The following is a 54,291-nucleotide window of genomic DNA, read 5'->3' as shown; positions in this document are numbered from 1 at the left end:
AACCAATACGTCCCAGTATGACGACAGCAATATGGGTCAGAATAAAGTGGGTCTGAGCTTCTCCCTGCCACTGTATCAGGGCGGTCAGGTCAACTCTCAGGTGAAACAGGCGCAGTACAACTTTGTTGGCGCGAGCGAGCAGCTGGAAAGCGCCCACCGCAACGTGGTGCAGACCGTACGTTCCTCCTTCAACAACGTGAACGCCTCGATCAGCAGCATCAACGCCTATAAACAGGCCGTTGTGTCTGCACAGAGCTCTCTGGATGCGATGGAAGCGGGCTACTCGGTCGGTACACGTACTATCGTTGACGTGCTCGACGCGACCACCACGCTGTACAACGCGAAACAGCAGCTCTCCAGCGCGCGCTACCAGTACCTGATTAACCAGCTGAACATCAAACAGGCTCTGGGTACGCTGAACGAGCAAGATCTGCAGATGCTGAACAGCGCGCTGGGCAAACCGGTCTCCACCTCTCCGGACAGCGTTGCGCCGGAGAACCCGGAGCAGGTTGCCGCGGTTGATAACTTCAACGCTAACAGCAACACCCCTGCGGCACAGCCGGCCGCTGCGCGTACCGCTACATCCGCCAGCAAAGGCAATAATCCGTTCCGTAACTAAGAGTGTCATCAGGCCCACTGCGGCCTGATGCCCTCCACCCCGCCCCTCTCCCACAGGGAAAGGGGCGCATCTGAATCACATCCGAACGTAAGCCAACGTAAAGATCCCCCTGATTCCGCCCCTCTTCGCTTCATTTTCAACCACTCATCCTCTATCCTGAGCGTTATTACCACTGGGTCCTGGAAGACAAACATGAAACGGACAAAATCCATAAATCACGCTTCGTTCCGCAAGAGCTGGAACGCGCGTCACCTCACCCCTGTTGCGCTGGCGGTCACGGCTGTCTTTATGCTGGCAGGCTGTGAGAAAAATGACGAAACGGTTTCGCTGTATCAAAACGCAGACGACTGCTCCGCCGCAACCGGCAAAGCCGCCGAATGTAAAACGGCTTACACCAGCGCGCTGAAAGAAGCGGAACGTACTGCGCCGAAATATGCCTCACGCGAAGACTGCGTGGCGGAGTTTGGTGAAGGTCAGTGCCAGCAGGCACCGGCTCAGGCAGGCACCGCACCTGAAAATCAGGCGCAGGCTCAGTCCAGCGGCAGCTTCTGGATGCCGCTGATGGCAGGCTACATGATGGGTCGTCTGATGGGCGGCGGTGCGGGCTACCAGCAGCAGCCGCTGTTTAGCTCGAAAAACCCGGCCAGCCCGGCTTACGGTCAATATACCGATGCCAGCGGCAAAGGCTACGGCGCAGCGACCCCTGGCCGCACCGTGAACGTTCCGAAAACGGCGATGGCGCCGAAGCCTGCGACGACCAGCACAATCACCCGCGGCGGGTTTGGTGAATCTGTGGCGAAGCAGACCAGCATGCAGCGTAGTGCGACAGGCACCTCCTCTACTCGCTCAATGGGCGGCTGATCATGGAACGAGTCAGTATCACCGAGCGCCCGGACTGGCGCGAAAAAGCCACCGAGTACGGTTTTAACTTCCACACCATGTACGGCGAGCCGTACTGGTGTGAAGACGCCTATTACAAGCTCACGCTGGCTCAGGTGGAAAAACTGGAAGAGGTGACGGCCGAGCTGCACCAGATGTGCCTGAAGGTCGTGGAAAAGGTCATCGACAGCGACGAGCTGATGGCAAAGTTCCGCATTCCGAAGCACACATGGGGCTTTGTGCGCCAGTCGTGGAAAACGAATCAGCCTTCGCTTTACTCTCGCCTGGATCTGGCGTGGGACGGCAAAGGTGAACCGAAGCTTCTGGAAAACAACGCCGATACGCCAACCTCTCTGTATGAAGCGGCGTTCTTCCAGTGGATCTGGCTGGAAGACCAGGCCAATGCCGGAAACCTGCCGGAAGGCAGCGACCAGTTTAACAGCCTGCAGGAAAAGCTGATTGAGCGTTTTGCCGAGCTGCGTGAACAGCATGGCTTTAACCTGCTCCATCTCGCCTGCTGCCGCGACACGGAAGAAGACCGTGGCACGGTTCAGTATCTGCAGGACTGCGCCGCCGAAGCGGAAGTGGCGACCGAGTTCCTCTATATCGAGGATATCGGCCTGGGTGAAAAAGGTCAGTTTACGGATATGCAGGACCAGGTGATAAGCAACCTGTTCAAGCTCTACCCGTGGGAATACATGCTGCGCGAGATGTTTTCCACCAAGCTGGAAGATGCTGGCGTGCGCTGGCTGGAGCCGGCCTGGAAGAGCATTATCTCTAACAAAGCCCTGCTGCCGATGCTCTGGGAGATGTTCCCGAACCACCCGAACCTGCTGCCAGCGTATTTTGCGGAAGATGATTACCCGCAAATGGAGAAATACGTCGTTAAGCCGATCTTCTCCCGCGAAGGCGCAAACGTCTCGATTATCGAAAACGGCAAGACGCTGGAAGCGGTTGAAGGGCCGTACGGTGAAGAAGGGATGATCGTCCAGGAGTTCTATCAGCTGCCGAAATTTGGCGACAGCTATACCCTGATTGGCAGTTGGCTCATTAACGATCTGCCGGCCGGGATTGGCATTCGCGAAGATCGCGCGCTGATCACGCAGGATCTGTCACGCTTTTATCCGCACATTTTTGTCGAATAGGCCGCGGCCTGATGCCCTCACCCCGCCCCTCTCCCACAGGGAGAGGGTGCAAACACTAAAAACGGCAACCTGAGGTTGCCGTTTTGCTTTTATTATCCCACCTGCACCGACAGCATACTCAGACTCCCCATCTCAATACCGTCGACCGGGATCGTAACCGGCTCCTGACCATCCCACGCGCCAAGAATGTACAGCAGCGGCAGGAAGTGTTCCGGCGTCGGGTTAGAGAGCGAACCGCCTTCGTGATCCAGATAGTTCACCAGGGGATGCTCCTCAGCCGGGCCTTGCCAGGTCAGGTTCGCTTTGACGTAGTCGTTAAAAGAGGTTGCCCACGGGTACGGCGTGTTCTCACCGTGCCAGCGTGCGGTACGCAGGTTATGCACCACGTTGCCGCTCGCCACCAGCATGATGCCTTCATCACGCAGGGTTGCCAGCTTACGCCCCATCTCCAGATGCCAGGCCGCCGGTTTAGTGCTGTCGATACTCAACTGCACCATCGGGATATCAGCGTCAGGATACATTTTAATCAGCACGCCCCAGGAGCCATGGTCAAAGCCCCAGGCCTCTTTATCCAGCGTCACAGGGACAGGCGCCAGCAACTCTACCAGCTTTTGCGCCAGCTCAGGCGAGCCGGGGGCCGGATAATGCGTGTCGTACAGCGCCTGCGGGAAGCCGCCAAAATCATGAATGGTTTTTGGCGCTTCCATGGCGGTCACGCCCGTCCCGCGGGTAAACCAGTGCGCAGACACCACCACGATCGCTTTCGGACGCGGCAACGTCTCGCCCAGATGACGCCAGGCGCGGGTATAGACGTTGTCTTCCAGAACATTCATAGGGCTACCGTGGCCTAAAAACAGGGCTGGCATACGGGAAGAAGTCATGGTGATATCCTTACAGAAGGTGTCAATTTAATGGTGCTACATTACGCGCAATCCGGCAAAGATGAACGCAGATAAGCGTGAAGATCATCATCAGGAAATTTGAATGTAAGGAATGTGTAAAGCCGGGTTTTCACCCTCGCTTTGCCAGAAATGAATCATTTATATTAATGAGAATGATTATCATAAGGAGCAATGCATGTCAGTCCCCCTGATCCTGACCATACTGGCGGGCGCCGCGACCTTTATCGGTGCGCTCCTCGGCGTGCTCGGCCAAAAGCCCTCTAACCGCGTACTGGCCTTCTCACTGGGCTTTGCTGCCGGGATCATGCTGCTCATCTCCCTGATGGAGATGCTGCCTGCCGCATTGGGCACAGAAGGCATGTCTCCGCTGCTGGGCTACGGCATGTTTGTCTTTGGCCTGCTGGGATACTTTGCCCTCGATCGGATGCTACCGCACGCGCATCCGCAGGATTTAATGCAGAAAAACGTGACGCCCATGCCGCGCAATATCAAGCGTACCGCCGTGCTGTTAACGCTTGGCATCAGCCTGCACAACTTCCCGGAAGGGGTCGCTACCTACGTGACGGCCAGCAGCAATCTTGAGATGGGCTTTGGCATCGCGCTGGCGGTCGCCTTACACAATATTCCTGAAGGACTGGCCGTCGCCGGACCCGTGTATGCCGCAACGGGATCGAAACGCACCGCGGTGTTCTGGGCGGGCATTTCCGGGATGGCCGAAATCCTTGGCGGCGTACTGGCCTGGCTGATCCTTGGTAGCCTGGTCTCTCCGGTGGTGATGGCGGCGATTATGGCCGCGGTAGCCGGGATCATGGTTGCGCTTTCGGTGGATGAACTGATGCCGCTGGCGAAGGAGATCGATCCTAACAACAACCCCAGCTATGGCGTGCTGTGCGGAATGTCGGTGATGGGATTAAGTCTGGTTCTGCTGCAGACCGCAGGAATCGGGTAAAAAAACGCCGGGATATCCCGGCGTTTTTATTTTCAGCTGGCTTTGCGCTCGTGCGCCTGGCGATACTCAACCAGATCTTCAATCGTGACCACCGGCATGTTGTGCAGGCGGGCAAAGGTAATGCATTCCGGCGCGCGCGCCATGGTGCCGTCATCGTTGGTCAGTTCGCACAGCACGCCAGCAGGTTTGAAGCCAGCCAGCGTCACCAGGTCGATCGTCGCTTCGGTGTGACCACCGCGGGTCAACACGCCGCCCGCCTGCGCACGCAGTGGGAAGACGTGGCCTGGACGGTGCAGATCGGATGGCTTCGCACCATCAGCAATCGCTGCACGTACGGTGGTCAGACGGTCAGCCGCAGACACACCGGTGGTCACGCCATGCGCAGCTTCAATGGTCACGGTAAAACCGGTACCAAAGGCGCTGGTGTTGTTTTCGACCATCATCGGCAGCTCGAGCTGCTTACGACGATCTTCGGTAATACACAGGCATACGATGCCGCTGCCGTGACGGATGGTCAGCGCCATCTGTTCAACGGTCATATTTTCGGCGGCGAAAATCATGTCGCCTTCGTTTTCACGGTTTTCATCGTCAAGCACCATCACACCGCGGCCTTCGCGCAGTGCATCCAGTGCATGTTCAACACGTTGAGTTGAAGTGCCAAAAGAGGAAAGTAGCGTCTGATTCATGGTAAAAAAACCTCATTAACATTATGGTTACCAGAATCAGGGCAGTCTTAGGAGCGCCGTATAAGCGGCAAAAAGATAACGTGAGCGGGCCCATGCCCGACTTGATCGTTACTCTCTCCCATCCGGACTCTAACCGTCGGCCCCGGAATTACACCGGATCTGCTGACCTTTGAGTTTTCACCCAAAGCGCTCGCGGGCTTTCAGCGTCACGCTGATTTACCGCCGGTGGGGAATTTCGCCCCGCCCTGAGAATAAGCGAGATAACTATAACGCTATTGATTATCCTGGGCAATGCATAAGCATCAAACAATTTTGTTTACCCCGGGCATGACGCGCTACAATGGACACTAACACTTTTCCATCAAGGGAAACGCCAATGATTGACCCGAAAAAAATTGAGCAGATCGCGCGTCAGGTTCATGAATCTATGCCAAAAGGCATTCGTGAATTTGGTGATGACGTAGAAAAGAAAATCCGCCAGACGCTCCAGGCGCAGTTGGTTCGCCTTGATTTAGTCAGCCGCGAAGAGTTTGACGTGCAGACCCAGATTCTGCTGCGCACCCGCGAGAAGCTGGCGCTGCTGGAACAGCGTCTGAGCGAGCTGGAAAACCGCAATGCGCCGGAAGAAGTGAAGCCGGCACCGGCCATTCCACCGGTGGACGACCAGGAGTAAGTGCGGCCTGTTGTGCCCGGTGGCGGCTACGCCTTACCGGGCCTACATGAACGCGTAGGTCGGGTAAGGCGCAGCCGCCACCCGACATAAAAAAACGGGCCAGCTGGCCCGTTTTTTTTTACTGACTGTCTTTCTGGATTTTCTTGATGATGTTGGTGGTTGAGCACCCGTCCTCAAAGTTGAGCACCATCACCTCGCCGCCGTTCGCCCAGACCTCTTCGCTACCTGCGATTTGCTCCGGCTTGTAATCCCCACCTTTTACCAGCAGGTCCGGCAGAATTCCGGCAATCAGGCGCTGCGGGGTATCTTCTTCAAACGACACCACCCAGTCCACCGCTTCCAGCGCGCCGAGCACAATCATGCGCTGCTCGAGCGGGTTCACCGGACGCGTTTCGCCCTTCAGGCGTTTCGTCGATGCATCGCTGTTAACCGCCACAATCAGGCGATCGCCCAGCTTGCGCGCGTTCGCCAGATACGAAACGTGGCCCGCGTGCAGAATGTCGAACACGCCGTTGGTCATCACCACTTTTTCACCACGCTTGCGCGCGGCGGCGACGGCCACCTTCAGCTCGTCTTCGGTCATGACGCCAAAACCGGTATCCGCACGACCGCGCACCGCGTTTTCCAGCTCGATTGGCGAAACGGTTGAGGTCCCAAGTTTACCGACGACCACGCCCGCCGCGGCGTTAGCGAAGTAGCACGCCTCTTCCAGCGAGTTTCCTGCTGCCAGCGTCGCCGCCAGCACGCCGATCACCGTATCACCGGCACCGGTCACGTCGTACACTTCCTGCGCCTGGGTTGGCATATGCAGCGGCGCTTTGCCCGGCTGCAGCAGCGTCATCCCCTGCTCGGAGCGGGTCACCAGCAGCGCGGACAGCTCGAAGTCAGCAATGATCTTCATGCCGCGCTCAACCAGTTCGTCCTCGGTTTTGCACTTACCCGCCACCGCTTCAAACTCGGAGAGGTTTGGCGTCAGCAGCGTCGCGCCGCGATAGCGCTCAAAATCGGTCCCTTTCGGGTCGATCAGCACCGGCACGTTGGCTTTACGCGCTAGCTGAATCATCGTTTGCACGCTCGCCAGCGCGCCTTTGGCGTAGTCGGACAGCACCAGCGCGCCAATATTGCCCAGCGCCTGGTTGATACGCTCGTGCAGCGGCTCAGGATCAACGCCTTCGAACCCTTCTTCAAAGTCGAGGCGGATCAGCTGCTGGTTGCGCGACAGCACGCGCAGTTTCGTAATCGTTGGGTGGGTCGGAACAGAAACGAAGTCGCACTTCACGTTCACGTCCGCCAGCGACTTGCTCAGCGCGCGCGCCGCATCGTCGATGCCGGTCAGGCCCACCAGACGCGACTGCGCGCCCAGAGAGGCAATGTTCATCGCCACGTTTGCCGCGCCGCCGGGACGCTCTTCAATGGTGTCGACCTTAACCACCGGTACCGGTGCTTCCGGAGAGATGCGGCTTGTAGGCCCATACCAGTAGCGATCCAGCATCACATCCCCAACAACCATTACCCCAGCACGTTCAAACTCTGGCAGTGTTACTTTCATTCCTGACTCCAGAAAGATTCACAATTTGCGCGCGATAATATCACACTTGATTTGTTACGCACGGTTCCACCAGCCACTTCTGCCAGCTGGCCGTTACCTGAGCACGTTCATGAGCAAAACAGTCCAGCGCCACGTGCCCCGGCTGCTCCTGCAGCGCCAGGTGATGAAGCTCATCGCGAAGCGTCGTGTAGGCGCGGGTTAAAGCCTGCGCCTCCTGCTCGTCCATGATGTCATTTTGCGCCAGCAGCTCCAGAATGCGCACGTTATCGGACCAGCGCGTCAGCTTCGGCTTGTCGTGGGCGTGCAGCAGCACCAGATACTGGGTAATGAACTCAATATCGGTAATCCCGCCCTCGTCGGCTTTAATATCAAAGCGATCGCGGTGTTTATTGCCGAGATGCGCGCGCATTTTCTCGCGCATTTCGCGCACTTCCGTTTGCAGCGTGCTGCCATCACGCACGGTGGTCATAACCTCCCTGCGGATGACGTCAAATTGCGTTTTGAGCTGCGGATCGCCATACACCACGCGAGCGCGCACCAGCGCCTGATGCTCCCACGTCCAGGCTTCATTCTTCTGGTAATCGGCGAAGGATTCCGTTGAGGTCACCAGCATGCCCGCCGCGCCGGACGGACGCAGACGGGCATCCACTTCATACAGAATGCCCGACGAGGTGCGGGTGCTGAACAGGTGCATGATGCGCTGCGCCAGGCGCAGGTAGAACTGACGCCCGTCAATCTCACGCTCGCCGTCGGTCATTACGTCAACCGGGCAGTCGTGCAGGAAGATTAAATCCAGATCGGAGCTGTATCCCAGCTCCCAGCCGCCAAGCTTGCCGTACCCCACGACCGCAAAGCCGCGTCCTTCACGTTCGGCCAGGTGTTTCGGCTGGCCGTAGCGCGCCACCATCTGCACCCACGCCTGATGGACCACGGCGTCGATGATCGCCTCTGCAAGCCAGGTTAAGTGATCGCTCACTTTCATCACCGGCAGCGTTCCGGCGATGTCAGCCGCCGCCACGCGCAGCATCTGCGCCTGCTTAAACTGGCGCAGCGCCTCCAGCTGTTGCTCTTCGTCCTCTTCCGGCACGCGCAGCAGATACTGACGCAGCTCGTCCCGGTAGGCATCCGTCGCCGTGGGCTGATACAGCGTGTTCGGATCGAGCAGCTCATCCAGCAGCAGCGGGTAACGCGCCAGCTTGTTGGCCACCATCGGCGACGCGGCGCAGAGCGTAATCAGGTGCTTCAGTGCCCCCGGAAACTCGCTCAGGAGTTCCAGATACGTGGTACGCGTGATGATCCCGCTCAGCAGCGGCATCATGCGCGACAGCGGCACCGGCGCGTCCGCCCGCGAGCAGACCTCGCTCAGCAGGTGCGGCATCAGGTGATCCAGCACCTGACGGCCGCGCGGGCCGATGGCGCGTTTGTTCAGCTCAAGACGGAAATCAGCGATCAGCGCCACCACGCGATGGCGCGCGTCGTCGGTTAAGTGCGTCAGCACCGGCGTGGTGTCATCTTCCTGGAGCGCGTCCTGCCACAGCTCGCGCCAGTGCTCGGAAAGGGCATCTTCCTGCGATTCACTTTCGTCATCACCGATCAGCTCGTTAAAGATGCGGCGCACGCCCGCCATGTGGGCGTCCAGCCGTTCGGTTAACGCCGCCCAGTCGTCCACGCGCATGCCCCAGGCCAGGCGCGCCCGGTTAAGGTCATCGCCCGGCAGGGTCTGGGTCTGTTCGTCGTTGATACTTTGCAGCAGGTTTTCCAGACGACGCAGGAAAAGATAGGCCTCGCGCAGGGTTTGCGCGTCGCCGTCCGGCAGCAGGTGCAGCTGCTCGATGGCGCTCAGCGTCGGTAACAGCGAGCGGGACTGCAGGGACGGCTCACGGCCACCGCGAATAAGCTGGAAGACCTGAACGATAAATTCGATTTCGCGGATGCCGCCCGCGCCGAGCTTGATGTTGTCCTTCAGACCACGACGGCGCACCTCACGGGCGATCATCCCTTTCATATTACGCAGGGACTGGATCACGCTGAAGTCGATATAGCGACGGAATACGAACGGGCGCAGCATGGCGCGCAGCTCGTTGGCGTAAGCGTCGTCGCTGTCGCCCATGATCCGCGCTTTAACCATCGCATAGCGCTCCCAGTCGCGCCCCTGCTCCTGGTAGTAATCCTCCAGCGCGGCAAAGCTCAGCACCAGCGGTCCGCTGTCGCCAAACGGGCGCAGGCGCATGTCCACGCGGTAAACAAAACCGTCCTGCGTCGGCTGATCCAGCGCCTTAATCAGACGCTGGCCGAGGCGGGTAAAGAACTGGGCGTTGTCGAGCTCGCGACGGCCGCCGCGCGTGGAGCCGTTCTCGGGCCAGGCAAAAATCAGGTCGATGTCGGAGGAGAAGTTCAGCTCGCAGCCGCCCAGCTTGCCCATCCCCAGAATCAGCAGCGGCTGAGGAACCCCTTCCTCGCTGCACGGCGTGCCCCACTCTTTACAGCAGGCGGCGTAGAGCCAGTCGCGCGCGGCGACAATCAGCGTTTGCGCCAGCTCGCTTAACTGCTGCAGCGTGCTCTCTTCGCTCACCAGTTCCAGCGCCTGAGCCCAGGCAATGCGCACCATCACCCGACGGCGGAACTGGCGCAGGACGCGCATCAGCGTGGCTTCATCCGCAACGTCTTCGAGTGCGGTTTGCAGCCAGCCGGCGTAATGCCGCCACTCGTCCGCCTGCGGCGGCGCGTTCTCAAGCTCTGCCAGCCAGTCCGGGTTGGCGGTGATGCTTTCCTGCACAAAATCACTGAAGGCGAGCACGCTCTTCGCCTGCTCGCTTAACGATGACGCCGGTAATGACTCAGGCAGACGTTCGCAAACGGTCTGCCACTGCTGCTGTAACGGTGAAGAAAGCGGCATTATAGGGGTTCCTTGCCAGAGTTAACGTTTTCCGCTGTGCAGCCAGAACGGCTCCTGCGAAATGGCCTCGTTACGGAAATGCTCAATCTCAATATGCTGGCGGGTTTCAATGGCATGCTTCAGCCCCTGCCAGTTTTCCAGCCAGGCCTGGGTTTTAACGCCGTCATAAGCGCCGGAAAGCAGCAGCATGCTGTCGATGTTGCGCGACAGACGGGGAAGCTGATCGCCATACTGGTCCCCGAGCGGATACGCAAAGGTACTCTTCAGCTCGGCGGCATGACGGGAAAGATGAATATCCGCGAAACGCTTAAAGTTTTCCGCGATTTTGGCCTCCGCTTTCGCATCCAGGAAGGCGCGCCAGCCGCGCGTCACCAGAAACTCGGTCAGCGCCAGTTTTGCCGAAGCGGCTTGCGGGCTGTAGATCGCCGTTTGCGCCGATACGTCGGAGAGCATCAGCGTTTCGGTTTGCGTCAGCAGATCACGTAAGTGAGCGCTCGCTTTGCGAGGAACAATACCGCCGAACAGCGTCAGGGTATGGCGCACCAGGGCAATCGCCGCCAGCACGTGGGATTTCGCGTTTTTCACATTTCGCACCCACAGCTCTTCATGGTACTGCCACTGAGAAAGCGCCAGCTCCAGCGCGGCTTCCAGACCCTGTTCAACGCTGGCTTTCGGCGCAACGTGCAGGATGGTCGTCTCTTTCAGCACGCGCGGCGCATTTCCGGCGGCCAGATGGTAACCCCGAGCGGCTTTACTCAGGCTTCCCTGACGCAGTCCGGACTGGTTCACCAGCCTGCGCGCCAGCTTCAGCACGTCATTCGCGTCCCCTTCCAGCAGCTCAAGCTCGAGTTCGCAAATCGGCTCCTGGCACTCACCCGCCTTCACGTCGCCCAGATCGAGGGCGATTTCGATGCGGCTTTTGCCTTCCGTCACCAGCCATTTTTCGCGCCAGAAATCGGTGCTGAACAGCGGCTGTACCTGTTCCGCCAGCGTGGAAGGCAGCTCGCCATCCGGCCAGACTTCCGTCGGGAAACGTTCCAGCTCAAGTTCTGGCTTGCTGATGTCGATATTGTATTCCGGGCGCTGATGTAAACCGCCGACCACGCGGCCGGCAATTTTCATCGTCATCTCGTAGCGCCCGTTCGCGCCGCGGATGCGCAGCCCCATATCGTGGCGGCGCAGCCAGTTGTCTGGCGTTTCGTAATAGATATTAAGCAGTTGTACCGGTTCATGGTGTTCGCCGGAAAGCGTATGCAGATGCTGGCGGAGTGCGTCAACGCTGTCTTTTTCGACGATAAACTTTAATTCGATTTCTTGTGCCATAGCCTTGTACTTTTGCGGGCGTCACAGACGCGTCAATGAGGGCGAACTTCCTCGCCATTTGTTTGTCAGTACATAGTATTTTGCGCCAAATTGCCATGCAATGAGCAATTTGTCGGGCGTAAATGTATAGAGTCGTGACACAGATGATTCTGATTGCTGACGAATGCTTTGCGTAGAGACACTGTTGCCACTACTATCGTTCCACTATTTATGAAAATAACGACTAATGATGCTTAAATTACGCCTGATTGGACTTACTTTACTCGCTTTTAGCGCCGCAACCGCAGTGCACGCTGAAGAGAAGCGTTACGTTTCTGACGAACTGAACACCTGGGTACGCAGTGGCCCTGGAGATAATTATCGCCTCGTGGGCACGGTGAATGCCGGCGAGGAAGTCACCCTGTTACAGACCAACGCGGACACCAATTACGGTCAGGTTCGCGACAGTACCGGCCGTACGTCCTGGATCCCGCTGAAAGAGCTGAGCACCGTGCCAAGCCTGCGCACGCGCGTTCCCGATCTGGAAAACCAGGTGAAGACCCTGACCGATAAGCTGAACAACATCGACGGCACCTGGAACCAGCGCACCGCTGAAATGCAGCAGAAAGTGGCGCAAAGCGACGGTGTGATTAACGGCCTGAAAGAAGAGAACCAGAAACTGAAAAACGAGCTGATTGTCGCGCAGAAGAAAGTGAATGCCGCTAATCTGCAGCTCGACGACAAACAGCGCACCATCATCATGCAGTGGTTTATGTATGGCGGCGGCGTGCTGGGCGTGGGTCTGGTGCTGGGTCTGGTCCTGCCGCATCTGATCCCAAGCCGCAAGCGTAAAGACCGCTGGATGAACTAATTCGTCTTCTCTGCCAGACTTACGTATCATTCTGGAAAAGAGAAAACGGGAGAGTTGGGCGTGAAGAGTTATCTGGTCGGTGGTGCGGTACGTGATGCGTTGTTAGGTCTGCCGGTCAAAGATAAAGACTGGGTGGTGGTTGGCGCTACCCCTGAAGAGATGCTCGACGCGGGCTACCAGCAGGTAGGCCGCGATTTTCCCGTGTTCCTGCACCCGAAAAGCCGTGAAGAGTATGCCCTGGCGCGTACCGAGCGGAAATCGGGCTCGGGCTATACGGGCTTTACCTGCTATGCCGCGCCGGACGTGACGCTGGAGCAAGATCTTCTGCGCCGCGATCTCACCATCAACGCGCTGGCGCAGGACGAGGACGGGCAGATCGTTGACGCCTATGGCGGTCAGGACGATCTGCGCAACCGTCTTTTACGTCACGTCTCCCCGGCGTTTTCTGAAGATCCGCTCCGCGTGCTGCGCGTGGCGCGCTTTGCCGCGCGTTACGCCCATCTCAGTTTCCGTATTGCCGATGAGACAATGGCGCTGATGACCGCCATGACCGAGGCGGGCGAGCTTGAACACCTGACGCCAGAGCGCGTCTGGAAAGAGACGGAAAATGCCCTCACCACGCGCAACCCGCAGGTCTTTTTCCAGGTCCTGCGCGACTGCGGCGCGCTGAAGGTGCTGTTCCCGGAAATAGACGCGCTGTTTGGCGTACCTGCCCCGGCAAAATGGCACCCGGAAATTGATACCGGCGTACACACGCTGATGACACTGAGCATGGCGGCCATGCTCAGCCCTGACGTGGACGTGCGCTTTTCCACCCTGTGCCACGATCTCGGCAAAGGCCTAACGCCAAAAGAATTCTGGCCTCGCCACCACGGGCACGGCCCAGCGGGGGTGAAGCTGGTCGAGGGGCTGTGCCAGCGTCTGCGCGTGCCGAACGAGATCCGCGATCTGGCGAAACTGGTGGCCGAGTTCCACGATCTGATCCACACCTTCCCTATTCTGAAACCGGCCACCATCGTTAAGCTTTTCGATAACATCGACGCCTGGCGCAAACCCCATCGCGTCGAGCAAATCGCGCTCACCAGCGAAGCTGACGTGCGCGGTCGTACCGGGTTTGAAGCGTGCGATTACCCGCAGGGACGTTTACTGCGTAAAGCCTGGGACGTAGCAAAAGCGGTGCCCACGAAGGACGTTGTCGAAGCGGGATTCAAAGGGCCGGAAATTCGCGAAGAGCTCACGAAACGGCGAATTCAGGCGGTGTCGGACTGGAAGGAAAAGCATTGCCCTCAGCCGAAAGACTGAGGGCCATCGGTCAGAAGAAGACCACGTACACCGCAGCCGCCACGATAAAGCGATAGATCGCGAACGGAATAAACGAGATACGCTTAATCAGCTGCAGGAATGTTTTAATGGCAATCAGCGCCACGATAAACGCGGTGATGAAGCCGACGGCGAACATCGGAATGTCGCCCGTGGTGAGGAAACCAATGCTTTTATAGAGGTCAAGCGCGGTGGCGCCCATCATCATCGGCACCGCCAGCAGGAACGAGAACTCTGACGCGGCGTAACGGCTTACGCCCATCAGCATCCCGCCGGAGATGGTTGCGCCTGAACGCGAGAAGCCCGGCCACAGCGCCAGACACTGGAAGCAACCGATGATAAACGCCTGACGATACGTCATATCGTCCAGACCTTCCGCGCGCGGCGTTTTTGGCTTCAGCACTTCTGCGGCGATGAGCAGGAAGCCCCCCACCACCAGCGCGTACATTACGTTAATTGGGTTAAACAGCGATTTGATGGCGTCGTGGAACACCAGGCCCAGCACCACCGCCGGGATCATCCCGAGCAAAATATGGATCAGCGACAGGCGACCTTTACTCATCCCTTCATGCTGCGGCGGACGGCCAAAATGGATGCCGATCAGGCCAAACAGGCGACGCCAGAACATCACGACCACCGCCAGAATAGACCCCAGCTGGATCACCACTTCAAACGTTTTTGCGGTATCGCCTTCAAAGCCCAGCAGATGGCCAACGATAATCATATGGCCCGTACTGGAAACCGGCAAAAACTCCGTCAATCCTTCGACCACACCCAGTATTGCCGCCACCAGCAGCGAGTGCATATCGCTCATCTATAAACCCCTAAAAAAGATATAAAAAAACGGTCGCCCCAACGGCTACCGTGAAAGATACAGCTTTAAGACCGGTATAACCTAAAATGGTTTAGCAATTATGACGTTAATTCTTGCCTTTCAGATTTGTGCCACGCTCAATAATGACGCCAACGTTGGCGGCGCGCGCCACCGCTCCCGGCTTGCTCAGCTTAATGCGCACCCACGGTGAATTGAATTTTTTCAGCAGCAATTCTGCGACTTCTTCCGCCACCCGTTCGACCAGCGCAAAACGTTGACCTTCAACGTGGGCGATGACCGCTTCACTGATATCGGCATAGCTCAGACAGTCGTTTACGTCATCGCTTTTTGCCGATTTGCGGTTATCCCATCCCATTTCGATATCGAACACCAGCTTCTGCTCGATGGTCTGTTCCCAGTCGTAAACACCAATTGTGGTGATTACCGAAAGTTGCTCTATAAATACAATATCCATCACGACCTGCCTGCTTTTTGGCTAAACCGGATACCACTTCCGGCGAATTATGCGTATTATCCACAGATGCTGAGAATACAGATACATTTTCAAAACGGAACAGCGTTATGAGTGCAATCGCGCCTGGAATGATCCTCCTCGCCTATCTTTGCGGCTCAATCTCCAGCGCCATTCTGGTCTGCCGCATTGCCGGGTTACCTGACCCGCGTGAAAATGGTTCCGGGAATCCGGGGGCGACCAACGTACTACGAATTGGCGGCAAGGGAGCAGCCGTAGCGGTTTTGATTTTTGATGTTCTGAAAGGGATGCTGCCCGTCTGGGGCGCCTATGCGCTGGGCGTGACGCCGTTCTGGCTGGGGCTCATTGCTATTGCTGCCTGCGTCGGCCATATCTGGCCCATTTTCTTTGGTTTTAAAGGCGGAAAAGGCGTTGCGACGGCCTTCGGTGCGATTGCACCTATCGGCTGGGATCTCACCGGCGTCATGGCCGGGACCTGGCTTCTGACCATTCTTCTTAGCGGCTACTCGTCGCTGGGCGCCATCGTCAGCGCGCTGATCGCCCCGTTCTACGTCTGGTGGTTCAAACCCCAGTTCACTTTCCCGGTGTCGATGCTCTCCTGTCTTATCCTGCTGCGTCATCACGACAATATCCAGCGCCTGTGGCGTCGTCAGGAGACCAAAATCTGGACGAAGCTCAAGAGGAAGAAAAAAGACGCTCCGAAGGGTTAGTTATGCCTTATAGCCAAATGTGATTTTGGTCACCTTCTGCCTGTGGTAACTGTTAGAGACACAACACAACCACACAAAAAGAAAAATGGCAGAAATCACAGAACCAACTCCCCTTTCAACGGCAGGAAGCACCCCGGATGGCGACATCCAGTGGGTGCGCAGCGCGTCGGACGTATCACGCCTCGTTAATGACGGCTCTCAGGGCCGGGCAAACGCCCGTATCGTGGTCAGTATCGCGCTGGGCGGTATTTTCCTCGATGCCTACGATCTGGGCGCGCTGGCGTTCGGCATTAAAGACATCACCCGCGAATTTAACCTGACGCCCGCCGGGACCGGTATGGTGGCCTCGGCGATTACCTTTGGTGCCATTGTCGGGGCGCTGCTCGGCGGTTACCTCACGGATAAAATCGGGCGCTACCGCGTTTTTATGGCTGATATGGTGTTCTTCGTGGTGGCGGCGATCGCCTGTGCGCTGGCCCCGAACGAATATGTGCTCGCGGGCGCCCGCTTTGTGATGGGGCTGGGGGTCGGGATCGACCTTCCCGTGGCGATGGCGTTTTTAAGCGAGTTCGCCAGGCTGAAAGGGCCCGGAAATAAGGCCTCCAGCGTCGCGATGTGGTGCCCCACCTGGTATGCCGCCATCAGCATCTCCTACCTGCTGGTGCTTTTCTTCTACGCCGTGCTGCCGGAGAGCCACAGCGACTGGCTGTGGCGTTTGATTCTCGGCTTTGGCGCGGTGCCCGCGCTGGTGATTATCGCCATCCGCAGCCGCTATATGAGTGAATCTCCGGTCTGGGCGGCGAATCAGGGCAACCTGAAAGAGGCGGCGTCGATTTTACGCCAGTCGTACAACATCAACGCCCACGTGCCGCAGGACGCGCTCGGCCAGCCCGCACCCGTCGTGAATAAAGCGAAATGGTCAAATTATCTGAACCTGTTTCGCGGCATCTACTTGCGCCGCACGACGCTCGCCACGCTGCTGTCCGTCGTCTCTTCCTTCGCCTATAACGCCGTGGCGTTTGGTCTGCCGGTGATCATCTCCAGTTTCTTTGTCCAGTCGATGCTCACCACCATTCTCATTTCTCTGGCGCTTAACCTGCTGTTTGCCTTCGTCGGCGGACTGCTGGCGGTACGCTACGTGCCGCGCTTCGGCGCCTGGCGGATGTCGCTTGCGGGTTATACCTGTCAGCTTGTCGCATTGCTTGGCCTGGCGCTGATTGGCCGACCGGAAGGTGCCTCTGAAGGCGTGCTCGCCGTCGCGATGCTGGCGCTGTTCCTGTTCGGTCAGGGCTTCGGCCCGGGCGCGCATACCATGACGTTCGCCTCCCTGAGCTACCCGACCTCGCTGCGCGGCGTGGGCGTGGGTCTCAACCAGACGCTGATGCGCAGCAGTTCCACGCTGTCGCTGTTTCTGTTCCCGCTGCTGGTCGCCTCGCTGGATACCGCCGTGTTCTGGGTGATTGCGCTGGCGCCGTTTATCGGCCTGGCGTCGCTGCTGGCGATCCGCTGGGAGCCGTCCGGGTATGACGTGGATGCGGAGGACTACCGGTAACGACACATCACTTCGGTGGGTTCACCCCGCCGAAGGGTTCTTACAAATCGTCGAGCAGCGTCCGGGAGAGTTTTTTTAGCGTCTCAAGCTCATCGTCATTCATCCGCATGCTGCAGCGGATCTGGTCCGGCAAAGCCATCACCCGTTTCTTCAGGTCTTTGGCCTTATCGGTCAGTACGACATTTTTCATCCTTTCATCACCCACAACCGCGATACGGTTGAGGAATCCTTTTGCCTCAAGCTTTTGTACAAGCGGGGTCAATGTGCCCGAATCAAAAAACGTCTTATCGCTGAGATCGCGAAGTGGGATGTTGTCTTTCTCATAAAGCGCCATCAAAACAATGAATTGCGGATAGGTTAGATCCATCTCTTGCAGTAAAGGGCGATACTGGCGAACAAACGCGTTGGTGACCGAGTACAGCGAGAAGCAAAGTAAATCGTCTAGCGTTTTGTTTTCTTTCATTTTTCTATCAACTCCAAATCGGTTGCCTAAAAAAAATTATAAATAATGTTTGACTAAAAGTATCTTGCGCGCAAGTATTACATCAACAACTAAATAGCACACTACTTAGCTATCTCATCCGATCAAATACGCTTAAAGAGGCACTACCATGAAAACACTAATCGCCATCCTGGTTTCTTCCGTCTTCGCGTCAGCTGCGGCATCCGCTCAAACCACCAATACCCCAACCCCGACCGCAGGCGTACAGGCATTTCTTAATGTTTTGAATTCCGGCAAGGGTAAGCCAATGGAACAGATGACCCCGCAGGAGGCCCGCCAGGTACTGATTGGCGCGCAGCAAGGTGCAAAACTGCCGCCCGCTCAGGTTTCTGAAAAAACGATCCAGGTAAATGGCCAGGCGATAAAACTGAAAATAGTAAAACCTGAAAACGCCAGCGGCACACTCCCCGCCTTTATGTTCTTTCACGGCGGCGGCTGGGTGCTGGGTGACTTCCCTACCCACGAACGTTTAATCCGCGACCTCGTTCGCGCTTCGGGTGCCGCTGCGGTTTACGTCGATTACACCCCGTCACCTGAGGCCCATTTCCCGGTGGCAATTAATCAGGCCTATGAAGCGACAAAATGGGTCGCCGGGCACGGTCAGGAAATTGGCGTGGACGGTAACCGTCTGGGTCTGGTGGGTAACAGCGTCGGCGGCAACATGGTGGCTTCGGTGGCGCTGCAGGCCAAACAGTTCAATGGGCCAAAAATTCGCTACAACGTCATGCTCTGGCCGGTTACCGATGCGAACTTTGATACTTCCTCGTATAACCAGTTCGAAAATGGCTATTTCCTGTCGAAAAACATGATGAAATGGTTCTGGGATAACTACACCACCAGCGCTGCCGATCGCAACAATATCCTTGCCTCTCCGCTTCGCGCCAGCACCGCGCAGTTGAAAGGCTTCCCCGAGACGCTGATCCAGACGGCTGAGCTGGACGTTCTGCGGGATGAAGGTGAAGCATTCGGGCGTAAACTGGATGCGGCTGGCGTCCCGGTGACCGTCACGCGCTATAACGGCATGATCCACGACTACGGCCTGCTTAACCCGCTGAGCCAGGAGCCCACGGTGAAAGTTGCCCTTGAGCAGGCAGGTGCAGCGTTGCACGAGCACCTGAAATAGTCTCGTCATTGCTTATTCAGAGCACGGCCCCGGTCGTGCTTTTTTATTTCTCCTGCCTGGCCATCCATAAGCGACTCGTATGACAGGCTTCATTTCCGCCAGGGCATACTGAAACGTATCCCGATGGTGTGGAAATGGATGCAGCATGTTAGCAGCTCAGGTCACTGATAATACGTATAAAGGCTGGCAGGCGTCGCTTGCCCTGCAGTTTTGTCACACCCCTGAGAAAACCCTCCTGTACTCCGCCCACCACGTCGGGCCGCTCACCGTTCAACGTCCGTTTTACCCCGAAGGGGAAACCTGCCACCTTTACCTGCTGCACCCGCCCGGCGGGATCGTGGGCGGCGACACGCTGGACATTTCCGTTCAGCTGGACGCCAAAAGCCACGCGCTCATCACCATGCCCGGGGCGAGCAAGTTCTATCGCAGCAGCGGCCCGCAGGCGCGTCTGAACCAGCATTTTTACCTCGAGGAAGATTCCACCCTGGAGTGGCTGCCACAGGACACCATTATCTTCCCCGGCGCGAATGCCGCGCTGCGCTCCGTCTTCCACCTGAAGGCCTCCAGCACGCTGCTGGCGTGGGAGCTGTACTGCCTGGGGCGTCCGGTGATCGCTGAGACCTTCAGCCACGGCACCCTGGAAAGCCGCCTTGAAATCTGGGTTGAAGACGAACCGCGCCTGATCGAGCGTCAGCATCTTAGCGACGGCGATCTCACGCCCGTCGCCGGACGTCCGTGGCTCGGCACGCTGCTGTTCTATCCGGCCAAAGAAGAACATCTCGACGCGGTGCGCGAACGGCTCGCGCCGCTGGAAAATTATGCAGGTGCAACGCTCACCGATGACCTGCTGTCGGTGCGTTTTCTCTCCGACGACAACCTGATTTGCCAGCGGGTGATGCGCGACATCTGGCAGTCGCTTCGCCCGCTTCTCACCACCAAAACCGCCTGTTCGCCGCGTATCTGGCAGACATAAGAGAAACGTTATGGAACTGACCCCCAGAGAAAAAGACAAGCTGTTGCTGTTCACCGCCGCGCTGGTTGCCGAACGCCGCCTTGCGCGCGGGGTAAAGCTCAATTACCCGGAATCGGTCGCGCTGATCAGCGCCTTCATTATGGAGGGCGCGCGCGATGGCGAAACCGTCGCCTCGCTGATGGAGGCGGGCCGCCACGTCCTGAGGCGCGACCAGGTCATGGAGGGCGTCCCGGAGATGATCCCGGATATTCAGGTCGAAGCCACCTTCCCGGACGGATCGAAGCTCGTCACCGTCCACAACCCGATCGTCTAAGGAGCGCGTGATGATCCCAGGTGAATACCAGATCCAGCCCGGAACGATTGCCCTCAACGTCGGGCGTGAAACCCAACGCGTGGTTGTCGAAAATCACGGCGACAGGCCGATCCAGGTCGGATCGCACTATCACTTTTACGAGGTCAACCCGGCGCTGAAGTTCGATCGGGAAGCCACCAAAGGCTACCGACTGAATATCCCGGCGGGCACCGCCGTGCGCTTCGAGCCCGGCCAGAAGCGGGAAGTGACGCTGGTTCAGGTCACGGGGGCGCAGCGCATTTTCGGCTTTCGCGGCGAGGTGATGGGCGAGGTGAAACATGGCTGAGATTTCACGCCGGGCATATGCCGATATGTTCGGCCCCACCACCGGGGATAAAGTGCGGCTTGCCGACAGCGAGCTGTGGGTCGAAGTGGAAGACGATCTCACGGTCTACGGCGAAGAGGTCAAATTTGGCGGCGGAAAGGTGATCCGCGACGGCATGGGCCAGGGGCAGATGACCGCTGAGGGCTGCGTGGATCTGGTTCTCACCAACGCGCTGATCGTCGATCACTGGGGGATCGTAAAAGCCGATATCGGCGTCAAGGACGGACGGATCTTCGCCGTCGGCAAAGCCGGGAACCCGGACATTCAGCCCGGCGTGACGATCCCGATTGGCGCGGCAACGGAAGTGATTGCCGCTGAAGGGAAGATCGTCACCGCCGGCGGGATCGACACCCACATCCACTGGATCTGCCCGCAGCAGGCGGAAGAGGCGCTGGTTTCCGGCGTCACCACCATGATCGGCGGCGGCACCGGACCGGCGGCGGGCACCAACGCCACCACCTGCACGCCGGGGCCATGGTATATCGCCCGCATGCTGCAGGCTGCCGATACGCTGCCGGTGAATATTGGCCTACTCGGCAAGGGTAACGGCTCCAGCCCGGACGCCCTGCGCGAGCAGATTGCCGCGGGCGCCATCGGGCTGAAGATCCACGAAGACTGGGGCGCGACGCCCGCGGCAATTAACTGCTCGCTGGAGGTGGCTGACGAGATGGATATTCAGGTGGCGCTGCACAGCGACACGCTGAACGAGTCCGGGTTTGTCGAAGACACGCTGGCGGCCATCGCCGGACGCACCATCCACACTTTCCACACCGAAGGCGCGGGCGGCGGCCACGCGCCGGATATCATCACCGCCTGCGCGCATCCGAATATTCTGCCCTCTTCCACCAACCCGACCTTGCCCTACACGGTGAACACCATCGACGAGCATCTCGACATGCTGATGGTTTGCCATCACCTCGATCCGGATATCGCCGAGGACGTGGCGTTTGCGGAATCCCGCATTCGTCGTGAAACCATTGCCGCCGAAGACGTGCTGCACGACATCGGCGCGTTCTCGCTTACGTCGTCAGATTCGCAGGCCATGGGCCGCGTCGGGGAAGTGATTATCCGCACCTGGCAGGTGGCGCACCGCATGAAGGTCCAGCGAGGCGCGCTGCCGGAAGAGACCGGTGAAAACGACAACTTCCGCGTAAAGCGCTACGTCGCTAAATACACCATTAACCCGGCGCTCACCCACGGCATCGCCCACGAAGTCGGTTCGATTGAGGCGGGCAAGCTGGCGGATCTGGTGGTCTGGTCCCCGGCGTTCTTCGGCGTGAAGCCTGCCACCATCGTCAAGGGCGGAATGATCGCCTGCGCGCCGATGGGCGATATCAACGCCTCGATCCCCACGCCGCAGCCGGTGCATTACCGTCCGATGTTTGGATCGCTGGGCGCCGCGCGCCACGCTACCCGACTGACGTTTATCTCGCAGGCCGCCAGTGCGAACGGCATTCCGCAGCAGCTCAACCTGCAGAGCGCCACCGCGGTGGTGAAAGGCTGCCGGACGGTGAAAAAGGCGGACATGATCCACAACGGCCTGCAGCCGAATATCACCGTGGACTCGCAAACCTACGAGGTGCGCGTCGACGGTGAACTGATAACCAGCGAACCGGCTGACGTTCTGCCGATGGCGCAACGCTATTTCCTGTTTTGAGGAGTGATGATGATCTATTTAACCCAACGCCTGGACCACGCGCATCCGATTACCGCCAGCGTCACGCTGCCGATTGACGTGCGGGTGAAAAGCCGCGCCCGCGTAGCGCTGAACGACGGCCGCGAAGCCGGGCTGATGCTGCCGCGCGGCCTGCTGCTACGCGGGGGCGACCTGCTGACGACCGACGACGGCAGCGAGGTTGTCGAGGTGATCGCCGCCCCGGAGTCCGTATCCGTGGTGCGCTGCGCCGATCCGTTCCTGCTCGCCCGCGCCTGCTATCACCTGGGCAACCGCCACGTGCCGCTGCAGATCATGCCCGGCGAGCTGCGCTATCACCACGACCACGTTCTCGACGACATGCTGCGCCAGTTCGGTCTGGACGTGACCTACGCCAGCCTGCCGTTTGAACCGGAAGCGGGCGCTTACGCCAGCGATGCCCACAGCCACAGCCATTCTCACGCTCATTCACATTAAGGATCCATCATGCGCAAGTATTTACCGCTGTTACTGCTGGCTTTTTCCGTTCCCGCGCTCGCGCATCCCGGCCACGGTACCGACAGCTTCCAGGCCGGTTTTCTCCATCCGCTGACCGGGCTCGACCACCTGCTGATGCTGGCGGGCGCAGGCGTGCTCTCGGCGCTGAGCGGCCGCAAACTCCTGCTGCCGTTTGCCACCCTCGGGATGATGCTTGTCGGCGCCATTGCGGGCAGCCTGCTCGGCGGCTTCAGCGGCATGGAGATGCTGATTATCGCCTCGCTGGCGGTATCCGGCGTGATGATGTTTAAAACTGAAAACCGTCTGCTGCTGGCGGTACCTGCCCTGGCGATGTTCCACGGCTGGGCGCACGGCGTGGAGATGTCCGGCCACAGCTTCTGGCTCTTCACCAGCGGCTTTATGCTCGCCAGCGCCACGGTGCTGTGCGCCAGCTTTGCCGCAGGGCTGCTGCTGCGCCGTCACGACGGCCTGCGTAAAACCTTCGGCGGCGGGCTGATTGTCTCCGCCCTGCTGGCGCTGATGAGCTGATGGAACACGCCCGCCAGAGGCTACGCCTGATGCAGCTCTCAAGCAGCAGCCTGCCGGTCGGGTCGTTTACCTGGTCGCAGGGGCTGGAGTGGGCCGTTGAGGCAGGCTGGGTCACCAACGCCGACGCGTTCAAACGCTGGCAAATCCAGCAGATGGAGCAGAGCTTTTTCTGCGTCGATCTGCCGCTGTTTATCCGTCTTTATCAGGCCTGTGAGCAACGCTCTCTTACTAATGCAAAACGCTGGACGGCATACCTTCTCGCCTGCCGGGAAACGCGCGAGCTGCGCGAAGAGGAGCGCAACCGTGGAGCGGCGTTTACGCGGCTGATTAAGAGCTGGGAACCTGACTGTCCGCCCGAATGGCTGCCGCTGTTTATGCAAAGCCAGCTCTGCGGCATGGCCTGGCTCGGCGTGCGCTGGGGCATTAGCGCGCGCGAGCTGGCGCTGAGCCTCGGCTACAGCTGGATGGAGAGCGCGGTGATGGCGGGCGTCAAGCTGGTGCCGTTTGGGCAACAGGCCGCGCAGCAGCTGATTATCGAACTGGGCGACCATTACGCCGCCGGGCTTGAACAGGCATTTTTGCGCAGCGACGACGCGCTGGGGGCAGCAACGCCGCTGTCCGCCATCGCCTCCGCGCGCCACGAAACCCAATATTCACGACTATTCCGTTCCTGAGGAGTCAACATGGCTGATTACAAACATCCCCTGCGCGTAGGCGTGGGCGGCCCGGTAGGATCGGGCAAAACCGCGCTGCTGGAAGCGCTCTGCAAGGCGATGCGCGATACCTATCATCTTGCGGTGGTGACCAACGATATCTACACCAAAGAGGATCAGCGCATCCTCACCGAGGCGGGCGCGCTGGAGCCGGAGCGCATCGTGGGCGTGGAGACGGGCGGCTGCCCGCATACTGCCATTCGTGAAGATGCGTCGATGAACCTGGCGGCGGTGGAAGCGTTAAGCGAGAAGTTCGGCAATCTGGATCTGATCTTCGTGGAAAGCGGCGGCGATAACCTGAGCGCGACGTTCAGCCCGGAGCTGGCGGATCTGACCATTTACGTGATCGACGTGGCCGAAGGAGAAAAAATCCCGCGCAAGGGCGGGCCGGGGATCACCAAATCCGATTTTCTGGTGATCAATAAAACCGACCTCGCGCCGTACGTCGGTGCGTCGCTGGAGGTGATGGAGCGCGACACCAACCGCATGCGCGGCGAGCGCCCGTGGACCTTTACCAACCTGAAGGCGGGTGACGGTCTGGCGACGATTATTGCGTTTCTGGAAGAGAAAGGGATGTTGCGGGTTTAGGGCCATAATACCCTCTCCCTGTGGGAGAGGGTTAGGGTGAGGGATTACGCCTCCGGCAGTTCCGCCAGCGGCCAGCGCGGACGCACGGACACGCTCAGGTCGGACGTTGCGCCCGCGTTCAGGCGCACCATTCCGGCGTAAGCGATCATCGCGCCGTTGTCGGTGCAGAATTCCGGACGGGCATAGAACACTTCCCCGCGACGCTTTTGCATCATCTCGGCGAGCTTCGCGCGCAGCGTGCGGTTAGCGCTCACGCCACCCGCCATCACCAGACGCTTAAAGCCGGTCTGATCCAGCGCGCGCTTGCACTTGATCATCAGCGTGTCCACCACCGCATCTTCGAACGCGCGGGCGATATCGGCGCGGGTCTGCTCGCTGTCATCGTTATTGCGAATCGTATTCGCCGCGAAGGTTTTCAGCCCGGAGAAGCTGAAATCCAGCCCTGGACGGTCGGTCATCGGACGCGGGAAGACAAAGCGCCCTTCCGTTCCCTGCGACGCCATTTTTGACAGCATCGGGCCGCCCGGATAATCCAGACCCAGCAGCTTGGCGGTTTTATCGAACGCTTCACCGGCGGCGTCGTCGATCGACTCGCCCAGCAGCTCGTACTTGCCAATGCCCGTTACGCTAATCAGCTGCGTATGACCGCCGGAAACCAGCAGCGCCACAAACGGGAACTCAGGCGGATTCTCTTCCAGCATCGGCGCCAGAAGATGCCCTTCCATATGGTGAACCGGGATCGCCGGCACATCCCACGCAAACGCCAGCGAACGGCCAACCGTCGCGCCGACCAGCAGCGCGCCGACCAGGCCCGGGCCTGCGGTATAGGCCACAGCGTCGATATCGTTTGAACTCAACCCGGCCTCTTTCAGCGCCGCCTGAATCAGGGGAACCGTTTTACGCACGTGGTCACGAGAGGCCAGTTCAGGTACGACGCCGCCGTAGTCAGCGTGCAATTTCACCTGACTATACAGCTGGTTGGCCAGAAGCCCTTTTTCGTCGTCGTAAATGGCGATGCCGGTTTCATCGCAGGATGTTTCAATACCCAGTACACGCATGACTTGTTTTACCTCGTTTCAATACCGCGCAGTGTAGAGCCTGGGCGGGTTGATGTAAAACTTTGTTCGCCCCAGGAAGAAGGCTCGTGTATACTCCTCACCCTTATTAAAGTCCCTTTCAAAATCGCATCGGTGCTTTACAAAGCAGCAGCATTTGCAGTAAAATTCCGCACCATTTTGAAATAAGCTGGCGTTGATGCCAGCGGCAAACCGAATTTATTAAAGGTGAGAGTTACATGCCGGTAATTAAAGTACGTGAAAACGAGCCGTTCGACGTAGCACTGCGTCGCTTCAAACGTTCATGCGAGAAAGCAGGTGTTCTGGCTGAAGTTCGTCGTCGTGAGTTTTATGAAAAACCAACGACCGAACGTAAGCGCGCTAAAGCTTCCGCTGTGAAACGTCACGCGAAGAAACTGGCTCGCGAAAACGCACGCCGTACTCGTCTGTACTAATTGGTTGAGGGCCTCAGCCCTCAATTGACAGACAGAGTAATAGTCGTAAGGCCGTGCTTCCGGAAGGAATGCGCGGCTTGTTTTCGTTTATAAGTCGCTTAAAATTTTGGGGCATATGGCCGGAAGAATCCCACGCGTTTTCATCAATGACCTGCTTGCCAGAACCGACATCGTCGATCTCATCGACGCGCGGGTAAAGCTAAAAAAGCAGGGCAAGAACTACCATGCGTGCTGTCCGTTCCATAACGAAAAAACCCCCTCCTTCACCGTAAACGGTGAAAAGCAGTTCTACCATTGCTTCGGCTGTGGCGCACACGGTAATGCCGTCGATTTTTTGATGAACTACGACAAGCTCGAGTTCGTTGAAACCGTCGAAGAGCTGGCGGCGATGCATAACCTTGAAGTGCCGTATGAAGCAGGCAGTGGGCCAAGTCAGATCGAGCGCCATCAGCGGCAAACGCTGTATCAACTGATGGATGGCCTGAATTCGTTTTACCAACAGTCTCTTAAGCACTCTGCGGCTGAGCCTGCGCGTCAGTATCTGAACAAGCGCGGACTGAGCGACGATGTCATTGCGCGTTTCGCTATTGGTTACGCCCCGCCCGGCTGGGACAACGTGTTAAAGCGTTTTGGCGGCAATAGCGAAGATCGTAAGTCTCTCATCGATGCAGGCATGCTGGTCACCAACGACCAGGGACGAAGCTACGACCGCTTCCGCGAACGGGTGATGTTCCCGATCCGCGACAAGCGTGGCCGGGTAATTGGTTTTGGTGGTCGCGTGCTGGGTGATGCCCTGCCGAAATACCTTAACTCCCCGGAAACCGATATTTTCCATAAGGGCCGCCAGCTGTACGGTCTTTATGAGGCGCAGCAGAATAATGCGGAACCTCCGCGTCTTCTGGTCGTCGAAGGCTATATGGACGTCGTGGCACTGGCGCAGTACGACATCAACTACGCGGTTGCGTCGTTAGGGACGTCCACCACCGCCGATCATATTCAACTGCTGTTCAGGGTGACCAATAACGTCATCTGCTGTTACGACGGTGACCGCGCAGGGCGCGACGCCGCCTGGCGCGCGCTGGAAACCGCGCTACCCTATATGACCGACGGGCGTCAGCTACGCTTTATGTTTCTGCCCGACGGTGAAGACCCGGATACGCTGGTGCGTAAAGAGGGCAAAGCGGCGTTTGAAGCGCGGATGGAGCAGGCTCAGCCGCTCTCCACGTTTTTGTTTAACAGCCTGATGCCGCAGGTCGATTTGAGTACCCCTGACGGGCGCGCGCAGCTCAGTACGCTGGCGTTGCCGTTAATCAGCCAGGTGCCCGGCGAAACGCTTCGCATCTATCTGCGTCAGGAGTTAGGCAACAAGCTCGGCATTCTGGATGACAGCCAGCTTGAACGTTTAATGCCAAAACAGGCTGAAAACGGTGCGGTTCGCCCCGCGCCTCAGCTAAAACGCACAACCATGCGTATACTGATAGGGTTGCTGGTCCAAAACCCCGAGCTTGCGCCGCAGGTGCCGTCGCTGGCGGGTTTAAACCACGAAAAATTGCCCGGACTTGGCTTATTTTCAGAACTGGTCAACACGTGTTTGTCTCAGCCAGGTCTGACCACCGGACAACTTTTAGAGCATTATCGCGGCACAAAAGAGGCCGCTACCCTTGAAAAATTGTCGATGTGGGACGATATAGCAGATAAGGACATTGCAGAAAAAACGTTCACCGACTCACTCAACCATATGTTTGATTCGATGCTTGAGCTGCGCCAGGAAGAGTTGATAGCTCGCGAGCGCACACACGGTTTAAGCAGCGAAGAACGCCGGGAGCTCTGGATGATTAACCAGGAACTGGCGAAGAAATAAAAAATTTAACGGCTTAAGTGCCGAATATCGATCGGGAAGCCCCCGGCAGCCGCACTGAGAGGCAGCGGCAAAAATATAAGTACGCCCTCGCTTTAAAGGTTGGCAGCCCCATCGCCGACACCAATCAAACGAATTAAGTGTGGATACCGTCTTATGGAGCAAAACCCGCAGTCACAGCTGAAACTTCTTGTCCAACGTGGTAAGGAGCAAGGCTATCTGACCTATGCCGAGGTCAATGACCATCTGCCGGAAGATATCGTCGATTCAGATCAAATCGAAGATATCATCCAAATGATCAATGACATGGGCATTCAGGTGATGGAAGAAGCACCGGATGCCGATGATCTGTTGCTGGCTGAAACCTCCAACAACACTGACGAAGATGCGGAAGAAGCTGCTGCACAAGTACTGTCCAGCGTGGAATCTGAAATCGGGCGTACCACTGACCCGGTCCGCATGTACATGCGCGAAATGGGTACCGTTGAACTGTTGACCCGCGAAGGCGAAATTGACATCGCAAAACGCATCGAAGACGGGATCAACCAGGTTCAGTGCTCTGTTGCCGAGTACCCGGAAGCGATCACCTATCTGCTGGAGCAGTATGATCGCGTTGAAGCGGAAGAAGCGCGCCTGTCTGACCTGATCACCGGTTTTGTCGACCCGAACGCTGAAGAAGATATGGCGCCTACCGCCACTCACGTCGGTTCTGAACTGTCTCAGGAAGAGATGGATGATGACGAAGACGAAGATGAGGAAGAGAGCGACGACGACACCGCGGACGATGACAACAGCATCGACCCGGAGCTGGCGCGCGAGAAGTTTGCCGAGCTGCGTACCCAGTACGAAGTGACGCGCGACACCATCAAAGCGAAAGGCCGCAGCCATGCCGCCGCACAGGAAGAGATCCTGAAGCTGTCTGAGGTATTCAAACAGTTCCGCCTGGTGCCAAAACAGTTCGACTACCTGGTAAACAGCATGCGCGTGATGATGGATCGCGTACGCACCCAGGAACGCATCATCATGAAGCTGTGCGTTGAGCAGTGCAAAATGCCGAAGAAGAACTTCATCACCCTCTTCACCGGCAACGAAACCAGCGAAACCTGGTTCAACGCGGCTATCGCGATGAACAAGCCGTGGTCTGAAAAACTGCACGACGTGAAGGACGATGTGCATCGCGGCCTGCAGAAACTACATCAGATTGAAGAAGAGACCGGCCTGACCATCGAGCAGGTTAAAGACATCAACCGTCGTATGTCCATCGGTGAAGCGAAAGCCCGCCGTGCGAAGAAAGAGATGGTTGAAGCGAACTTGCGTCTGGTTATCTCTATCGCCAAGAAATACACCAACCGTGGTCTGCAGTTCCTGGATCTGATTCAGGAAGGCAACATCGGTCTGATGAAAGCGGTAGATAAGTTTGAATACCGTCGTGGTTACAAGTTCTCCACCTACGCAACCTGGTGGATCCGTCAGGCTATCACCCGCTCTATCGCGGATCAGGCGCGCACCATTCGTATTCCGGTGCATATGATTGAGACCATCAACAAGCTCAACCGTATCTCCCGCCAGATGCTGCAGGAGATGGGCCGCGAGCCGACGCCGGAAGAGCTGGCCGAGCGCATGCTGATGCCAGAAGACAAGATCCGTAAAGTGCTGAAGATCGCCAAAGAGCCAATCTCCATGGAAACACCAATCGGTGATGATGAAGATTCGCATCTGGGTGATTTCATTGAGGATACCACCCTTGAGCTGCCGCTGGACTCTGCCACCACCGAGAGCCTGCGCGCTGCGACGCACGACGTTCTGGCCGGCCTGACCGCCCGTGAAGCAAAAGTCCTGCGTATGCGTTTCGGTATTGATATGAACACCGACCACACGCTGGAAGAAGTGGGTAAACAGTTCGACGTTACCCGCGAACGTATCCGTCAGATCGAAGCGAAGGCGCTGCGTAAGCTGCGTCATCCAAGCCGCTCTGAAGTGCTGCGTAGCTTCCTGGACGACTAATCGGTCCTGACAGTGAAAAAGCTCCCTTCGGGGAGCTTTTTTTTGTTTATTCCCTCTCCCTGTGGGAAAGGGTAAGGGTGAGGGCATCAGGCCGCAGAGGATTACAGCCCCCGCACCATCAGCGCCTCATCCAGCTCGCGATACGCTTCCACCAGCTTATCCAGCGTCGCCCTGTTGAGCCCGCTCGGGTTCGGCAGCACCCACACCTGCGTAACGCCAATCATGATGCTCTGCTTGCCCCATTGCGTTCCACGCTGGCTAAACGCCTGCTCGTAGGCCTGCTTGCCGAGGATCGCCAGCGCGGCCGGCTGATAATCCTCTATCTTCTTGATCAGCTCCCGCCCGCCGCTGCGCAGCTCATGCAGGTTAACCTCACTCGCCTGTACCGTCGGCCGCTCGACCAGCATGGTGATCCCGCAGCGCGTATCCAGCAGATGCTGCTCCTCTTCGGGCTTGAGTAGCCTGTCGGTAAACCCGGCCTGGTAGATCACCTTCCAGAAGCGATTGCCCGGATGGGCAAAGTGAAAACCGGTGTGCGCCGAGGACTTGCCCGGGTTGATTCCGCAGAACACCACCCGCAGGCCTGGGGCCAGAATATCGTTGATCATCTTTACTCCCGCTCGATACATCGTCTGGGAAGTATAAAGGATTGATTATGCGTTGTTTATAAAAACAGCAGGCAGGTGTGAATGGCTGGATTGCTGCGGGGAGTTACTTTATAATTCACCGCCACGGCCCCTTAGCTCAGTGGTTAGAGCAGGCGACTCATAATCGCTTGGTCACTGGTTCAAGTCCAGTAGGGGCCACCAAACAAAACAAGGAGTTAGATGAGAAATTGTCTGACTCCTTTTTCTTTGAATGCAATTTGGGTCAGGTAATGGGTCAGGTAAGGATTTACTTCCCTGCCTTCTTCATATCGCCGCAAGCGCCCCCGGATAGTGCCGGGCGATGATGTCATTCAGTTTATCGACCAGTTCTGGTCTCCTGAACGTGATATGCGCGGTTCCCTTCTGAAAGTACTTGATCGCAAACATCTCATCCTCATAGCGAGTGCTGTGTCTGTTTTCATGGATATGATCGCCGAGACGGCGGGTAACGTCAGCGCGGTTGTCAGGAACCGGCTTACCATCCAGAAGCATCAGCATACGCTCAAGGTCTGCCAGGCGGTCACGCTGCCAGCCCCAGTTAAGCCCAAATCCCCAGCGGTCATATTTGACCAGCCCGGTAACAATAATTTTCGCGCCGAACTTACAGGGCGAATGACTCTTAAAATCCCACGATAAGTTTTTGAAGACGTTAATGACGCCTCGCTCAAACACTTCCCCCTTGTTCAAATGCAGTTGCTCAAACGTGCTGATAATATTGGCTTCAGAGATCGCCGGGATATCCTCCTTTTCCAGACTGTTGTACCACTCATCACGCGCCTGAGCGTCCATAATCGACTGCATCCCGGACTTTTGCATCAGATCCCGCCATATACCACGATCGATATTGCGGGTAATGGCTCTCATGGCCGTATCAGTATCTTCCATCAGCCAGCAGTCGTAGCGGTATTGCCGCACTCCCCATTCATTTGCTTTACCACCGCCGATGTTGCTGGTCAGCGTCGAGATATCTTCTAGCTGGCGTATCAGCGTTTCAATTTGCGCCAGCGCCGCGTTGCGTCCGGTGACGATGCGCTCAATGCTGGTGGAGCAAATCACATCGGTATGGCCGGTGAACACTTCGGGTTCGGTGAGAGTCAGTTCTGACATTTTTATTTCCTTTATATAAAACAAAGCGCCAGCCGGTAAGGGCTGGCGCTTATAGGTGTGTGGTGAGTATGGTTCGGTGGCTAACGGGTTCTGGTCTGTTGCAGAAGCTGAAGATGGCGGAGATTACGAACATGGTTTCGCGCCGGCTCAATCCAGGGCAGCAGCGTTGCCGAATCTGTCTTGTCTTCATCGTTGTCGAAAATAATGCCAGTGCCGCAACTGATATTGTCCTGCAGCCAGTGAATCAGAATGTTGAGTGCCGATTCGGTGGTTAATTCCGGCATGTGAAAACCTTATGGAGATTGAGCTACCAGTCAAACGTAGCGAAGCCCGGCAACACTTCGCCAAAGGCATCCAGATGAACAATGGCTGCGGCGTAGCGACGGATAAGCGTCACTAATAACCGACGGCAGGCTTTTGACAGACCGAGGCGTTTGAGGCGTAAGACCGGGAACGACCACGCGCCCAGGTGGAGCAGATAACCCGAGCCGGTATAACTAATCCATTCCTGGTCGCCAAAGTCTTCATGCTGGTGTGAAAGGGTAAACAGCAGAGCATTGTCTTCCGCCGTGATATGTGCAGTGCTGCACTGAATGCCGTTCAGGCGGGCAACGGGCGGAAGTGGATCTTCAACAATCAGTTTCCCCGGTTCGTCAGCAACGCGAAGCGAATAACCGTTCTGGTTCACCACATTGATCAGGTCGGTCAGTTCAATACCGTCAATATCCACAGCGATCCGGCCCATGTTGAGGGCCAGTACGTTGATGGCATCGGCTTCCACGGTGAGGGACAGCTTCATGGTTGCACCTCCCGGTATTTGCCTGTGGTGATGTCGGTAACGGCCCTGTAGCCATGACGGGTCATCAGCCCGGTCGCCTTCCGGGCCCGCAGAATATCGATACTGGTGAGAAGCGGTGACTGTGTTTCTGCGCTGAAACCGCGGCGATCGGTACGTATCAGATCGTACTTTTCCACGATAAAATTCACGGCGTCGCACAGGGAGATCCCGGCGTCGATATGTTCCTGAATGACGCTGTCGTTGCCAAAGGGCGTGTCGTTAAGCGTGAGGCCATAGTGCTGGTCAAGCAGGTGGCTCAGGAGCTGCTGCCAGATTTCAACGGGGGACAGGCGTGACGGGGCTGCCCCTGTGGGGGAGAGTGGTTGGGTTTGCATTGGGTTTACTCCGGTTAATAAAGAATCGCTAGCCGTTACGACAACGGATACTGGCGTGGCGGATCGCCTGTACCAGACGGCGGTGTGATGGTGAGGAGTTAGCTTCTGAGCGACGACGGAGCGTTGATAATGAGGGTGGCGCTGTTGCCTGCCAGACCCACCGCATTTTGGGCGCTCAGAATATCTGCAGGTGTGAGCAGCGACGAGCTGAACAGAAGTGATTTTCCCCGGTTATCAGTACGTTCCAGATTGTTGTCTTCAGCCATCTCATTCAGGGCATCAACCAGCGAATCACCGGCGTCAATGCATTCCTGGATAATGCCATCATCGCCAAACGGCGTATCGTTGAGCGTCAGGCCGTAGTGATGCTCCAGCAGATATGTCAGGAGGCGCTGCCACACGACAACGGGTGGCACATGGGGTAAGCGCTCAATCTCTGCGGCCCGTTTTGCGGAAACAGGATAAATTCTCATTGTTAGATCTCTTAGTTAATGGGGTAAAACGTGGGAAAGTGGTTCGATGGTTTATGCGGTTGTTGCGGGGGTGGGATAAATCGCCAGATAAAGGTAGCCATGCGAGCCGAGGGTGTCGGCGTCACATACCAGTCCTTTCGCGTAGAGCGTGACGCTGTGTTGATGGCGGGGATTAAGCTCACCGGAAACGAGCATCAGCTCCAGCTGCTTCATCAGTACCGGAAACGCCTGGTCGAGATGGCGTAAATCCGCGTCGGTGAAGGTGCCGGTGATGCTGGCGCGGTCAGCCAGGTAATGCAGTTGGTTGCCCTCCTGCACCAGACGAGCGCCAAAACACGGGGTCATATCGTGTTTAAGCCCCCACCAGGGCTCAGCGATATCGTGGTTTGCGGGGGATGTATTAGACAAAGGTGTTCTCCTTAAACGTCAGTTAATTCAGCGTAACGCTGCGTAATACGACGTACGGGCCGTTGCGGTCCTGACGGCGTTCCGCAAAGACGGCGAGCACGCCACTGATATCCTGCACCTCCCGCCCGGCATAGTGGCAGATACTGCCGGACCACTGATATTTTCCGGTACAGAAGCGAAATAACCGGGCCTGTGGATGCTGGCGATATATCGTCATCGCCTGACGTTTGGGGATGATTTTCATACGGTTAATTCTCTGTTGTGCTACAGCCAGCCACGTTCGGCAAAAGACACAGTATCCATCCCGCCCACCACCAGATGGTCAAGTAGCCGTATTTCGACCAGTTCCAGCGCGGCTTGCAGGCGTTCTGTAATTTTACGGTCTGCATTGCTGGGTTCGGCAAGGCCTGACGGGTGGCAATGCGCCACAATGACAGCAGCGCAATTATGTTTCAGGCCGGCCTTCACCACTTCGCGGGGATGGACCTGCGTATGGTTGAGGGTGCCGGTGAACAGCGTTTCATAGGCTATCAGGCGGTGTTGATTGTCCAGAAAGAGCACCACAAACTCTTCGCGCTCCAGCGTGGCAAGCTGCAGTCGGAGCCAGTCGCGAACGGCGGTGGTGGAGGTAAACGTCGCGCCGGGTTCGCGCAGCTGCTGCTCCAGCAGGGTTAAGGCTTCCCGGATGGTGTGCTGTGCGGATACCGGAAGTGCGGCGGCAAAGCGGGGTAACGGTGGGGTCATGTTGTCTGGCCTGCGTCGATAAGGCTCAGGATATCCTGAGCCTCGGGGTGTTGAACGATGAACGCCCGCAGTCGGTGATAATGACCGATGAGGGTGTCAGACTCTGTCTGGTACGCCTGGAGCGCGTACGTCATCAGGCTGACGGTCATTCCTGCTGCCGGGGTGCTGAGGCGGGCGTTGCGGTCGAAAAGCGTATTGCGCATCGGCCACAGGGTGTCTTCTGCGGCATCAGGCAGAATAAAGATACCGCCGTTGCTGAGGGTGCAGTAATGCCACTGCCCCGGTCGATAACCGGGGCTCATTCGTGCCATGGTGCCCTGAATGTGGTGCTCCAGGGCGTACCACTGTGGCGCGGTGCCGACGTGACGGGACCAGAATCCCGCCCGCAGTTCATCGGGCACGCGTGAGGCGGTGACGGGCCCCGGTGTTATGTTTGTCATCGGTATTCCTTCTGAAGGATAACGCCCTGTCCTGGTGGACGGAATAACGCGGGCGCGAAGATGAGGATGGCTGTTACTTTGGGGAGGGACATGATGTTGCTGAGCGCCTGTCTCAGTCGATAATGTGCATGATGGCGCTGCATTCGGGATGGCTGAGCGCGTAGTCCCGAAGTCGGTAATAATGTTCCGTCATGGCATCGCATTCGGTGCGCATGGCGTGGTGGCTGTAAGTCATCAGACAAACTGCAATCCCGGCGGCCTCGCCGCTGAGCTCACCGCCGTTACCGTTCAGGGTGTTGAACAGTGACCAGTGTTCATCGGTATTTTCATTCGCCTCCGGAGCCATAAAGGCGCCGCCGTTGCTGAGCGTATAAAAATTCCAGATGCCGCCGCTGTAGTCTGCACAGAAGCGGTCCATCCACGCGAAGGCAGTCGGTTCGAGGATTATCCACTGCGGTATGCTGCCGAAGTGCTGCGGCCAGAAGCTGAGACGCTGTTCGTCCGCTACGAGCGTAGCGGTTAGCGCGGGCGGGGTGTTATCCGCAACAGGCTGCGGCTGTAACGATAAAGGGTCATTGAGATTAATCATGTTGGTCATTATGTTTTTCCTTATATATTAAAAATTTGGTGGCGTTAACAGAATGGGGTCTGGTGTCGGTGGCGTGATGCGGCGGGTGATTAGCTCAGCAGATCCATCATGTTCTCGGCCATGACCCAGAGCGCTCTGTTGAGTTTTACGTCACCATCAATGCCGTTAACCGCGCGGGTGTGGCTGCGTTTGCCCTTGGCGGTACGTCCAGGTAGACCGCCTTTCAACAGGTTCTCCTGCAGTCTCTGGTATGTCGTCCACAGGTCATCCTGCCGGTCTTCATACCGTCGTGGCGCCAGTATCTGCGTGGCGGTGACCGGCTGGTGTTCTTCACCAAAGCGGTAGGTCAGTGCGGCGTTTGCCAGGGCATGTTGTGCGGGTGGTGGTAACAGCAGCGACTGCATGGCATCACGCTTCTCTTCCACCCGGTCAAAGACACCGAGCACTTCATAAGCCCCCTCAATCACTTTCCCGGCCACATCGCCACGATGCGGTACACGAATTTCACCGAACGACTGTCCGCAGACGAGCCCGTTGGTGCAGATGGCTCTGAACAGCCCCGGCAGCATCTGGTATGAGCTGCTGCCATCGTGAGAATTAAGAATAATGATTTCAGGCACATGCTGACCGTTTATCTGGCCCGACCGTCGCAGGCGCAGAAGGTGTTTGGTATGCTCCCGGCGGTCAGGGTCGCGTACGCGTGACTGGCAGGCGAAGAAGGGTTCAAAGCCTTCGCGTTGAAGATTTTCGAGCAGAGTAATGGTGGGTATGTAAGCGTATTTTTCGCTCCTGGAACCGTGGCGATCTGCACTGAATACGCTGGGAACGACCTGCATCAGTTCTTCGCGGGTTAACGGACGATCGCGACGGATCTGGTTTGTCCGCCCGAAGCGGCTGGCTAAACGCATGATAAGTTCCTGATTCTGAGGTTTAAAACAAAAAAGCCATGCGTCCCGAAGGAGGCATGGCCTGAGAGTGAATAATTCCTGATGGTACTGTTACTGCTGCCAGCGATAGCTGAGCGGAGTGACGTTATCGGCTGAAACGACACGCAGCCTTATTGTTGGGATTTCTTCGCGTTGGCTTTAGCTTTATCCCATGAAGGGCGGTTTTTACCGGAGAACTCTTTTCTCATTGACCAGTAGCCGATGGGGAACTGTTTCACGAGCACGCCGTTAACGCCAATATCGACAGACAGGTACTGCCCGTGGCTGATGGTGCCTTTGCGAATATACGCATCAGCGCTGCAGGTGCCGGTATCGTACTGTCGCCATGATGCGGTATCGCGGGCGGCGACATAAAAATCACCAAAAGCGCAACTGTGTGCAGACTTTCTGTTCAGCACGGCAACGTAATATTTCGTGTTGGCGATAATGGTACAGCTGCTGTTCTGACCGCCACAGACCTGCCATAACGATTTGCCATTGTCCCCTTTAAAGGTCCAGATAGTGTCTGCCGGTGCCCCATCCGCAGGCGCAGCCGGTAGCGGTGTTTTCTCCGCGATGGCATCGGCATCGCCGCGCAACAGTTTTGCCTCTTCTGCCGAGGGTTTCCCGACCCAGCGAGCCTGACCGTCAACGTAGAAGCCAAGAACCTGATGCGTACCCGGTGAATACAAAAAGCGCAGGTAATGGTCGCCACAGTTCCCCTGTTCACACAGCGAGCCCTGAAGCCATTGCTTACCCCCGACGGTGACAGGCTCCAGCGGCTCTTCCGGCCCGTTCAGACTGCCATCAGGCCCAAGCACGTTGCGGACCCCCGCCTGTTGTAAGGCTGACTCCATATCTTTTTTCCAGACGGGGTCGGCGTGGTAGAGGTCAGCAGGATACGGGCAGGTCCCGTTATAGCCGTTTTCCTGCGTATCCGGCTGACACTGAGCGGCCTGAGCCGCTGTTGTCACACGGGAGGCGGCATAACTGCTGTTGACCACAACAAGCAGGCCGAAGGCCAGCCATTTCGCGCAGGCAGAATGTTTTACCTTTTTCATCATTTTTAGTTTCCTGAAATAAAAACAGGGCCCGTTCCGGCCCTGTGATGGTGATTAACGGTCGCCCCGGTCACGCAGAATGCGGTGTGCCAGGAACCCATCAGTTTCCTCTACAGGTAACCATTATCCTTACCCCACTCACAGCCGCAGTCGCGACACATCCAGCCGTCAGACCAGGGGATGGTGTCGTGAGAGCCGCAGTCCGGGCAGCGTTTGCCGGAAGTCGGGTTGCCGGGTGTGATACGTCTTATTTTCATCATGTTATCCTTCGGTTGCGGGTTGATGTGGTTCAGGGGCGAAGCCGGACAGCACTTCACCGATGAACCGGAAATGAGGTAACGCCTGTAAAAAGTCTGTGCGGGACAGGATGTCGCGTACGGTTACGTCGGGGATGAAACTGCCGGGATGGAGCATGACGACGCGGATATCTGTCAACGGCAGCGCGATGATGCGGGTCTGGTGTGTTCCTGTCAGATACCAGCCACCGTCATTCAGTACCAGCCGGTAGGGGGCGATATCGGTATGGCAGCCCCCGTTGCCGCGCAGGGTCACCTTTTTGCATTCCGAGACGGCATTCACCAGCCGGGTAAAGACCTCACTATCAGTGGTGGTCTGTGCAGAATGCCCCTGCCAGATAAGGCAGGGGGACTCGCCGGGGCCACGGAGCAGGGTTCTGACCAGATGGCTGTCCAGCCCCGGAAATAGCGTCTCAACGCCCGACTGGCGGGCAAAGGTTATTACCGCCAGCTCCCGTTGGCGGCTGCCGGAAAGCAGGCGACACCGGCCCTGACGGTACTCCAGATCGAGATACATCAGCCGTTCACGAAAATCCCGCCGCAGGGTGCGGATCGACACACCAAACTCGGCGGCCAGTTTGCGCATATCCAGCGTTTCGCCTGCCACCAGACGGCCAATAATCATCGACAGTCTGACGGCAAGCCGGTCATGGCGACGTTCAGCCTGAGTCATAAGGCTTCGTTCTCCGGTAAGCTAATTCACTGAAAAGATGTGGGTTAGTGTAACAAGGGGGTGTGGCAGGGTATGGACACTGAAAGACGATTTTTTAAATTAGTGGATTTCAGGAAGGATGCGACCTGGCGGGTAACTCCGCTCTTTTTTTAGGGGGGGGATTACCCAAAACGGACAGGGTGTGTCCTCCCTGCGTGGTCGGGCCAGCGACGAGTCAGAAGAATATCCAGTCCCAGACGGCCCGCGCCACCGACACCACGGTGTCGCGCACGGCACGCATCACCGTTTTCAGCGGCGCGGGAATGCGCGATGACGACGCTGCCGCATCGAACGCGCTGCCTACCGCGTCACCAAAGCCGTCACGGGCCCGCTTTTTTACCGGCTCCGTGCAAAGCCGGCGATGCAGTTGCGTGGTCAGCGGGCTGGTTGCCCGGTCGGGCAGGCAGGACATTATGGTGTCCACCGTCGTTTCAAGCGCCCACCCAGTGCGGGCAGAGACCAGACAGACCGGGTGTGACGGGGTAAAAAGCGCTTGCAGGGCGGCCCGTTTCGTCTCCAGGTTGGCCCGCTGACGCGGGGAAGGACCACAGGCAACGGTATCCCACTCATGGCAGGGCTCGGTCTTGTCGGCCTGGTTGACCACGAACAGGACCCGGTGTCGGTAGCCGTTCATCACGCGCCGGTAAAACCGCTCATCCACCGACAGGGCCCGGTCGTCGGCTTTGATGACCCAGAGGATAAGGTCAAGCTCCGGCAGGACGCGCTGGTAGAGCGCATCGTATTCCCGGTCCCGTTGCTCACTCTCCCCCACGCCGGGTAAATCCATCAGCATCAGGCTGTGGTTGCCGCTGCGCAGACGAAAGCGCAGCGGCTCACGGGTGCAGGCGGCCACGTCGCTGACCGGGGAAACCTCGCCGTGAAACAGGGCATTGCAGAGGCTGCTTTTACCCGCCCCGGTTTTGCCCATGATGCCAATCACCGGCTCGTAGTGGGTGAGGTTCTGAATACGTTCAAAAATAAGCTGGCGAAGCGTATCGGGAAGCGACGCCAGCGGTTGTTCAAGGGCCTGAAGGCCGCGAGGTTTAGTCATACAGGGTTCTCAGCGTGAATAATAAAAATCCCCGCGCTCCGGTCAGGGAGGCGGGGGATTCACGAAGATAATATCTGTCTGAAATTATTTGGATTGTAACCAGGGTTAAGCCTGAAGGTTCTCTCATTACCGGGCGAACGCATTGATATGGGGCAGCTGGTTAACAGCACATCTGTGACATGAGATGCCAGCACGCCACTTCAACGTTTATCCAGTAAATTAAAGAGAGAGCCTTTATGAATCTTTATTCACCTGCTGCAAACGCCAGCAACCCGACAGCGCCGGTAAATATACTCACCTTTCTGCAACAGGCTGTGGACCATTATCCACGGCTGGCGGCGTTCAGTTTTACCCTGGTGTTGCAGCACCGCGAAACCCTGGCCGATTACCACGCGTTGATTTCACGCTTTCACACTGAGGTGTGGCTGCGTACTGGTGCATACTCTCAGGAACGTCAGCAGGTGCGTAAGAATTCACCGCCGACGGTGCTACGCTGGATATGGGAGGCGGCCTGCGCGCCAGAATGCAAAATGGTGCTGATGCTCAATCTCGATACGCTGGGGACAGAACGAAACCCGCAGTTGGCCGACAGTGCGCTACAGGCGCTGAACACGATTATTGCTGAAGCCTGGCAAGCGGTCACCGGTACTGCCAGCGCTGGCGTAACGGCTATCACTCCGCTCGTTATCAGTCGCACTGGCCGGGGAACCTTCACGGCGCCATTTAACCAGCTGAAAGCACAGGTACAGACAATGCTGGAATCTGTCGCGACAGCAAGGTCTGGTGTTACGGGTTAATAATCCGGGCACTGCAGGCTCAGAAAAAACAATGCATAATGGCAAAAAAGCCCTTCCGGGCTTTAAATGATAGCTTCGAGAGCAGACTCCAGCTCCCTGACCTCCATTGCCCTGAGGCGTGGGGCTAAAGATTGTCGGCCATTTAAGTAATCGATAGCCCTTGTCACCAGCTTACCTCCACCACAGACAACAAAATAGTGTTGATGTTGTGTGTTCTGCGCATCAAGGGCGGTATGGCCTAATTTCTCTATTGCCGTACCGTTCACTTCCTGCCATTTGGCGGTTATTTGAATCGTTCCGCTGTTAGTGAATAACAAAAAATGTGCTATTTCATTTTTACCGGCAATCAACCCTGAATAACTGACATTTTTCTTAAATGTCATCGGGGTTTCTGAGTTATTCAACTCAAAGCCTGCTCCTGATACAATTGCTTCAATATCACGTAATAATTCTGCTCTGGACATTCCTCTCTCCCTGTTTTTTATTCATTTGTCTCTGTTTTGCTCCTGGGGCTGACATTCAGTTTTCAGGAGCTGAATGAAGTTTAAAACAGGGTTATTGTATTGGACTACAAGAACTGCAAATAATTTCGATGCGACTCTTAATGAGGATTAAGTTATGTAACTTTATGATAATAACCGTATCGCCAGATATTTTTTTATTTCAGAAATGTATTTCCCGTCCCTGTCGTGCACGGCACATTAAGCAATGAATCTGAATAGTCCAGGCGTTAAGCACGTAATCTCCCCCCTCTATGTTTCCCGGCAACAGTACAACCGCCAGCCTCAAATAATGACAATCATCACGAAAAAATCGCTGAAGTTGTCCCCGCTTCATGCCCGTATGTGGGCGGGTGATTTTTGCCTGGTATCTGACTATCAGCAGCATCAGCATTCAGTGTCTGACAGGATGTAACACTATTAACATGCTGAATGATAACGACACGGAATGTTAACATTTAGTAATTGTGTGGTTAATACCGAGTGTTTAGTATACGCGTCTGCTCGCCGGTACAGGGCAGACACGGTGCCAGCTTTTCTGCCTGCGATGAATAAGGAAGGCCTCACGTGACCGGAGAACACATTCGCATGAGCACTGAAAATCCTTCTGCCTGGCGCAGGGTAAATGACAACCAGGGCAGTGCTCAGCCGAATGCAGATGCCTTAACCGATAAACGTATACCGCCGGGGAAAGCCAGTCGTGCGGTACTGACCGTGCAGGTGTGCGCTACAACAGCATGATACCCCGTCCGGAGGCTGAGTTTAACAACGTGCGTAAGCCGCGGTGGCTTACTGAGTGGCACTCAGCGCCGCAACACGTCAGTTTCAGTCTGTAGAAAAAGCCATATTCAGGGATGCGGATCCAGGAGCAACGATGGAAATCGACTTATCACAGACCACAGAAACCGCCAGCACCCTTCTTAATACTTCCCCGCCCTCAGCAGAACACATCCCCGAAGAAAATATACCGGGTAGCACGACCAGTACCTCCGCGCCGAAAGACAAATATGACGGTTTTTTCAGTTATTCCCCCCATCCCGATGATAATGACCCGGATTACCGTTTTGCGTTGCGTGGCAACAGCCTGAACCCCATAATCGACGCCACCACGCCCCTGTTCGGCATGGTGATACGCATCCGCACGCTGACCCTGTATGAAGATGTCGCCTCACTCTGGCGGCAGGTCTCGAATGAGATTGAGGTCATTGAACAGGAACTGAAGCAACAGGGTTACGGGCATGAGGTGCTGCTGCCGTTCCGATACATGCTGTGCACGTATATCGATGAAGCCGTAATGGCGCATGAATGGGGAAGCCAGAGCGAGTGGGCGAAAAACTCCCTGTTGTCACAGTTTCATGGGGAGACCTGGGGCGGCGAGAAAGTCTTCGCCGTCCTCGATAAATTGCAGACAGAGCCCCGGCGTTACCGTGACATTCTGGAATTTATGCTGCAGTGCCTGATGCTGGGCTTTAAAGGGCGGTATGCCGTCAGCCCCCAGGGCGACAGCGAACTTCACGCCATCACGCAGCGCCTTCATCACCTTCTGTACCCGAAACCTGCATCCCGTCACCCTGTTCGCTTTGTTGACGCGGGGCAGCCGCCCCCCGGTGCCTGGCCTCTGGCGCGACAAACCTCGCTGTGGGTCATCCCGGGCGCGGGCCTGTCGCTGGTGGCGGTCGTGTTCAGCATCTTTCACCATCTCCTTCATCAGCAGACGCTTGATGTACTCCATCAGTTAGGGGAGTTACTGAAGTGAACCGCATGATCTCCATACTGAAAAAAAACGTGGCCCTGGCGTTCAGGCCGTCATGGTGGCTTGCCGCTATAGTGCTCTGGAGTCTGGTTCTGGTCGCAGCCTGGTGGGCCGGACCACGCCTGGTCATTCAGGAAACCTCTCCCCTCTCGGGTCTCTGGCCCCGCCTGCTTTTCACCCTGTTCTGGCTATGGGTGCTTTGCGTCGTTGCTCTCTGCCGCCTCTGGTTCAGAATACGCCTGCAGCGGAAACCGGCATCGCAGCCGAATGCCGTTGAAAAACAAGAGCGCTTCCTCAATGCCTGGCTGGATGCTCAGGACCGGCAGTCTGCTTCCCGTGACAATACGCCGTGGTTTCTGATGCTGGGGCTGCCCCGCAGCGGTAAAAGTAGCCTGCTGCAACGAGCCTGTCCGGCAGGTAAACTCAACCCCCGTCTGGACCATGAGTTAGCGACGCTGCACAAAGGCCAGAAGGTCGATTGCTGGCTGGGGGATGAGGCAGTGGTTGTCGATCCTGACGGGGATTTGCTGTTTCAGCCTCAGATGAGCGGAGATGAAGGCAGTCCTCCGGATGCCCTGCTCTGGCATCATCTGCTGGGCTGGCTGACGACCCGCTGCCGCCGACAGCCGCTGAACGGACTGGTGCTGACGCTGGATGTGGCGTGGCTGTCCACCGCTGGCATCACCCGCCGGCGCCACTGTGCGCAGCTGCTGCGTGAGCGCCTGCGGGAGATCGCCTCGGCCATGCATACCCGCCTGCCGGTGTATGTCATGCTGACGCATGTGGATAACCTGGACGGCTTCAGCGCATTCAGTCAGCAGCTGGATCACACGTCCCGACAGTCACTGCTGGGCGTTCGTTTCAGTACGGAAACCCGGCAGGCCGGGGGCTGCGCTGATGATATTGCTGCCTTTATTGACCTCTGGCTGAATGACCTGACCGCATTTCTCCGCGATACCCGGCAACCGAATACAGGCCAGTCATCAGCGGCCAGCGCCTTTCTGTTTATCCGGCAACTGGTGGGGCTGAAACCGTTTATTCAGACGCTCATCGACGACATCATGCAGGACGACGGGACCACCTCATTTCCACTACAGGGGCTGTGGCTGAGTTCGGTCTATCAGCAGGGCGTGCCGTCTGATGCCTTTGCCGATGCTGTATCCCGCCGCTACGCCCTTCCGGCCCCGCTTAATGCCGCCGCGCAGGGTGACTCCACCACCTTTTTTGTCCGCGATTTCTTTACCCGGATCGTATTTCCGGGGGCCAGCCTGGCCGGAGAGAACCGACAGTATCAGCGTGCCCGCCGTCGGCGTATGGCGATGCTGTCCGGGGTAACCCTTCTGGTGGTCGTGTTGTCGGTTCTGTCGCTGCACCATTTCTACCGGCTGAACGCGTCAGCAGGTCATCAGGTACTGACCCGCGTACAACAATTCAGCACCGCCCGCGAACAGGCCACGCTGCAGACGTCCCTTGCCGGCCAGCTTCCCCGACTGGATCTTATTCGTGAAGCCACCCTCTCTTACGGTGATTATCGCAGCAAAAATTCCCTGTTTGCTGATATGGGCCTGTATCAGGGGGGCCGTATCGGCCCCTGTGTGGAAACATCTTATCTGGCATTACTGCAGCAGCAGTTTCTGCCGGCTGTGCTGGCGGGGCTGGCACAGGACCTGCAGCAGGCCCCTCCCGCCAGTGAAGAAAAAATGTCGGTACTGCGCGTGATGCGCATGACAGAAGATGCGTCGGGGCGCAGCATTCCGCTGGTGGAGCAGTATATGGCCTGGCGCTGGCAAAAGGCGTTTCCGGAACAGGGGCAAATCCAGCAACAGCTGATGCAGCATCTGGACTATGCCCTCAGACATACCGACTGGCATAAAGCACGGGTACAAAAAGACCCGGACGCCATTGCTGCCTGGAAGCCTTTTGCACAACCTGTCGCTGACGCACAGCAGGAGCTGAGCCGTTTGCCGTTATATCAGCGGGTGTATCAGGGGTTGATGGTGCGGGCCACCGCGACGCTGCCACCGGATTTGCGGGTACAGGATGAGACCGGGCAAAGTTTTGACAGCGTGTTTGTACTGCGTGATGCGCATGCCGGTACGGTGCCGCGTCTGTTCACCTGGTCCGGCTACAGTGATTTTTTCCGGGGCCAGCATAACACGCTGTTTGATTTGACCGGGCTGGATGCGTGGGTGCTCGGGCAACATGAGCAGGTTCAGCTCAGCGAGGCGGATCGCAGTGAAATTCAGCGCCAGGTGAGCGATCGCTATATCAGCGACTATACCGGCCACTGGCAGAAACTGTTATCCGCGCTGGATATTCAGCCGTTTGATTCACCGGAGCAGGCGCTGTCGGTGCTGAACATCATTACCGGCGATGAGCAGCCCTTCCGGCATATTGTCTCCCTGCTCGGCGATAACACCGCCGTTCGTCCACTGACCGGAAAGGGAGCAGCACAGCAGCGGGATACCCTCAGCCGGATAGCGCGTCCCTTTACCCAACTGGACGACACCCTGAAAGGCCACGGGGATAATACGCCCCTGATCCAGGGCGTAAACCAGCGGCTCATCGCGCTGGCGCAGTGGCTGGATCAGATAAACAGTGCCGGCGATCCGGGGGCTGCTGCCTTTAAGGCCCTGCAGTTGCGTCAGAGCGAACCGTATAAAGATCCGGCTTTCAGTCTGCAACAGTATGCACGGGGACTGCCCGCGCCACTGGATCGCTGGGTCGGTCAGATTGCAACGCAGGTCGCCGGTGTGACGACCTCGCTTGCCATGTCATCCCTGAATCAGGCGTGGACTGAGCAGGTGCTGACCCCGTTTAACGACACCCTGGCTGACCGCTATCCCTTCAACCCGGCCTCTGCGCAGGATGCGTCCCTGTCTGAAGTGACCCGCTTCTTTGCCCCCGGCGGCACACTCGATGGCTTTTATCAGTCCAGTCTCAAACCGCTGCTGGACAGCGGCGTACTGAAACAGGGGGCGGGCAATGCCAGCCTGCAGGAACTGATACGCCAGCTTGCACAGGCGCAGTTGATACGGGATGCGTTATTCAACGCGCAGGGGCAGCCTGAGGTGCATTTTGTGGTTGAGCCGGTTGAGCTGACCGCGAATAAACGCCGTGGCGTGCTGAACCTTGACGGTCAGCGGATGGAGTACAGCCACGGACGGCGGCAGAAAGTCCCGCTGCACTGGCCGAACGTCCTGCGTGACGGCGCAGAGAGCAAACTGACGCTGGTACCGGATGACGATGCCCGCTCACCGCGAAGCCTGGGCTTTACCGGTCCCTGGGCGATGTTCCGCCTGCTGGATGCGGGCAACCGGACGCAGGCCAGCCGGGATTCATTTGATGTGCGTTTCAGCGTGGATGACGGGGCCATGACCTGGCGTGTGTACAGCGATGCCGACCACAGCCCGTTTGCCACCGGGCTGTTCAGCCGGTTCCGGCTACCGGAGACGCTTTATTAGTACAGAGCCGCGTTGAGACGACCCTACCCGGCGGATAAACAACACAAAAGACAGAACAGGAGCGTTATGTGACAGAGAGCAACGGATTACGCTTTACCGTTAATGTGGGGACGTTACCGGAAAGCACCTTTGGCGTGGTGGATTTCACGCTGGAAGAACGGCTGAGTGAACCCTTTGCACTGAAGCTGAGTCTGGCGAGCCCACAGCCCGGCATTGATTTTGGGGAGGTGCTGGACCAGTCCTGCGAGCTGATGGTCTGGTACAACGGTGAACTGCAGCGTCGGGTCAGCGGTATTGTCAGCCATTTTACGCAGAGCGACACCGGATTCCGGCGCACCCGCTATGAGGCCGTCGTGCGACCGGCGCTGTGGCGTACGGGGCTGCGTACCAACTGCCGGATTTTCCAGGTGAAAAAGCCGCAGGACATTATCGGTGAACTCCTGGAGGAAGCGGGCATTCTGGACTATGCCTTCTCGCTGCGTCAGAACCATGCCGCCCGCGAATACTGCGTACAGTACCGGGAAAGCGATCTGGATTTTATTACCCGGCTGGCGGCGGAAGAAGGGATGTTTTTCTGGCATGAGTTTGAGGCGGGCAAACACCGGGTGGTCTTTGCAGACCATACCGGGGCGCTGGAGAGAAAGGATGAAGCGCTGTTCTTTAATCTGGCGAATCAGGGGCTTGAGCAGGGGGCCTATATCCGCCAGTTCAGCTACAGCGAAGCCGTGCAAACATCATCGGTGGAGCTGCGGGACTACAGCTTTAAAAATCCGGCTTACAACCAGTCGAATAAAAAAATCAGTAACGATCTGGCGCATCAGCGTGAGCCCTACGAGTATTACGACTATCCGGGGCGTTACAAGCAGGCTGAGAGCGGTAAAGCCTTCAGCGCGTATCGCCTGGATGCGCTGAGGGCCGATGCGGTCACCGGCAATGGCCTGTCAAACTGCGCCGGTCTGCGTCCGGGGCTGCGGTTTATGCTGGAAGAGCACCAGAACGAGAGCTTTAACACGCAGTGGCAGGTAGTGTACGTGAAGCATGAGGGAAAACAGCCGCAGGCGCTGGAAGAGGAAGGGGGTGACAAGCCCACCACCTTTACCAACACCTTCGGTGTCATCAAAGGCGGGACAGCCTGGCGCATGCAGATGCCGGCACGCCCGATGGTGGACGGCCCGCAGATAGCCATTGTCACCGGCCCGGCAACCGAAGAAATCTACTGCGACGAATACGGACGCGTGAAGGTGAAATTCCCGTGGGACCGCTACGGCAACAGCGATGACCTGAGTTCCTGCTGGGTGCGCGTCAGCCAGGCCTGGGCGGGTGGCCGTTATGGCATGGTCGCCCTTCCCCGCGTGGGTCATGAAGTGGTGGTGAGCTTTCTGGAAGGTGACCCCGACCAGCCGATTATTACCGGACGCACGTACCATGCCACGAATCTTGCACCCTATCCCCTGCCGGTGAATAAAACCCGCATGGTGCTGCGTTCAGACACGGTTCAGGGGAAAGGCTATAACGAACTATCCTTTGAAGACAAAGCCGGGATGGAGCAAATCTACCTGCACGGACAGCGGGATATGAACGTTGATATTCTGAATAATATCAATGAAATCACCGGAAATGATAAAACCGAACATATCAAAAATAACCTGTTTACCACCGTCGATAACGAATATCGCCTGCTGGGGAAAAAGGATATCTCACTGAATGGCGGTGCGGATATTCATCTGCAGGCCAAAGACAGCCTCTACGCACAGACGCAGCAGGATATGCACCTGATGGCCGGGAAAAAAATGGTGTTTGAATGCAGCGAGTCGCTGACGTTTATGGTTGACGGACACTATATCACCATCGCTCCCACCGGCATCACCAGCAGCGACACCATTGGCCTGGGAAGTGGTGCGCCGGGACAGGTGGGCGACTGGAACGGAAAATTGCCGGATGTGCCAGGCATACCCGCTGAACCACCACCGCCAACACCGGCAGCGCTGTTGCCGGTCACCGGTGAACTGAAGCCGCTGTGCCTGAGCTGCATGATGAAGGCGGCCAGCAGCGGACAGACGCTGGTCATCAGGGGGCAGAGCTGATGCAGCCTCTCACGACAGAACAACTCGCTGATATGCCGGCAAAGCGCCTGTACGCGCTGGTTTGCGGTCTGCAGTATGAACGCGCTTTCGGGCGTGAACTCAGTTATGACAAAGAAACCGCCTTACCGCTGTTCAACACCTTCCCTGATGCACAGATTGCCTGGGCCGGGCCGTGGCTTATCAATATTGCAGAGGCACCAGAACGGGAGGATGAGCTGATTCAGCTGGAGCAGCAGTCCCCCGCCGTGTCGTGGCTGGAGACCCGGACGGATTTTAGCGTGATGGCCGGGCATCTGGCCTCCCTGCTTAACATCCGGCTGGATGACGGTCAGGTGGCGCTCTTTCGTTATTACGACCCCGGCGTACTGCATTCAATAAACGCCCTCCTCTCAGAAGAACAGCGTGCACATTTCTTAACGGGGATTGAGCAGTGGCATTACCGGCATAACGGCGAGCGTTTTACGCTGACGCCTTTTGATACCGTGCAGGAGAAACGATGAAATTCAGTGCAAAGCAGCTGCAGGCGGTGTCTGCCAGAGAAGATGAAAACTATATCGACGGTATCGTCCGCGAGGCCGAAGCGGATACCCGTTTTGAGCTGAAAGACCCGGCCACGCTGAAGACGCGTTTAACCGGTGCGCTTCAGTATGCCCGGCAGATACACCTCGACGAGCCAAACCTGCTGCATTCGTTTTTGTATATGGAAGCCTGCCAGCCGGGGCTGACGTCTTCACCGGCAATACGCAGGGCACTGGAAGAAACGGATGACCCGAATCAGCGCTGGCGGGACATGATGAACGCCGCTGTCAACTTAGCTAAAAGGAAATCATAGCGTATGCTTTTTGTTATACCCGCCCTGGTGGAAGGGGCAGAAGCGCTGGCCGCCGCGCTTGGTGTCACGATTGGCGCAGGCGTGGCAAGTCAGAGGGTGAACGAGGGGGAGAACGAAGACACTGCCGGGAAAGTTACGGCAGCGGAGTCCACCAAACCCTGTGAGAAATGCCCGGCTATCCCCTGGGTCTCACCGATTCAGGAGCCCTTTAACGGTAGTGAGGTGAGTCTGAACTACCAGATGCGGATCTGCGGAAGCTACAGTATGCATAACAGCGATGGAAAAACCAGCGTTGAAGAGTATGCCTTCCGCCATCCGGGGCTGACAAACTCAACAAAGCAGGTGAAGTTTGATGGATGGAAACCGGCGGAGTGTTTGTTTTTAGAGGCAAAGGGAAAATATGACTCATTCTTTGATAAAAACGGAGAGCCCTATAGTTGGTTCGAGGGCGACCAGGATACGAAAGATGAGGCCAGAAGACAACAAAACGCGTTGATCTTGTGTGATGAGATCCCTGAATGTCACTGGCATTTTATGGAGCCGGTGAGTTTTGCCTACTACAGCAAAATATTCCGAAAATATCCCCGATTCACTGTGCTCCACACGCCATAGGACAAATCACCTCATGTATAAAATTGAGATCACCCTATTTATCAAAGAAAAGATGAACAGTCTTGATGGAATTCTTAAAAGATTACATCAACTCGTACAGTTATACACTGAAGAAAATGGCTCTGCTGATTGGTTTTTAACAGGGAAAAACAAAGAGGATGCCATGACAAAGCTTATTTTTCATGGCAATGATATCACCAGTGATGCAATACAGTTGTTAACAAATAAACTACCTGACTTCCCACTTGCCGGGACACGGATTTGGAGTGGAAACGATGATTCCATTGAATTCGAAAACTACATCCAAAGTGATATAGCGTGCTTTCAATACAGAATGGTTCATTACGCTACAAATGAAAAAAACGCCTTAAGCTTTACATCTCAAATCGCTTTAAAAATCATTGATAAAATTGAACCACATATATTTCAAATTGAAACAAACGGTTATAGCTTACATCAATCTGAGGTATTTCCTGATCGTCTTCCTGTCGGGTGGATGTTCTACATCGATAAAAGCTACGATGAAAAGACGATAAATCTCCCCAAACAGATGCATTCTATCAAACGAGAGGGTCAACCTGTCGGTACATTGTTCGTGACCAAACGGGATTTTTTTGATGGTTCTAACAAAACAGATATCACGTTATCCAACGATCTTGAGATCGCGCTGGTGGCGCATGACATTCTGCCAACGTACAAAAAAATATTCTGATGATTAAAGGACATGAATCACCATGATATTTGCAGTAATACCAGCATTAGCTGAAGCCGCAGAAGCGCTGGCCGCCGCGCTTGGTGTCACGATTGGCGCAGGCGTGGCAAGTCAGAGGGTGAACGAGGGGGAGAACGAAGACACTGCCGGGAAAGTTACGGCAGCGGAGTCCACCAAACCCTGTGAGAAATGCCCGGCTATCCCCTGGGTCTCACCAATTCAGGCACCATTTAGTGAGAAACAAGAAGTCAGTCTGAATTATCAGATGCGGATTTGTGGCACCTACAGCATGCACAACAGCGATGGTACAACCACCGTGGAAGAATACGCATTTCGCCATCCGGGGCTGACAAACTCAACAAAGCAGGTGAAGTTTGATGGGTGGAAACCGGCTGAGTGCCTGTTTTTAGAGGCTAAGGGAAAGCTGGACCAGTTTTTTGATAAGAATGGGAAGCCCTGGTACAAAGGGGTTTTCGATACAGAAAATCAGGCAAAAAGACAGCAAGGGGCACTGAATCTGTGTGATGGTATTCCCGAATGCCACTGGCACTGTATGCAGCCAATTAGCTACGCCTACTATAAAAAATCATTAAATATGCTACCTAATATCACTGTATTCTACACGCCATAGGAGCACTAAATTATGCAAGTAATGGAGCTGATTTTCTTTATAAAAGAAGTTGCTAACAACCCTGGCGACATTCTTAACAGATTGAATCAGATAGTTGAATTGTATAATGGAATATGCGGTAAAGAAAACTGGTTCCTGCCCGGAGAATCAAAAGAAGATGCCATGAAATGCAAAATTTTTCATGACGGGGAGCTGTCAGATGATGCCATGCTGCTTATGACAAACTATCTGAAAGATGATCTTCCGTTTGTTACATCTGCAATATGGAGTTTGAATGAAGACTCAATTAAATTTGGGAACTATATACAAGGTGATGTAAATAAATTTTCATACGAAATAAATTATTGTTATAAAAATGAAGCAGAAGCAATGAATTTCGCTTCTCAATTTGTATTGAAGATAATCGATAAAATTTCACCGCACATTCTACGGCTGGAAACGAATGGATACAGTCTGCATGAGTCTCAGGTATTCCCGGATCGTCTCCCTGTCGGGTGGATGTTCTACATCGATAAAAGCTACGATGAAAAGACGATAAATCTTCCTAAACAGATGCACTCTATCAAACGAGAAGGTCAACCTGTCGGTACGTTGTTCGTGACCAAACGGGATTTCTTTGATGGTTCGAACAAGGCCGATATTACGTTATCCAACGATCTTGAGATCGCGCTGGTGGCGCATGACATTCTGCCAACGTACAAAAAAATATTCTGATGGTTAGGGAATTGAACAGCTTGCCATTAATGCAGGCTGTACACTCAGAAACATTGATAAACGAGGTTTGAATGTCAACCGGTTATTTTTTGAGAAAGTACGACAGGACAACGTGCGGCGGGGTGATTTTTCCAAGCCAGGATAAGTTTACTATACTTGGGTTGCCTGTCGCGAGAGCGGGAGATTCTGTAACGTGCGGGAAGGATGGCAAGGTTTATCAGATAATGGGGTCCGTTCCTAAAATGTCTTACAAAGGCATCGGTCTGGCTGGCTCCATTCACAGTAAGAGCACCTGCCCCTGCATGGCGGAATTACTTCCCTCCTGTGTAAAAGCAAAATACAGCACCGATCACATGGTCCTGAGCCCTTCAGCTATGCGGGCTTCAGTATTTGATTTAGGTACACCACAGCATGCTCAAACCGCGCATAAACCCGTGAAACATCAGGAAGAAAAATTACCTTCTACTTGTGCCTGTGATCGGGATATCACAATGGCGGAATTCAAATTAATTGCCACTGGTGTCACCGATGAGAGCACGCTTCGTGCATACCTGGATTCACTTAACTTGTGGATGCCATGGCATGGGATCACTACGTGCCGTGCTAAAGCACACTTTTTATCGCAGGCGTGTGGCGAAACTGGTGAGTTTAAATATATGGCTGAGATTGGAGGGAAAACAAAAAAATACGCACCGTATTATGGACGAGGAATATTAATGCTGACACACAAAGATAATTACACAAAATACTCACAATATGCAAATATTGATTCTGAAAATAATCCTGACGAATTAACATTAATACCAAACTGTATTATTTCAGGAGTTTGGGCTTACTCTGATTTATTAAAATTAAATGATAAGGCGGAAAAAGATGATTTCATCTATGTAACAGCAAGAATAAACGGTGGATTCAATGGCTATAAATCACGCTTATCCTCTTTCAATAAAGTTGTTAAAATATTAAAAGCCGAACATTTGAATAAACTTTGTACAAATGATACGTTTAAATTTGAAGAAAGTGAAATTTATGATAACCGTGTGTACTCTCAAGAGTGGGGCTTATGGCATGACCCACATCATCCCAAATATAAAGGTACAGAAAAAAATACAATTGAAGCTCTTGCAGGATATCGCAGAGCATTAAAGCTAACTCCAAATGATAAAAATCATGAAGTGATTAGAAAGTCATTAAGCAATAAAATCAATGAGTTATAATTTAAAGCGACGAGTTTCACATTCGTCGCCTCATTATCAGTTTGTTGCCAAAAAATCATCGACTAAACTTGATATATTGTTCTCGTAATCTTGCATGCATATATATTTTTTATTTTTGGATGATGGCAATCCATTTTTTAATGATGACACTGTTAATGATTCATCACCATTCTTATTACTTAAGTTCCCAACTGTTATATAGTAATTTATTGCATTAAACTCCATGTAATTAAAATTATCAGGATCATTCTTGATGATATCCTCTCCCATATTTTTAATTGAATCTCTTGAATCAATTACTTGCTTATCAATTAAAACCCTGAATTTACCATTATACTTAAACACCTTTATTTTTTCTCCCGTTGTCGCCGTACAGGAAAAAAGATTGTTATTTTTTTCTGCTAAAGCAGAGTTTGAAAAAATAATAAAGGCTAGGCAAAGAAATAAAAACCTCATCATTATCTCCTTTTCTTGTGACTAAAAAAATAAAATATCAACAATAGCCAAATGCAAATATAAAAAATGTAAACTAATGGCACAGTTTTATTTTATTGAGTCCAGATTATTAGCATCATCATTACTACACCAATATGTTTGAGTGCTCCCTGTTTTCTTATCAACAATAGCTACTCGATTCATTGCATCAGAGTAATCTGACTTATCAAGCCCACTACCTATCGAGACAAATGAATCAATAGTTGTAAATTCAAACATACCAAAGTCATCTGCACCTTCTTTTATAGCTTCATTATAGTCTTTTTGATGCTTTCTTTTTATTTGCTGAATGGTTTCCATTGATTTAAATTCTTTACCACCAAATCTTACGACTAATTTATCACCTTTTTTAGTCGCAGTGATTATAGTGTTGTTATCACTATGGCAATAAAAAAGATCTGATCCATCCGCAGCCAAGGCAGTTGAACTGATCAGCATAGATATTAATAGTAACCTCATTGTGCTGCCCCGTTAAAATATAATACCATAATGAAGTTTTAATTATCTTGCACTATGTTATTTGTTACTAATCTTTATTTTTTCATTGTTAGGCTGTTGTTTAAAAACCACCGGAGTTTCATTTGACAGTAACATCCCTTGAACGCCCAACTGAAGAACTTGCACACCTTGCCTGGTGCATACTGGTGGCCGTTGGCCTTGCCAGACAACAAGGCAAGGTGCACTCTACCCTGCAGACGCATATGTTCATTATGCAGTGGTTGCTGACAGCGCAAAAGCGCAAGTTGTTTCCCATAACGTTAGCGCAGGACATTATTTGGCTGCAGGAGCAAGGGAAGCGCTACGGGCCATCCGCGAGGCTTTACAGTAAAGTGGAGTACATCTGGCTCGCAAGCTCTGGTGCACT

The 54,291-nt window shown here is 55.7% G+C and carries 62 protein-coding genes, 1 tRNA gene and 1 riboswitch (2 of these 64 running past the window's edge); of the genes, 35 read left to right on the top strand and 28 right to left on the bottom strand.

Annotated features, from left to right (window positions below; all coding sequences use genetic code 11):
- The 3 genes from tolC to ACERY3_RS16500 all read left to right on the top strand — a co-directional run.
- Nucleotides 1–619: the end of an outer membrane channel protein TolC gene (gene tolC, locus ACERY3_RS16510; protein ID WP_058841726.1), read on the top strand. The gene continues 860 nt to the left of window position 1, outside the view; 619 of the gene's 1,479 nt are visible here — the last part of the coding sequence; the start codon falls outside the window, past its left edge; it ends in the stop codon at nt 617–619.
- A gap of 192 nt (nt 620–811) precedes the next feature.
- On the top strand, nt 812–1,480 hold the full coding sequence (locus ACERY3_RS16505; RefSeq protein WP_029740695.1) for a DUF1190 family protein: 669 nt from the start codon (nt 812–814) through the stop codon (nt 1,478–1,480).
- A gap of 2 nt (nt 1,481–1,482) precedes the next feature.
- Nucleotides 1,483–2,643, top strand: coding sequence for a glutathionylspermidine synthase family protein (locus ACERY3_RS16500; protein ID WP_032659903.1), 1,161 nt, complete (start codon nt 1,483–1,485; stop codon nt 2,641–2,643).
- Between the two features lie 92 nt (nt 2,644–2,735).
- Here the strand turns inward: ACERY3_RS16500 and ygiD are convergent, their stop codons facing one another.
- A complete protein-coding gene (ygiD, locus tag ACERY3_RS16495; protein ID WP_058841727.1) occupies nt 2,736–3,524 on the bottom strand; it encodes a 4,5-DOPA dioxygenase extradiol in 789 nt (262 codons plus the stop codon).
- 196 nt (nt 3,525–3,720) lie between these two features.
- On the opposite strand from ygiD, the gene zupT reads away from it, so the two are divergent.
- Nucleotides 3,721–4,494, top strand: coding sequence for a zinc transporter ZupT (zupT, locus tag ACERY3_RS16490; RefSeq protein WP_033146665.1), 774 nt, complete (start codon nt 3,721–3,723; stop codon nt 4,492–4,494).
- A 32-nt stretch (nt 4,495–4,526) separates the two neighbouring features.
- Here the strand turns inward: zupT and ribB are convergent, their stop codons facing one another.
- Nucleotides 4,527–5,180: a 3,4-dihydroxy-2-butanone-4-phosphate synthase gene (ribB, locus tag ACERY3_RS16485; protein WP_010435670.1), complete on the bottom strand. Its 654-nt coding sequence runs from the start codon at nt 5,178–5,180 to the stop codon at nt 4,527–4,529.
- Nucleotides 5,181–5,286: 106 nt separating this feature from the next.
- Nucleotides 5,287–5,437: riboswitch (FMN riboswitch) on the bottom strand.
- A gap of 119 nt (nt 5,438–5,556) precedes the next feature.
- Here ribB and ubiK point away from each other — a divergent pair.
- Nucleotides 5,557–5,853 (top strand): ubiquinone biosynthesis accessory factor UbiK, encoded by a 297-nt coding sequence (gene ubiK, locus ACERY3_RS16480; protein ID WP_348597936.1) that lies wholly within the window; start codon nt 5,557–5,559, stop codon nt 5,851–5,853.
- 118 nt (nt 5,854–5,971) lie between these two features.
- On the opposite strand, the gene hldE is transcribed toward ubiK, so the two are convergent.
- The 3 genes from hldE to ACERY3_RS16465 are packed head-to-tail and all read right to left on the bottom strand — an operon-like array spanning nt 5,972 to nt 11,621.
- Nucleotides 5,972–7,402, bottom strand: a complete 1,431-nt coding sequence (gene hldE / locus ACERY3_RS16475; RefSeq protein WP_048979123.1) for a bifunctional D-glycero-beta-D-manno-heptose-7-phosphate kinase/D-glycero-beta-D-manno-heptose 1-phosphate adenylyltransferase HldE — start codon at nt 7,400–7,402, stop codon at nt 5,972–5,974.
- A gap of 40 nt (nt 7,403–7,442) precedes the next feature.
- Nucleotides 7,443–10,301, bottom strand: a complete 2,859-nt coding sequence (gene glnE / locus ACERY3_RS16470; RefSeq protein ID WP_139153172.1) for a bifunctional [glutamate--ammonia ligase]-adenylyl-L-tyrosine phosphorylase/[glutamate--ammonia-ligase] adenylyltransferase — start codon at nt 10,299–10,301, stop codon at nt 7,443–7,445.
- Nucleotides 10,302–10,319: 18 nt separating this feature from the next.
- Nucleotides 10,320–11,621, bottom strand: a complete 1,302-nt coding sequence (locus ACERY3_RS16465; RefSeq protein ID WP_373226027.1) for an inorganic triphosphatase — start codon at nt 11,619–11,621, stop codon at nt 10,320–10,322.
- Between the two features lie 229 nt (nt 11,622–11,850).
- Between ACERY3_RS16465 and ACERY3_RS16460 the strand changes: the two genes are divergently transcribed.
- Together ACERY3_RS16460 and ACERY3_RS16455 are read left to right on the top strand one after the other, a co-directional pair.
- Nucleotides 11,851–12,471 carry a TIGR04211 family SH3 domain-containing protein gene (locus ACERY3_RS16460; RefSeq protein WP_024906484.1) on the top strand — a complete coding sequence of 207 codons (621 nt, stop codon included), beginning with the start codon at nt 11,851–11,853 and terminating at the stop codon, nt 12,469–12,471.
- A gap of 60 nt (nt 12,472–12,531) precedes the next feature.
- A complete protein-coding gene (locus ACERY3_RS16455; protein ID WP_033147076.1) occupies nt 12,532–13,773 on the top strand; it encodes a multifunctional CCA addition/repair protein in 1,242 nt (413 codons plus the stop codon).
- Nucleotides 13,774–13,783: 10 nt separating this feature from the next.
- Here ACERY3_RS16455 and bacA read toward each other — a convergent pair whose 3' ends face one another.
- Entirely contained in the window at nt 13,784–14,605 is an 822-nt protein-coding gene (gene bacA, locus ACERY3_RS16450) for an undecaprenyl-diphosphate phosphatase (protein WP_008502957.1), read from the bottom strand.
- 106 nt (nt 14,606–14,711) lie between these two features.
- On the bottom strand, nt 14,712–15,080 hold the full coding sequence (gene folB / locus ACERY3_RS16445; RefSeq protein WP_045888206.1) for a bifunctional dihydroneopterin aldolase/7,8-dihydroneopterin epimerase: 369 nt from the start codon (nt 15,078–15,080) through the stop codon (nt 14,712–14,714).
- 107 nt (nt 15,081–15,187) lie between these two features.
- Between folB and plsY the strand changes: the two genes are divergently transcribed.
- Entirely contained in the window at nt 15,188–15,808 is a 621-nt protein-coding gene (gene plsY, locus ACERY3_RS16440) for a glycerol-3-phosphate 1-O-acyltransferase PlsY (protein WP_048974922.1), read from the top strand.
- Nucleotides 15,809–15,893: 85 nt separating this feature from the next.
- Complete coding sequence (locus ACERY3_RS16435) at nt 15,894–17,360, top strand: MFS transporter (protein WP_337037825.1); 1,467 nt, start codon at nt 15,894–15,896, stop codon at nt 17,358–17,360.
- 40 nt (nt 17,361–17,400) lie between these two features.
- Here ACERY3_RS16435 and ACERY3_RS16430 read toward each other — a convergent pair whose 3' ends face one another.
- Nucleotides 17,401–17,823, bottom strand: coding sequence for a MarR family winged helix-turn-helix transcriptional regulator (locus ACERY3_RS16430; RefSeq protein ID WP_373226026.1), 423 nt, complete (start codon nt 17,821–17,823; stop codon nt 17,401–17,403).
- Between the two features lie 148 nt (nt 17,824–17,971).
- Here ACERY3_RS16430 and ACERY3_RS16425 point away from each other — a divergent pair, with 148 nt between their 5' ends.
- From ACERY3_RS16425 to ureG, 9 genes are all read left to right on the top strand, one after another.
- Nucleotides 17,972–18,985: an alpha/beta hydrolase gene (locus ACERY3_RS16425; protein WP_373226025.1), complete on the top strand. Its 1,014-nt coding sequence runs from the start codon at nt 17,972–17,974 to the stop codon at nt 18,983–18,985.
- A 145-nt stretch (nt 18,986–19,130) separates the two neighbouring features.
- Nucleotides 19,131–19,958, top strand: a complete 828-nt coding sequence (locus ACERY3_RS16420) for an urease accessory protein UreD (RefSeq protein WP_319876927.1) — start codon at nt 19,131–19,133, stop codon at nt 19,956–19,958.
- A 10-nt stretch (nt 19,959–19,968) separates the two neighbouring features.
- On the top strand, nt 19,969–20,271 hold the full coding sequence (locus ACERY3_RS16415) for an urease subunit gamma (RefSeq protein WP_006811999.1): 303 nt from the start codon (nt 19,969–19,971) through the stop codon (nt 20,269–20,271).
- Nucleotides 20,272–20,281: 10 nt separating this feature from the next.
- Complete coding sequence (locus ACERY3_RS16410) at nt 20,282–20,596, top strand: urease subunit beta (RefSeq protein ID WP_033146674.1); 315 nt, start codon at nt 20,282–20,284, stop codon at nt 20,594–20,596.
- On the top strand, nt 20,589–22,292 hold the full coding sequence (gene ureC / locus ACERY3_RS16405) for an urease subunit alpha (RefSeq protein ID WP_246946672.1): 1,704 nt from the start codon (nt 20,589–20,591) through the stop codon (nt 22,290–22,292). Before ACERY3_RS16410 ends, ureC begins: the two co-directional genes overlap by 8 nt.
- Before the next feature lie 9 nt (nt 22,293–22,301).
- Entirely contained in the window at nt 22,302–22,766 is a 465-nt protein-coding gene (gene ureE, locus ACERY3_RS16400; RefSeq protein ID WP_196355099.1) for an urease accessory protein UreE, read from the top strand.
- Nucleotides 22,767–22,775: 9 nt separating this feature from the next.
- Entirely contained in the window at nt 22,776–23,315 is a 540-nt protein-coding gene (locus ACERY3_RS16395; RefSeq protein WP_032659887.1) for a HupE/UreJ family protein, read from the top strand.
- Nucleotides 23,315–23,989 (top strand): urease accessory protein UreF, encoded by a 675-nt coding sequence (locus tag ACERY3_RS16390; protein WP_033146677.1) that lies wholly within the window; start codon nt 23,315–23,317, stop codon nt 23,987–23,989. Before ACERY3_RS16395 ends, ACERY3_RS16390 begins: the two co-directional genes overlap by 1 nt.
- Nucleotides 23,990–23,998: 9 nt before the next feature.
- Nucleotides 23,999–24,616 carry an urease accessory protein UreG gene (gene ureG / locus ACERY3_RS16385; RefSeq protein WP_014071813.1) on the top strand — a complete coding sequence of 206 codons (618 nt, stop codon included), beginning with the start codon at nt 23,999–24,001 and terminating at the stop codon, nt 24,614–24,616.
- 44 nt (nt 24,617–24,660) lie between these two features.
- Here ureG and tsaD read toward each other — a convergent pair whose 3' ends face one another.
- A complete protein-coding gene (gene tsaD / locus ACERY3_RS16380) occupies nt 24,661–25,674 on the bottom strand; it encodes a tRNA (adenosine(37)-N6)-threonylcarbamoyltransferase complex transferase subunit TsaD (RefSeq protein WP_029741753.1) in 1,014 nt (337 codons plus the stop codon).
- A gap of 236 nt (nt 25,675–25,910) precedes the next feature.
- On the opposite strand from tsaD, the gene rpsU reads away from it, so the two are divergent.
- The 3 genes from rpsU (at nt 25,911) to rpoD (ending at nt 29,988) form a co-directional block, all read left to right on the top strand.
- A complete protein-coding gene (gene rpsU / locus ACERY3_RS16375; RefSeq protein ID WP_001144069.1) occupies nt 25,911–26,126 on the top strand; it encodes a 30S ribosomal protein S21 in 216 nt (71 codons plus the stop codon).
- Between the two features lie 115 nt (nt 26,127–26,241).
- On the top strand, nt 26,242–27,987 hold the full coding sequence (gene dnaG / locus ACERY3_RS16370) for a DNA primase (protein WP_023333458.1): 1,746 nt from the start codon (nt 26,242–26,244) through the stop codon (nt 27,985–27,987).
- A 153-nt stretch (nt 27,988–28,140) separates the two neighbouring features.
- Nucleotides 28,141–29,988: an RNA polymerase sigma factor RpoD gene (rpoD, locus tag ACERY3_RS16365; RefSeq protein WP_023309228.1), complete on the top strand. Its 1,848-nt coding sequence runs from the start codon at nt 28,141–28,143 to the stop codon at nt 29,986–29,988.
- A gap of 101 nt (nt 29,989–30,089) precedes the next feature.
- Here the strand turns inward: rpoD and mug are convergent, their stop codons facing one another.
- Complete coding sequence (mug, locus tag ACERY3_RS16360; RefSeq protein WP_029741755.1) at nt 30,090–30,596, bottom strand: G/U mismatch-specific DNA glycosylase; 507 nt, start codon at nt 30,594–30,596, stop codon at nt 30,090–30,092.
- A 125-nt stretch (nt 30,597–30,721) separates the two neighbouring features.
- On the opposite strand from mug, the gene ACERY3_RS16355 reads away from it, so the two are divergent.
- A tRNA-Ile gene (locus tag ACERY3_RS16355) sits at nt 30,722–30,797 on the top strand.
- 102 nt (nt 30,798–30,899) lie between these two features.
- Here the strand turns inward: ACERY3_RS16355 and ACERY3_RS16350 are convergent.
- From ACERY3_RS16350 to ACERY3_RS16280, 15 genes are all read right to left on the bottom strand, one after another.
- Nucleotides 30,900–31,742, bottom strand: a complete 843-nt coding sequence (locus ACERY3_RS16350; protein WP_373226022.1) for a DUF4942 domain-containing protein — start codon at nt 31,740–31,742, stop codon at nt 30,900–30,902.
- An 80-nt stretch (nt 31,743–31,822) separates the two neighbouring features.
- Nucleotides 31,823–32,026 (bottom strand): hypothetical protein, encoded by a 204-nt coding sequence (locus tag ACERY3_RS16345; protein ID WP_373226020.1) that lies wholly within the window; start codon nt 32,024–32,026, stop codon nt 31,823–31,825.
- A gap of 23 nt (nt 32,027–32,049) precedes the next feature.
- Nucleotides 32,050–32,541 (bottom strand): DUF5983 family protein, encoded by a 492-nt coding sequence (locus ACERY3_RS16340; RefSeq protein ID WP_373226019.1) that lies wholly within the window; start codon nt 32,539–32,541, stop codon nt 32,050–32,052.
- Nucleotides 32,538–32,915 (bottom strand): TA system toxin CbtA family protein, encoded by a 378-nt coding sequence (locus ACERY3_RS16335; RefSeq protein WP_373226017.1) that lies wholly within the window; start codon nt 32,913–32,915, stop codon nt 32,538–32,540. The genes ACERY3_RS16340 and ACERY3_RS16335 overlap by 4 nt, the downstream gene beginning before the upstream one ends.
- A gap of 98 nt (nt 32,916–33,013) precedes the next feature.
- Nucleotides 33,014–33,388, bottom strand: a complete 375-nt coding sequence (locus tag ACERY3_RS16330; protein WP_373226016.1) for a TA system toxin CbtA family protein — start codon at nt 33,386–33,388, stop codon at nt 33,014–33,016.
- A gap of 51 nt (nt 33,389–33,439) precedes the next feature.
- Nucleotides 33,440–33,796: a type IV toxin-antitoxin system YeeU family antitoxin gene (locus ACERY3_RS16325; protein WP_373226015.1), complete on the bottom strand. Its 357-nt coding sequence runs from the start codon at nt 33,794–33,796 to the stop codon at nt 33,440–33,442.
- Nucleotides 33,797–33,818: 22 nt separating this feature from the next.
- Complete coding sequence (locus ACERY3_RS16320) at nt 33,819–34,040, bottom strand: DUF987 domain-containing protein (RefSeq protein WP_279261681.1); 222 nt, start codon at nt 34,038–34,040, stop codon at nt 33,819–33,821.
- 20 nt (nt 34,041–34,060) lie between these two features.
- Entirely contained in the window at nt 34,061–34,540 is a 480-nt protein-coding gene (radC, locus tag ACERY3_RS16315) for a DNA repair protein RadC (protein ID WP_373226014.1), read from the bottom strand.
- Entirely contained in the window at nt 34,537–34,980 is a 444-nt protein-coding gene (locus ACERY3_RS16310) for an antirestriction protein (protein WP_373226013.1), read from the bottom strand. The genes radC and ACERY3_RS16310 overlap by 4 nt, the downstream gene beginning before the upstream one ends.
- A 112-nt stretch (nt 34,981–35,092) precedes the next feature.
- Nucleotides 35,093–35,578: an antirestriction protein gene (locus tag ACERY3_RS16305; RefSeq protein ID WP_373226012.1), complete on the bottom strand. Its 486-nt coding sequence runs from the start codon at nt 35,576–35,578 to the stop codon at nt 35,093–35,095.
- An 80-nt stretch (nt 35,579–35,658) separates the two neighbouring features.
- On the bottom strand, nt 35,659–36,477 hold the full coding sequence (locus ACERY3_RS16300; RefSeq protein WP_373226011.1) for a DUF932 domain-containing protein: 819 nt from the start codon (nt 36,475–36,477) through the stop codon (nt 35,659–35,661).
- A gap of 149 nt (nt 36,478–36,626) precedes the next feature.
- Nucleotides 36,627–37,559 carry an Ivy family c-type lysozyme inhibitor gene (locus tag ACERY3_RS16295; protein ID WP_373226010.1) on the bottom strand — a complete coding sequence of 311 codons (933 nt, stop codon included), beginning with the start codon at nt 37,557–37,559 and terminating at the stop codon, nt 36,627–36,629.
- A 107-nt stretch (nt 37,560–37,666) separates the two neighbouring features.
- A complete protein-coding gene (locus ACERY3_RS16290; RefSeq protein WP_373226009.1) occupies nt 37,667–37,816 on the bottom strand; it encodes a hypothetical protein in 150 nt (49 codons plus the stop codon).
- A 1-nt stretch (nt 37,817) separates the two neighbouring features.
- Nucleotides 37,818–38,525: a transcriptional regulator gene (locus ACERY3_RS16285; protein WP_373226008.1), complete on the bottom strand. Its 708-nt coding sequence runs from the start codon at nt 38,523–38,525 to the stop codon at nt 37,818–37,820.
- A 214-nt stretch (nt 38,526–38,739) separates the two neighbouring features.
- Nucleotides 38,740–39,615, bottom strand: a complete 876-nt coding sequence (locus ACERY3_RS16280; protein ID WP_373226007.1) for a GTPase family protein — start codon at nt 39,613–39,615, stop codon at nt 38,740–38,742.
- A 236-nt stretch (nt 39,616–39,851) separates the two neighbouring features.
- On the opposite strand from ACERY3_RS16280, the gene ACERY3_RS16275 reads away from it, so the two are divergent.
- Entirely contained in the window at nt 39,852–40,412 is a 561-nt protein-coding gene (locus tag ACERY3_RS16275) for a DUF3296 domain-containing protein (RefSeq protein ID WP_373226006.1), read from the top strand.
- A 62-nt stretch (nt 40,413–40,474) separates the two neighbouring features.
- Here ACERY3_RS16275 and ACERY3_RS16270 read toward each other — a convergent pair whose 3' ends face one another.
- Nucleotides 40,475–40,876: a PD-(D/E)XK nuclease superfamily protein gene (locus ACERY3_RS16270; protein ID WP_373226005.1), complete on the bottom strand. Its 402-nt coding sequence runs from the start codon at nt 40,874–40,876 to the stop codon at nt 40,475–40,477.
- 624 nt (nt 40,877–41,500) lie between these two features.
- Here ACERY3_RS16270 and ACERY3_RS16265 point away from each other — a divergent pair.
- The 11 genes from ACERY3_RS16265 (at nt 41,501) to ACERY3_RS16215 (ending at nt 52,931) form a co-directional block, all read left to right on the top strand.
- Nucleotides 41,501–41,653, top strand: a complete 153-nt coding sequence (locus tag ACERY3_RS16265; protein WP_373226004.1) for a hypothetical protein — start codon at nt 41,501–41,503, stop codon at nt 41,651–41,653.
- A gap of 133 nt (nt 41,654–41,786) precedes the next feature.
- Nucleotides 41,787–42,668 (top strand): type IVB secretion system protein IcmH/DotU, encoded by an 882-nt coding sequence (gene icmH, locus ACERY3_RS16260; RefSeq protein ID WP_373226003.1) that lies wholly within the window; start codon nt 41,787–41,789, stop codon nt 42,666–42,668.
- A gap of 5 nt (nt 42,669–42,673) precedes the next feature.
- Complete coding sequence (gene tssM, locus ACERY3_RS16255) at nt 42,674–46,129, top strand: type VI secretion system membrane subunit TssM (RefSeq protein ID WP_373226145.1); 3,456 nt, start codon at nt 42,674–42,676, stop codon at nt 46,127–46,129.
- A gap of 68 nt (nt 46,130–46,197) precedes the next feature.
- Complete coding sequence (locus tag ACERY3_RS16250) at nt 46,198–48,213, top strand: type VI secretion system tip protein VgrG (RefSeq protein WP_373226002.1); 2,016 nt, start codon at nt 46,198–46,200, stop codon at nt 48,211–48,213.
- On the top strand, nt 48,147–48,713 hold the full coding sequence (locus ACERY3_RS16245) for a DUF4123 domain-containing protein (RefSeq protein WP_373226001.1): 567 nt from the start codon (nt 48,147–48,149) through the stop codon (nt 48,711–48,713). The genes ACERY3_RS16250 and ACERY3_RS16245 overlap by 67 nt, the downstream gene beginning before the upstream one ends.
- Nucleotides 48,710–49,045, top strand: coding sequence for a hypothetical protein (locus ACERY3_RS16240; RefSeq protein ID WP_373225999.1), 336 nt, complete (start codon nt 48,710–48,712; stop codon nt 49,043–49,045). The genes ACERY3_RS16245 and ACERY3_RS16240 overlap by 4 nt, the downstream gene beginning before the upstream one ends.
- Before the next feature lie 3 nt (nt 49,046–49,048).
- On the top strand, nt 49,049–49,657 hold the full coding sequence (locus ACERY3_RS16235; protein ID WP_373225998.1) for a Tox-REase-5 domain-containing protein: 609 nt from the start codon (nt 49,049–49,051) through the stop codon (nt 49,655–49,657).
- 52 nt (nt 49,658–49,709) lie between these two features.
- The gene (locus tag ACERY3_RS16230; protein ID WP_373225997.1) at nt 49,710–50,369 is read left to right on the top strand and encodes a hypothetical protein; all 660 of its coding nucleotides are present in this window, start codon (nt 49,710–49,712) and stop codon (nt 50,367–50,369) included.
- 22 nt (nt 50,370–50,391) lie between these two features.
- Nucleotides 50,392–51,000 (top strand): Tox-REase-5 domain-containing protein, encoded by a 609-nt coding sequence (locus ACERY3_RS16225; RefSeq protein WP_373225995.1) that lies wholly within the window; start codon nt 50,392–50,394, stop codon nt 50,998–51,000.
- A 12-nt stretch (nt 51,001–51,012) separates the two neighbouring features.
- Nucleotides 51,013–51,714, top strand: coding sequence for a hypothetical protein (locus ACERY3_RS16220; protein WP_373225993.1), 702 nt, complete (start codon nt 51,013–51,015; stop codon nt 51,712–51,714).
- Nucleotides 51,715–51,785: 71 nt separating this feature from the next.
- Nucleotides 51,786–52,931, top strand: coding sequence for a PAAR domain-containing protein (locus ACERY3_RS16215; protein WP_373225992.1), 1,146 nt, complete (start codon nt 51,786–51,788; stop codon nt 52,929–52,931).
- Between the two features lie 36 nt (nt 52,932–52,967).
- Here ACERY3_RS16215 and ACERY3_RS16210 read toward each other — a convergent pair whose 3' ends face one another.
- A complete protein-coding gene (locus tag ACERY3_RS16210; RefSeq protein WP_373225991.1) occupies nt 52,968–53,390 on the bottom strand; it encodes a hypothetical protein in 423 nt (140 codons plus the stop codon).
- An 84-nt stretch (nt 53,391–53,474) separates the two neighbouring features.
- Nucleotides 53,475–53,885: a hypothetical protein gene (locus ACERY3_RS16205; RefSeq protein ID WP_373225990.1), complete on the bottom strand. Its 411-nt coding sequence runs from the start codon at nt 53,883–53,885 to the stop codon at nt 53,475–53,477.
- Between the two features lie 122 nt (nt 53,886–54,007).
- On the opposite strand from ACERY3_RS16205, the gene ACERY3_RS16200 reads away from it, so the two are divergent.
- Nucleotides 54,008–54,291 carry the beginning of a DUF2913 family protein gene (locus ACERY3_RS16200; RefSeq protein WP_373225989.1) on the top strand. The gene runs 319 nt beyond the window's last position, so 284 of the gene's 603 nt are visible here — the first part of the coding sequence; it begins with the start codon at nt 54,008–54,010; its stop codon lies beyond the right edge, outside the window.

This window comes from Enterobacter cloacae complex sp. ESBL7 (genome assembly GCF_041679625.1).
In the GTDB taxonomy this organism is placed as follows: Bacteria; Pseudomonadota; Gammaproteobacteria; order Enterobacterales; family Enterobacteriaceae; genus Enterobacter; species Enterobacter asburiae_B.
Note: the sequence above shows the minus strand (reverse complement) of the source record. Positions and strands in the feature narration are given on the sequence as shown.

What these genes read in the sequence shown, in the direction of transcription:
- ureC (WP_246946672.1), top strand. Translation starts at nt 20,589, where the DNA reads ATGGCTGAGATTTCACGCCGGGCATATGCCGATATGTTCGGCCCCACC.
- hldE (WP_048979123.1), bottom strand. Translation starts at nt 7,402, where the DNA reads ATGAAAGTAACACTGCCAGAGTTTGAACGTGCTGGGGTAATGGTTGTT.
- tsaD (WP_029741753.1), bottom strand. Translation starts at nt 25,674, where the DNA reads ATGCGTGTACTGGGTATTGAAACATCCTGCGATGAAACCGGCATCGCC.
- ACERY3_RS16280 (WP_373226007.1), bottom strand. Translation starts at nt 39,615, where the DNA reads ATGACTAAACCTCGCGGCCTTCAGGCCCTTGAACAACCGCTGGCGTCG.
- ACERY3_RS16330 (WP_373226016.1), bottom strand. Translation starts at nt 33,388, where the DNA reads ATGAGAATTTATCCTGTTTCCGCAAAACGGGCCGCAGAGATTGAGCGC.
- ACERY3_RS16225 (WP_373225995.1), top strand. Translation starts at nt 50,392, where the DNA reads ATGATATTTGCAGTAATACCAGCATTAGCTGAAGCCGCAGAAGCGCTG.
- rpoD (WP_023309228.1), top strand. Translation starts at nt 28,141, where the DNA reads ATGGAGCAAAACCCGCAGTCACAGCTGAAACTTCTTGTCCAACGTGGT.
- ureG (WP_014071813.1), top strand. Translation starts at nt 23,999, where the DNA reads ATGGCTGATTACAAACATCCCCTGCGCGTAGGCGTGGGCGGCCCGGTA.
- ACERY3_RS16265 (WP_373226004.1), top strand. Translation starts at nt 41,501, where the DNA reads ATGAGCACTGAAAATCCTTCTGCCTGGCGCAGGGTAAATGACAACCAG.
- mug (WP_029741755.1), bottom strand. Translation starts at nt 30,596, where the DNA reads ATGATCAACGATATTCTGGCCCCAGGCCTGCGGGTGGTGTTCTGCGGA.
- dnaG (WP_023333458.1), top strand. Translation starts at nt 26,242, where the DNA reads ATGGCCGGAAGAATCCCACGCGTTTTCATCAATGACCTGCTTGCCAGA.
- ACERY3_RS16415 (WP_006811999.1), top strand. Translation starts at nt 19,969, where the DNA reads ATGGAACTGACCCCCAGAGAAAAAGACAAGCTGTTGCTGTTCACCGCC.
- ACERY3_RS16335 (WP_373226017.1), bottom strand. Translation starts at nt 32,915, where the DNA reads ATGCAAACCCAACCACTCTCCCCCACAGGGGCAGCCCCGTCACGCCTG.
- ACERY3_RS16350 (WP_373226022.1), bottom strand. Translation starts at nt 31,742, where the DNA reads ATGTCAGAACTGACTCTCACCGAACCCGAAGTGTTCACCGGCCATACC.
- ACERY3_RS16300 (WP_373226011.1), bottom strand. Translation starts at nt 36,477, where the DNA reads ATGCGTTTAGCCAGCCGCTTCGGGCGGACAAACCAGATCCGTCGCGAT.
- ACERY3_RS16505 (WP_029740695.1), top strand. Translation starts at nt 812, where the DNA reads ATGAAACGGACAAAATCCATAAATCACGCTTCGTTCCGCAAGAGCTGG.
- ACERY3_RS16205 (WP_373225990.1), bottom strand. Translation starts at nt 53,885, where the DNA reads ATGAGGTTACTATTAATATCTATGCTGATCAGTTCAACTGCCTTGGCT.
- ACERY3_RS16410 (WP_033146674.1), top strand. Translation starts at nt 20,282, where the DNA reads ATGATCCCAGGTGAATACCAGATCCAGCCCGGAACGATTGCCCTCAAC.
- ACERY3_RS16425 (WP_373226025.1), top strand. Translation starts at nt 17,972, where the DNA reads ATGAAAACACTAATCGCCATCCTGGTTTCTTCCGTCTTCGCGTCAGCT.
- ACERY3_RS16290 (WP_373226009.1), bottom strand. Translation starts at nt 37,816, where the DNA reads ATGATGAAAATAAGACGTATCACACCCGGCAACCCGACTTCCGGCAAA.
- ACERY3_RS16460 (WP_024906484.1), top strand. Translation starts at nt 11,851, where the DNA reads ATGCTTAAATTACGCCTGATTGGACTTACTTTACTCGCTTTTAGCGCC.
- radC (WP_373226014.1), bottom strand. Translation starts at nt 34,540, where the DNA reads ATGACCCCACCGTTACCCCGCTTTGCCGCCGCACTTCCGGTATCCGCA.
- ACERY3_RS16270 (WP_373226005.1), bottom strand. Translation starts at nt 40,876, where the DNA reads ATGTCCAGAGCAGAATTATTACGTGATATTGAAGCAATTGTATCAGGA.
- ACERY3_RS16220 (WP_373225993.1), top strand. Translation starts at nt 51,013, where the DNA reads ATGCAAGTAATGGAGCTGATTTTCTTTATAAAAGAAGTTGCTAACAAC.
- ACERY3_RS16340 (WP_373226019.1), bottom strand. Translation starts at nt 32,541, where the DNA reads ATGAAGCTGTCCCTCACCGTGGAAGCCGATGCCATCAACGTACTGGCC.
- ACERY3_RS16285 (WP_373226008.1), bottom strand. Translation starts at nt 38,525, where the DNA reads ATGACTCAGGCTGAACGTCGCCATGACCGGCTTGCCGTCAGACTGTCG.
- ACERY3_RS16345 (WP_373226020.1), bottom strand. Translation starts at nt 32,026, where the DNA reads ATGCCGGAATTAACCACCGAATCGGCACTCAACATTCTGATTCACTGG.
- ACERY3_RS16235 (WP_373225998.1), top strand. Translation starts at nt 49,049, where the DNA reads ATGCTTTTTGTTATACCCGCCCTGGTGGAAGGGGCAGAAGCGCTGGCC.
- ACERY3_RS16295 (WP_373226010.1), bottom strand. Translation starts at nt 37,559, where the DNA reads ATGATGAAAAAGGTAAAACATTCTGCCTGCGCGAAATGGCTGGCCTTC.
- bacA (WP_008502957.1), bottom strand. Translation starts at nt 14,605, where the DNA reads ATGAGCGATATGCACTCGCTGCTGGTGGCGGCAATACTGGGTGTGGTC.
- zupT (WP_033146665.1), top strand. Translation starts at nt 3,721, where the DNA reads ATGTCAGTCCCCCTGATCCTGACCATACTGGCGGGCGCCGCGACCTTT.
- ACERY3_RS16275 (WP_373226006.1), top strand. Translation starts at nt 39,852, where the DNA reads ATGAATCTTTATTCACCTGCTGCAAACGCCAGCAACCCGACAGCGCCG.
- tssM (WP_373226145.1), top strand. Translation starts at nt 42,674, where the DNA reads ATGATCTCCATACTGAAAAAAAACGTGGCCCTGGCGTTCAGGCCGTCA.
- ACERY3_RS16305 (WP_373226012.1), bottom strand. Translation starts at nt 35,578, where the DNA reads ATGACCAACATGATTAATCTCAATGACCCTTTATCGTTACAGCCGCAG.
- ACERY3_RS16420 (WP_319876927.1), top strand. Translation starts at nt 19,131, where the DNA reads ATGTTAGCAGCTCAGGTCACTGATAATACGTATAAAGGCTGGCAGGCG.
- ACERY3_RS16465 (WP_373226027.1), bottom strand. Translation starts at nt 11,621, where the DNA reads ATGGCACAAGAAATCGAATTAAAGTTTATCGTCGAAAAAGACAGCGTT.
- ACERY3_RS16310 (WP_373226013.1), bottom strand. Translation starts at nt 34,980, where the DNA reads ATGACAAACATAACACCGGGGCCCGTCACCGCCTCACGCGTGCCCGAT.
- ubiK (WP_348597936.1), top strand. Translation starts at nt 5,557, where the DNA reads ATGATTGACCCGAAAAAAATTGAGCAGATCGCGCGTCAGGTTCATGAA.
- ribB (WP_010435670.1), bottom strand. Translation starts at nt 5,180, where the DNA reads ATGAATCAGACGCTACTTTCCTCTTTTGGCACTTCAACTCAACGTGTT.
- ACERY3_RS16230 (WP_373225997.1), top strand. Translation starts at nt 49,710, where the DNA reads ATGAACAGTCTTGATGGAATTCTTAAAAGATTACATCAACTCGTACAG.
- plsY (WP_048974922.1), top strand. Translation starts at nt 15,188, where the DNA reads ATGAGTGCAATCGCGCCTGGAATGATCCTCCTCGCCTATCTTTGCGGC.
- ACERY3_RS16215 (WP_373225992.1), top strand. Translation starts at nt 51,786, where the DNA reads ATGTCAACCGGTTATTTTTTGAGAAAGTACGACAGGACAACGTGCGGC.
- rpsU (WP_001144069.1), top strand. Translation starts at nt 25,911, where the DNA reads ATGCCGGTAATTAAAGTACGTGAAAACGAGCCGTTCGACGTAGCACTG.
- ACERY3_RS16390 (WP_033146677.1), top strand. Translation starts at nt 23,315, where the DNA reads ATGGAACACGCCCGCCAGAGGCTACGCCTGATGCAGCTCTCAAGCAGC.
- ACERY3_RS16320 (WP_279261681.1), bottom strand. Translation starts at nt 34,040, where the DNA reads ATGAAAATCATCCCCAAACGTCAGGCGATGACGATATATCGCCAGCAT.
- ACERY3_RS16430 (WP_373226026.1), bottom strand. Translation starts at nt 17,823, where the DNA reads ATGAAAGAAAACAAAACGCTAGACGATTTACTTTGCTTCTCGCTGTAC.
- ACERY3_RS16240 (WP_373225999.1), top strand. Translation starts at nt 48,710, where the DNA reads ATGAAATTCAGTGCAAAGCAGCTGCAGGCGGTGTCTGCCAGAGAAGAT.
- ACERY3_RS16500 (WP_032659903.1), top strand. Translation starts at nt 1,483, where the DNA reads ATGGAACGAGTCAGTATCACCGAGCGCCCGGACTGGCGCGAAAAAGCC.
- ygiD (WP_058841727.1), bottom strand. Translation starts at nt 3,524, where the DNA reads ATGACTTCTTCCCGTATGCCAGCCCTGTTTTTAGGCCACGGTAGCCCT.
- ureE (WP_196355099.1), top strand. Translation starts at nt 22,302, where the DNA reads ATGATCTATTTAACCCAACGCCTGGACCACGCGCATCCGATTACCGCC.
- ACERY3_RS16435 (WP_337037825.1), top strand. Translation starts at nt 15,894, where the DNA reads ATGGCAGAAATCACAGAACCAACTCCCCTTTCAACGGCAGGAAGCACC.
- ACERY3_RS16395 (WP_032659887.1), top strand. Translation starts at nt 22,776, where the DNA reads ATGCGCAAGTATTTACCGCTGTTACTGCTGGCTTTTTCCGTTCCCGCG.
- ACERY3_RS16210 (WP_373225991.1), bottom strand. Translation starts at nt 53,390, where the DNA reads ATGATGAGGTTTTTATTTCTTTGCCTAGCCTTTATTATTTTTTCAAAC.
- folB (WP_045888206.1), bottom strand. Translation starts at nt 15,080, where the DNA reads ATGGATATTGTATTTATAGAGCAACTTTCGGTAATCACCACAATTGGT.
- icmH (WP_373226003.1), top strand. Translation starts at nt 41,787, where the DNA reads ATGGAAATCGACTTATCACAGACCACAGAAACCGCCAGCACCCTTCTT.